This is a genomic window from Phytoactinopolyspora halophila, assembly GCF_003287285.1.
Taxonomy (GTDB): Bacteria; Actinomycetota; Actinomycetes; order Jiangellales; family Jiangellaceae; genus Phytoactinopolyspora_A; species Phytoactinopolyspora_A halophila.
Map to the genome: position 1 here is coordinate 1 of NZ_QMIG01000031.1, position 45,563 is coordinate 45,563.

General features: G+C 65.5%; 29 protein-coding genes, 2 pseudogenes and 1 CRISPR repeat array. Of the genes and pseudogenes, 13 read left to right on the forward strand and 18 right to left on the reverse strand.

What is annotated here, in order from left to right; genetic code table 11:
- The coding region (locus DPM12_RS19685) for an endonuclease/exonuclease/phosphatase family protein (RefSeq protein WP_112260067.1) at positions 1-679 on the forward strand (679 nt) is incomplete at its 5' end.
- A 12-nt stretch (positions 680-691) separates the two neighbouring features.
- Here DPM12_RS19685 and DPM12_RS19690 read toward each other — a convergent pair.
- Together DPM12_RS19690 and DPM12_RS19695 are read right to left on the reverse strand one after the other, a co-directional pair.
- On the reverse strand, positions 692-1,024 hold the full coding sequence (locus DPM12_RS19690; protein ID WP_112260068.1) for a hypothetical protein: 333 nt from the start codon (positions 1,022-1,024) through the stop codon (positions 692-694).
- A 182-nt stretch (positions 1,025-1,206) separates the two neighbouring features.
- Positions 1,207-1,674, reverse strand: coding sequence for a DUF2975 domain-containing protein (locus tag DPM12_RS19695; protein WP_158542965.1), 468 nt, complete (start codon positions 1,672-1,674; stop codon positions 1,207-1,209).
- A gap of 399 nt (positions 1,675-2,073) precedes the next feature.
- Between DPM12_RS19695 and DPM12_RS19700 the strand changes: the two genes are divergently transcribed.
- On the forward strand, positions 2,074-2,925 hold the full coding sequence (locus DPM12_RS19700; RefSeq protein WP_112260070.1) for a formate/nitrite transporter family protein: 852 nt from the start codon (positions 2,074-2,076) through the stop codon (positions 2,923-2,925).
- On the opposite strand, the gene DPM12_RS19705 is transcribed toward DPM12_RS19700, so the two are convergent.
- On the reverse strand, positions 2,910-3,767 hold the full coding sequence (locus DPM12_RS19705; RefSeq protein ID WP_158542966.1) for a Gfo/Idh/MocA family protein: 858 nt from the start codon (positions 3,765-3,767) through the stop codon (positions 2,910-2,912). The two genes, DPM12_RS19700 and DPM12_RS19705, sit on opposite strands and share 16 nt — an antisense overlap.
- A 154-nt stretch (positions 3,768-3,921) precedes the next feature.
- Here DPM12_RS19705 and DPM12_RS19710 point away from each other — a divergent pair, with 154 nt between their 5' ends.
- Together DPM12_RS19710 and DPM12_RS19715 are read left to right on the forward strand one after the other, a co-directional pair.
- Positions 3,922-4,953 carry a Gfo/Idh/MocA family protein gene (locus tag DPM12_RS19710; protein ID WP_211659169.1) on the forward strand — a complete coding sequence of 344 codons (1,032 nt, stop codon included), beginning with the start codon at positions 3,922-3,924 and terminating at the stop codon, positions 4,951-4,953.
- 21 nt (positions 4,954-4,974) lie between these two features.
- Complete coding sequence (locus tag DPM12_RS19715; protein ID WP_112260073.1) at positions 4,975-5,973, forward strand: Gfo/Idh/MocA family protein; 999 nt, start codon at positions 4,975-4,977, stop codon at positions 5,971-5,973.
- Here DPM12_RS19715 and DPM12_RS19720 read toward each other — a convergent pair.
- The 13 genes from DPM12_RS19720 to DPM12_RS19780 all read right to left on the reverse strand — a co-directional run bounded on the left by DPM12_RS19720 (position 5,963) and on the right by DPM12_RS19780 (position 32,075).
- Complete coding sequence (locus tag DPM12_RS19720; RefSeq protein WP_123788535.1) at positions 5,963-6,952, reverse strand: LacI family DNA-binding transcriptional regulator; 990 nt, start codon at positions 6,950-6,952, stop codon at positions 5,963-5,965. The two genes, DPM12_RS19715 and DPM12_RS19720, sit on opposite strands and share 11 nt — an antisense overlap.
- A 99-nt stretch (positions 6,953-7,051) precedes the next feature.
- Positions 7,052-8,092 (reverse strand): Gfo/Idh/MocA family protein, encoded by a 1,041-nt coding sequence (locus tag DPM12_RS19725; protein WP_112260075.1) that lies wholly within the window; start codon positions 8,090-8,092, stop codon positions 7,052-7,054.
- Complete coding sequence (locus DPM12_RS19730) at positions 8,089-9,333, reverse strand: N-acetylglucosamine-6-phosphate deacetylase (protein WP_112260076.1); 1,245 nt, start codon at positions 9,331-9,333, stop codon at positions 8,089-8,091. Before DPM12_RS19730 ends, DPM12_RS19725 begins: the two co-directional genes overlap by 4 nt.
- A gap of 136 nt (positions 9,334-9,469) precedes the next feature.
- Positions 9,470-10,237: a 6-phosphogluconolactonase gene (locus DPM12_RS19735; RefSeq protein ID WP_211659170.1), complete on the reverse strand. Its 768-nt coding sequence runs from the start codon at positions 10,235-10,237 to the stop codon at positions 9,470-9,472.
- 67 nt (positions 10,238-10,304) lie between these two features.
- The gene (locus DPM12_RS19740) at positions 10,305-13,502 is read right to left on the reverse strand and encodes a UvrD-helicase domain-containing protein (RefSeq protein ID WP_112260078.1); all 3,198 of its coding nucleotides are present in this window, start codon (positions 13,500-13,502) and stop codon (positions 10,305-10,307) included.
- Positions 13,499-16,102 (reverse strand): PD-(D/E)XK nuclease family protein, encoded by a 2,604-nt coding sequence (locus tag DPM12_RS19745; protein ID WP_158542967.1) that lies wholly within the window; start codon positions 16,100-16,102, stop codon positions 13,499-13,501. Before DPM12_RS19745 ends, DPM12_RS19740 begins: the two co-directional genes overlap by 4 nt.
- 690 nt (positions 16,103-16,792) lie before the next feature.
- Positions 16,793-22,582: a CRISPR direct-repeat array (repeat unit 36 nt; unit sequence GCCGCAATGGAGTCCGGCCGTAGAGGCCGGAAAGAG).
- Between the two features lie 173 nt (positions 22,583-22,755).
- Complete coding sequence (gene cas2, locus DPM12_RS19750) at positions 22,756-23,043, reverse strand: CRISPR-associated endonuclease Cas2 (protein ID WP_112260080.1); 288 nt, start codon at positions 23,041-23,043, stop codon at positions 22,756-22,758.
- A 4-nt stretch (positions 23,044-23,047) separates the two neighbouring features.
- On the reverse strand, positions 23,048-24,691 hold the full coding sequence (cas4g/cas1g, locus tag DPM12_RS19755; RefSeq protein WP_112260081.1) for a CRISPR-associated endonuclease Cas4g/Cas1g: 1,644 nt from the start codon (positions 24,689-24,691) through the stop codon (positions 23,048-23,050).
- Positions 24,688-26,094 carry a type I-G CRISPR-associated protein Csb2 gene (gene csb2, locus DPM12_RS19760; RefSeq protein WP_112260082.1) on the reverse strand — a complete coding sequence of 469 codons (1,407 nt, stop codon included), beginning with the start codon at positions 26,092-26,094 and terminating at the stop codon, positions 24,688-24,690. Before csb2 ends, cas4g/cas1g begins: the two co-directional genes overlap by 4 nt.
- Positions 26,091-27,056 carry a type I-G CRISPR-associated RAMP protein Csb1/Cas7g gene (cas7g, locus tag DPM12_RS19765; protein ID WP_112260083.1) on the reverse strand — a complete coding sequence of 322 codons (966 nt, stop codon included), beginning with the start codon at positions 27,054-27,056 and terminating at the stop codon, positions 26,091-26,093. Before cas7g ends, csb2 begins: the two co-directional genes overlap by 4 nt.
- Entirely contained in the window at positions 27,049-29,226 is a 2,178-nt protein-coding gene (cas8g1, locus tag DPM12_RS19770) for a type I-G CRISPR-associated protein Cas8g1/Csx17 (RefSeq protein ID WP_158542968.1), read from the reverse strand. The genes cas7g and cas8g1 overlap by 8 nt, the downstream gene beginning before the upstream one ends.
- Positions 29,219-31,585: a type I-G CRISPR-associated helicase/endonuclease Cas3g gene (gene cas3g, locus DPM12_RS19775; RefSeq protein ID WP_211659171.1), complete on the reverse strand. Its 2,367-nt coding sequence runs from the start codon at positions 31,583-31,585 to the stop codon at positions 29,219-29,221. The genes cas8g1 and cas3g overlap by 8 nt, the downstream gene beginning before the upstream one ends.
- A gap of 7 nt (positions 31,586-31,592) precedes the next feature.
- The gene (locus DPM12_RS19780; RefSeq protein ID WP_123788534.1) at positions 31,593-32,075 is read right to left on the reverse strand and encodes a hypothetical protein; all 483 of its coding nucleotides are present in this window, start codon (positions 32,073-32,075) and stop codon (positions 31,593-31,595) included.
- A 110-nt stretch (positions 32,076-32,185) separates the two neighbouring features.
- Here DPM12_RS19780 and DPM12_RS19785 point away from each other — a divergent pair, with 110 nt between their 5' ends.
- The 7 genes and pseudogenes from DPM12_RS19785 to DPM12_RS19815 all read left to right on the forward strand — a co-directional run.
- A complete protein-coding gene (locus DPM12_RS19785) occupies positions 32,186-34,315 on the forward strand; it encodes a hypothetical protein (protein ID WP_112260087.1) in 2,130 nt (709 codons plus the stop codon).
- The gene (locus DPM12_RS19790; RefSeq protein WP_112260088.1) at positions 34,312-35,805 is read left to right on the forward strand and encodes a hypothetical protein; all 1,494 of its coding nucleotides are present in this window, start codon (positions 34,312-34,314) and stop codon (positions 35,803-35,805) included. The genes DPM12_RS19785 and DPM12_RS19790 overlap by 4 nt, the downstream gene beginning before the upstream one ends.
- Positions 35,805-36,443, forward strand: a complete 639-nt coding sequence (locus DPM12_RS19795) for a hypothetical protein (protein ID WP_112260089.1) — start codon at positions 35,805-35,807, stop codon at positions 36,441-36,443. Before DPM12_RS19790 ends, DPM12_RS19795 begins: the two co-directional genes overlap by 1 nt.
- Positions 36,440-38,092 (forward strand): hypothetical protein, encoded by a 1,653-nt coding sequence (locus tag DPM12_RS19800; RefSeq protein ID WP_112260090.1) that lies wholly within the window; start codon positions 36,440-36,442, stop codon positions 38,090-38,092. The genes DPM12_RS19795 and DPM12_RS19800 overlap by 4 nt, the downstream gene beginning before the upstream one ends.
- Entirely contained in the window at positions 38,082-39,518 is a 1,437-nt protein-coding gene (locus DPM12_RS19805; RefSeq protein ID WP_158542969.1) for an RAMP superfamily CRISPR-associated protein, read from the forward strand. The genes DPM12_RS19800 and DPM12_RS19805 overlap by 11 nt, the downstream gene beginning before the upstream one ends.
- Positions 39,515-40,129 carry a hypothetical protein gene (locus DPM12_RS19810; protein WP_112260092.1) on the forward strand — a complete coding sequence of 205 codons (615 nt, stop codon included), beginning with the start codon at positions 39,515-39,517 and terminating at the stop codon, positions 40,127-40,129. The genes DPM12_RS19805 and DPM12_RS19810 overlap by 4 nt, the downstream gene beginning before the upstream one ends.
- Positions 40,126-42,003 (forward strand): annotated as a pseudogene (locus DPM12_RS19815) (TIGR03986 family type III CRISPR-associated RAMP protein); the annotation flags it as partial. The gene DPM12_RS19810 and the pseudogene DPM12_RS19815, both read left to right, overlap by 4 nt.
- Before the next feature lie 58 nt (positions 42,004-42,061).
- Here the strand turns inward: DPM12_RS19815 and DPM12_RS23990 are convergent.
- Both DPM12_RS23990 and DPM12_RS19820 read right to left on the reverse strand, forming a co-directional pair.
- Positions 42,062-42,871, reverse strand: a complete 810-nt coding sequence (locus DPM12_RS23990; protein WP_245951326.1) for a hypothetical protein — start codon at positions 42,869-42,871, stop codon at positions 42,062-42,064.
- A 609-nt stretch (positions 42,872-43,480) separates the two neighbouring features.
- Positions 43,481-44,083 carry a helix-turn-helix domain-containing protein gene (locus DPM12_RS19820; protein WP_112260094.1) on the reverse strand — a complete coding sequence of 201 codons (603 nt, stop codon included), beginning with the start codon at positions 44,081-44,083 and terminating at the stop codon, positions 43,481-43,483.
- Between the two features lie 54 nt (positions 44,084-44,137).
- Between DPM12_RS19820 and DPM12_RS19825 the strand changes: the two genes are divergently transcribed.
- Positions 44,138-45,142: an NAD(P)/FAD-dependent oxidoreductase gene (locus tag DPM12_RS19825; RefSeq protein WP_112260095.1), complete on the forward strand. Its 1,005-nt coding sequence runs from the start codon at positions 44,138-44,140 to the stop codon at positions 45,140-45,142.
- Positions 45,143-45,150: 8 nt separating this feature from the next.
- Positions 45,151-45,321: pseudogene (locus DPM12_RS24380) on the forward strand (sulfatase); the annotation flags it as partial.
- Positions 45,322-45,563: the final 242 nt, after the last annotated feature.

A 45,563-nucleotide genomic window follows, 5' to 3' on the forward strand; every position in this document is an offset into this window, starting at 1 on the left:
CGAGGAGGCCGACGTCGTCGGCCTGCAGGAAGTGGACCGGCACTGGTCCGCGCGCAGCGACTTTGTTGACCAGGCGGCATGGCTGGCCCGCGAGCTGAACATGCACGTGGTCTACGGGGCGAACCTCGACCGTGATCCGCTGAACCCGGGGGAGCCGCGGCGGCAGTACGGGACCGCCATCCTGAGCAAGCAGCCCATTCTCGATTCGGAGAACACCTACCTGCCCCGGTACGACGGCCACGAGCAGCGAGGCTTGCTGCGTGCGCGGATCGTGGTGCGTGGCGTGCCGGTGCAGGTCTACAACACGCACCTGCAGCACAACGACGCCGCCGAGCGGCTCGATCAGGTTGAGGCGATCAAGAACCTGATCGGGACGCCGGACGAGTCAGTCGTGCTGGTGGGCGACCTCAACGCCACGCCCGGCGCGCCCGAGATCGATGCCCTGGTCGACGAGCTGGTGGACGCCTGGGAGGCTGCCGGTGTCGGGGACGGCTACACCTACCCGGTGGAGGATCCCGATCGCCGCATCGACTACGTCATGTCATCCGACGGCGTCGTCGCGCGCACGGCCGCGGTGGTGACCACCGACGCGTCGGATCACTTGCCGACCTGGGCGGATCTGTTGTTGCCCGGCTCGAAGGTGGGCGTCGAGAGGTCGACGACGGGGCGCTCCGACTGACACGGGCCGGGATCAGAACGTCAAGCTCGACTGCGAGAAGGCGATCATGAACAGCACGATGATCGCGATCGCGATGACGCCGCCGGACGCTCCCGCCAGAAGCATGCCGGAACCGAACGATTTCCATGGCGACCCTGGCCGGGCGAAAATGAGCAGGGATCCCACAAGTACGGAACCGGCCGCGACGCCGACGAACGCATAGGCGTACTCGCCTCCGTGCCAACCGATGCCCGCGAAGGACCCTGCCTGGTAGGCAAGCGCCACCGATACCAGAAGCACGAATGGTAGGGCGAAACCCGCGAACGCTACTCCCGGGCGTTTCGGGCGCTGGTCGAGTTCGTTCATGTCCCCACTTTCCCGAGCCCGTCCCAGATTGGTGCGTGAGCAAGACTACCTGGTGCTGGTAGCCGTGTTCGGGGACGCGCGTGCAAAGTCCTGCGCATCTGCCCTCGAAGTCTCAGCCCCGCATCGACGCCCACATGATCGTTGACCACCATGCACATGTCCATGGTGGTGATTGTTGATGATCAGCAAGGTCGACGGTGATCGGTATGGGCCTCTCCAGCAGCTCCGTGATGGGTGCGCAGTTCCACCGCGGCGGTGACGATCCGCTCGAACAGTGCCACCACGGTGAAGAGGAACAGTGCCGAAGTCTCAGTTACGAACCAGGCGAACAGCAGCGTGGCGTGCATCATGCCGGAAGCGGCCCAGAACCCTACGAGTCCGAGTGCGAGGTAGGCGGCGAAGGCAGCGATGAGCAGTCTGATCCTTCGCAGGATCTGAACGGTGTGGGCCGAAAACTGGTGACCACGATCGACCACGCGCAGGAAGTCGAACATGGACATGATAGCCGCGGCGACCGGGATAAGTCCGATCAGTGAAGCGACGTAGATGGGGAGCCGCAGATGTGCCAGGGTGGGCCAGTTCTGCGCTGACTCCAGGCTGAGGAAGTATAGGAATCCGCAGCCCACAATGAGTGCGAACAGCTGCGCCACCAGCAAGAAGCGGAGGAGCTTCGTCTCCCATCTCATGTTGCCACCCTAGCCAGGGTCTTATGGGAGTCGACGGTGATTCGGCACGGTGTTGAGTGGCCTGCCGAGCGGGCGGCTGGCGAGGACATGATCACGTCGCGTTCGACTGCGGAATAGCCGCGATCGGCCGTGCTCGTGCAACGCACCTGGTCACCGGCACTGGGTGTCATATTTCGCAGATGTGACAAGCGCCGCGCTCGCGACGTCTCGCCCGAGTGAGCACGATGTGATTCGATCTTCTTGACGACGTTACGGGCGCGACAAATCTGGCCTACACGCTCACCGGAGCGTCCAGGTCTCGAAAAGGTAGGGGCGGTGCCGCGGCGTCGTCTTTCATCCCCGGAGAGCGCGAGGAGCGATGTCATGTCCTATCTCAGCCCACCCGAGTTCGCCACGAAGATGATCGACGCCGGCGAGTCGAAAGTCTTCATGGCGACTCGGGACACCGTGATCCGTGCATTCATGGCCGGTGCGATCCTCGCGCTCTCGGCTGCGTTCGCGGTCACGGTCACCGTGCAGACGGGGAGCGCCCTGGCCGGTGCCCTCCTCTTCCCGGTCGGGTTCTGCATGCTGTACCTGCTCGGGTTCGACCTGCTGACCGGCGTCTTCACCTTGGTTCCGCTCGCGCTGATCGACCGGCGGCCGGGTGTCTCGCTGCGTTCGGTGCTGCGCAACTGGGGTCTGGTCTTCGTCGGCAACTTCGCGGGTGCGCTGGCCGTGGCGGTCATGATGGCGGTGATCTTCACGTACGGCTTCTCCACCGCGCCCGACGAGGTTGGCCAGGCGATCGGCACGATCGGAGAGGGGCGGACGGTCGGTTACGCCGAGTACGGGGCGGCCGGCATGCTGACGCTGTTCATCCGGGGTGTGCTGTGCAACTGGATGGTGTCCACCGGCGTCGTCGCGGCGATGATGTCGACGTCGGTCTCGGGCAAGGTGATCGCCATGTGGATGCCCATCCTGGTCTTCTTCTACATGGGATTCGAGCACTCGGTGGTGAACATGTTCCTGTTCCCTTCCGGGCTCATGCTCGGCGGCGAATTCTCGGTTTCGGATTACCTCCTCTGGAACGAGATCCCGACGGTGGTCGGAAACCTCGTCGGTGGCCTGACATTCGTGGGCCTCGCCCTGTACGCGACGCACGCGCGGACGGGCGCGACCCGCAACCAGCCAGTGCCGGCGCAGGCGGACACACCGGCTCAGCTCGACGTGTGACGCCCGAGCTGGTTGTTGACCGCGGCGAGGATGGTCACCGGGGTGACGAGCTGTTCGTGCGGGTCCGGCGCCTGCCCGGCGAGCACGGCATCGACGAACCGGTCGAGGCCGCTGCTGTGGTCCAGCATGTCGGTGGTGATCTCCGTGCCGTACAGGTCGTGCGGATCCGCGACGGTGACGTGCCACGGCATCGGACCGGTCCCGGCGACGAAGTTCAGCACCAGCTGGGTGCCACCGGCCCGGGCGATGGCGGTCACGACGTCGTGTCCCCGGTGTACGCTCACGTCGTCGCCGTTGAGGGTGGGGTTGCCCAGCGCTTCGAGCGCGAGTTCCACGATGTGCGGCCCGTAGAAGAACAGCCCGGCGTGCGGGTTCGCGGGATCGGCCGGGCCGGTCACGGTGATGACCGACGGCGTGCGATCCGCTGCCTTGGCGCGGAGCGCCTCGACACCCGGGGCGTGGCGCAGGATCGACCACGAGGCGAGGATCGCGCCGGCGGAACGCGCGGCGGCGATCATGGCCCTGACGTCGCCGGTGGTGGTGGCGGTGGGCTTGTCGACGAAGACGTGCTTGCCGGCCTCCAGGAGGGGGAGGGTGTTCGCGCGGTGCCGGCCGCCGTCCCGGTCGCAGACCACGGCGGCGTCGATCTGGTCGGCGACGTCGGAGATCGAGTCCGCGACCACCTCGATGCCGCCCTCGGTGGCGAGCGTACGGTTCTTGTCGGTCTCCCCGCCGGCGAGGGCGACGACGCGGGCGTCCGGCCGGTGGCGGTCCACGTTGAGGTGGCGGACGAAGTGGTCGGCATGCGAGTTCTCGGTGCCGACGATGCCTATCCGTAGCATGTGCCCGTCCTCTCCTCGACGGCGGTGTTGGTGCTCGGTGGATCCCGGAGGATCGTGCATGTCATGCGTGTATGCAAACGAGAGTGCAAGCGGTTGCAGTAGCTCTATGGTATCGCTAGCGTGGTGAGCTCCGGCGGCGAGGGAGGATCTCGTGGTGAACGATTCCATCGGTGTGGGCATCGTGGGCATGGGCAGTATCGGCGTGCGCCATGCCGAGGTGCTGGCCAAGCTGGACGCGCCGGTGCGGCTGGTGGCGGCCAGCGGGGGCGCGGCGGAGGTGCTATCCCGCACCGGCCACCCGGGTGCCCGGCACTGCGCGCCCGACGAGGTGATCGCCCATCCAGACGTGGAGATCGTCGTGCTGTGCACACCCAGCGGGCTGCACGGGTCGCAGGCCCTGGCCGCACTGGACGCCGGCAAGCACGTGGTGGTGGAGAAACCGCTGAGCGTCGACGTCGCCACGGCCGAGGAGGTCGTCCGGCGGGCGGAGCGGCAGGACCGGTTCGTCAGCGTGATCTCCCAGCGGCGCCTGGAGCCCGTCAGCCAGTACCTGAAGCAGCAGCTCGATGCCGGGAACCTGGGACGGCCGGTGCTGGCGGAGACGTTTTGCCACTGGTTTCGCGACGACGCCTACTACGCGCGCGCCGCCTGGCGGACCCGGCAGGACCAGGGGGGCGGCTCCCTGATGAACCAGGGCCTGCACAGCGTCGACCTGCTGGCGTGGCTGATGGGCCCGGTGATCGCGGTGACGGGGCAGTGCGGCACCCTCGGCCACGCCATGGACGCCGAGGACACCACGGTCGCCACGCTGCGCTTCGCATCGGGTGCGCTGGGCCTGGTGGCGACGTCCACCGCCACGCCACCGGGCCAGCCGGCCACGATGACCCTGATGACCAGCAAGGGGTCGGCCGAGTTCGCCGACGGCAGCCCCGTGCGGTGGGAGTTTGCCGGTATCGAGGCGCCCGTGTCGCCCGGCGCTGGTGGCGCAGGTAGCGGCGCCGCGGACCCGCTCGCCATCGGTGACGCCGGGCATCTCGCCCAGTGGCAAGATATCGTCGACGCCTACCGGTCCGGCCGCCAGCCCGCCATCGGCGCCCGCGACGGGCTCGCCACCGTCCGGCTGCTCTGCGCCATCTACGACGCCGCGGAGACGGGCCGGGAAGTCGAGCTTCCCGCCGCTCGCTGACCCGTATCGGAGGAGCGTTCCATGATCCGTCTGGCGGTGGCCGGCATGGCCCACCAGCACGTGCTGTACATCTTCGACGAGCTGGCGCACCAACCCGGCGTGGAACTGGTGGCGGTGGCCGAACCGGACCCCGCCCTGCTGGCCCGGTACGAGGACCGGTGCGGCGGCGTGCCGGCCTATGGCGATCACCGGGAGATGCTCTCCGCGCACGACCCCGACATCGTGGCCGTTGCCGGCGTCTACACGCACCGCGCCGACGTCGTGGCCGACGCGCTGCGCGCCGGAGCTCACGTGATTGCCGACAAGCCGCTGTGCACGTCGCTCGAACAGCTGGAACGGATCGAGCAGGCGGCCCGTGAGACGGGCGGCGTGGTGTCGGTGCTGTTCGAGAAGCGGGGATACCCGGTGACGCTGGCGGCACGGAGGCTGCTCGCCACGGGCACGCTCGGGGAGCTGACGCTGGTGGCGAGCACCGGCCCGCACGTGTTGCGGCATCGCGAGCGCCCGCCGTGGTTCTTCTCCGGCGCCTACGGTGGCGTCCTGGGCGACCTCGCCGTCCACGACGTCGACATGGTCCTGGCGATTACCGGAGCGCGTGACGGTTACGTGGTGGGCTCCACCGGCAACCGGGCCCACCCCCAGTACCCGGAGTTTCACGATCATGGCGCCATGCTGCTCGTGGCGGGACCGGTCACGGCCACCATCGATGCTCACTGGCTCGCTCCCGAAGCCGCGGCGGGCAGCGGCAGGTACGTGATGCGGCTGGTCGGCACCGGGGGAACCGCCGAGATGCGCTGGACCGACGGGGAGCTTGAGGTGGCCACGCACGAACGGGACACGTGGCTCGAACCCCTCCCGACGGGCGCACGCCCGGCGGAGGACGTCGTCACGGCACTGGCCGCGGGCAGGCCACCGGAGGTGGGAACGGCCGAGAGCCTGGCAGCCACCCGGCTCGCCCTGCTGGCGCAGCGCAGTGCCGACCGCGGCGGCGTGGTGGAGCCGTGGAAACTCACGGGGTAGCCGGCGGGCCGCTCGACTCGCGCAGTGCGGGCGTGCCCGGAAGCGTGCGGTTCTCCGGCCCGGCCCGCGGTTCGTCGATGGTGCGGTCGAGGAGGTCCACGGCAGCACTGCCGAGCTGATCGGTGGGTGCGGTGACGGTCGTCAGGCTGGGGGTCACCATCCGGGCCATCAGCACGTCGTCGCACCCGACGACACTGCGCTCGCCCGGCACCGTGACGCCGCGCCGGGCCAGCTCGGCGAGGACGCCGCAGGCCATCACGTCGTCGAAGGCGAACACCGCGGTGGCGTCGGTGGTGAGCAGCGCCGCTCCGGCCGCGCGTCCGCCGTCGAACGACGCCTCGAACGGGCCGAGATCGTCGAGAATGACGCCGGCGCGGCTGGCCCAGCCCCGCACGGTGGTGGCCCGCTGCGCCGCGACCCAGGAGTCCGCGGGGCCGCCGACCAGGGCCACCCGGTGATGTCCCATCTCCAGCAGATGGTCCCCGATGCTGGCCAGAGCCGCGCTGTTGTCGCAGATCACCGACGCCAACCCGGCGATCTCCCGGTTGATCAGTACGCAGGGCAGATCCCTGATCGCCTCCCGCAGCGCCACGGGATGGGCACGCGGCGAGGCAAGGATCAGCCCGTCCACCTGCCCCTGGAGCTGGGTGATGAGCTGGCTCTCAGCCGTCGGATCTCCCTCGGCGTCGACCAGCAGGACCGACCAGTCGGCGAGCCCGGCGGCACGCTGGACCGCGCGCACCAGCAGCGGCAGGAACGGGTTGGTGATGTCGGGCACCACGAGGCCGATCATCCCGGTGCGTCCGGTGGCGGTGGCCCGAGCCGACCTGTTCGGACGGTAGCCCATCTCGGCGGCCGTCGTGAGAATGCGCTGCCGGACCGACTCGTTGACCAGATCTGGCCTGCTGAAGGCGCGAGAGACGGTGGACGAGGAGACGCCGCATGCCTGCGCGACCGAGTAGATGGTGACTCGCCGCACTCGAGACCTCCCCGGACCCTGATCAACCGGCCCCTGACCGGCCAGCCTCACGTCGTATGCACCGCGCGTGCCCACCTTACGGGTCCGCAGAATCCGTGATCAGGAGAATCCGGCCCGCGCACGGGCCCGTTCCATCAGCTCGATCTGGCGGCGCACGCTGCCCGGCGTGACGAACAGCTCGGCACCGTCGCGCAACGTCGCGGCCAGCCGTTCGTAGTAGTGAAGGGTGCGCGCTTCGGTCGGGGGATCGAGGACGGTCGTCTCCTCCTGCCAGTCGATCTGCTCGCCGGTGCCGTACCGGCGGCCCGGCGCCATCCCCTCGTCCGCTTCGAGGGGCGGCAGCGTCGCCGGATCGAACCAGCGGACAGTCATCGTGTTGTCCTGGCTGAGCAGGGATCCGCTGGTACCGGCGATCAGCCAGTCGGGCTGGGTGAACGCCACGGCAGAACTGGACAGGACCTCGACGGTGGGTCCGGTGCCCGGCTTCAGCACGAGCTGCACGTGGTCCTCGGCGTCGCCGGCGGAGACGGCACGCCGCAGGTCGGCGCAGAGCTCGACGGGGCCGTCGTCGAGAAGCGTGAGGACCTGATCGAGCAGGTGTGACGCCGTGTTCGGCAACTCGCCGCCGCCCATCGAGCGCAGCGCCTGCCAGTCGGCCCGCCGGGCGAACCGGCCGAGGTTGCGGCGGATCAGGATCAGCTCCCCGAGCCGTCCCGACGCGATGACGTCGCGGATGGCCAGCAGCTCCGGATCGAACCGGCGGTTGTGAAAGCACGTGAGCACCCGCCCGGCCCTTTCGGCTGCGGCGACCATGGTGTCCACCTCGGACACCGTCTGGGCCAGCGGCTTCTCCACGACGACGTGCTTGCCGGCCTCCAGCGCCGCGACGGCCAGGGGCACGTGCGTGTGCGACGGCGTGGCGACGACCGCCAGCTCCACCCGGTCGTCGTCGATGAGCTCCTCCGGTGTGGCGTACGTGGCGCAACCGAACCGTTCCCCGGCTTCCGCCCGGCGCTCGGCAGCCGGATCGGCCGCGGCCACCACGTCGCAGCGATCCAGCTGGGCCAGACCCGCGGCGTGGATGTTCCAGCCGCTACGGCCCAGTCCGATAATGCCGACCCTGATGCGAGCCGTTGTCATGCGCGGTCCCTTCCTCGGTGCGGTCGGTATGGGGGAGGCGAGTTATCGCCGGTGCCGGCGGCCGTGTCGTCGTCGGCGTGGTCGTCGTGCACGAGTTCCCCGTTGACGACGGTGGTGCGGACGTGCCGCAGATCGGGGGAGAGCAGCGTGAGATCCGCGCGTCGGCCGGGTTCGATCGCTCCACGCTGGTCGAGCCCGAGCAGGCGGGCCGGATTGCACGAGGCCATCGACGCCGCCGTGGCGAGATCCAGGCCGGCCTCGTGTACCGCCCAGGCGAGGCAGCCCGCCTGGTCCGCGGTGGACCCGGCGAGCGAGGACGAGCCGGTGAGCGTGAGCCGCCCGTCGGTGTGCAGGGTGACGTCACCGCCCACGGGCGTGGAGTAGCGGCCCGGGGAACACCCGGCCAGCGCGACGGAGTCGCTGACCAGGACGCAGGACGCGGATCCGGTGGCGCGGGCCATGGCCAGGAAGGCGTCGACGGGCAGGTGATGGCCGTCGGCGACGAAGGTGGCGGCCAGCCTCGTGTCGGCGAGCTGCGCCCAGATGTGATTCGGATGCCGGGGCAGGACCTGGTGGGTGCCATTGCCGAGATGCGTGGACAGCCGCGCGCCTGCTGCTGCGGCGGCATGGATGTCCTCCGGGCTCGCCGCCGTATGACCGATGGCGACAGTAACGCCGACGCGGGTGGCTTCCCGGATGTAGTCGATGGCACCCGGCGTCTCGGGGGCAAGGGTCACGAGGAGCCGCGCGTCGCCGGCGGCCTCGCGCCAGCGGGCCAGCTCGCCGGGATCGGGCGGGCGGATGTGGTCGCGCTCGTGCGCCCCGCGGGGACCATCCTCGGGGGAGAGGTACGGCCCCTCGAGGTGGATCCCGGCGGCGCTGTGCCAGGTGAGGGGGTCGGCGGCGCGCGCCTCGGCGACCGCCCGGATGGCGGCGAGCATCCGGTCCGGCGGCCCGGTGACGATGGTGGGCAGCACCGTGGTCACACCCCGCCGCCACTCGGCACGCACGAGCGCGTGCACGGTGTCGGCGCAGACGTCTTCGCCGTTCATGTCGATCCCGGCGTAGCCGTTGACCTGGAGATCGACCAGGCCGGGGAGCAGCCACGGGAGGGCGTCGGCGGCTCGGGAGCCGGTGTCGTCGAGGTGGGCGTCTCCCGCGGGCTGCACCGCCGCGATGCGGTCACCGGCGAGCCGGACCCGGGCAGGCGTACCGTCGCCAAGCCGTCCCAGCAGCTGCATCGTTCCTCCCCGCCGTGGTGGTGACGCGTCCTCGACCTTCGCGCGTGCACCTCGTCGACCTTCGCGTGTAGCGCCGTCATTGCCCGCCCGAACCACCCGTCCGGATCGCACGCCCGGACCGCACGCGCTTTCCGTGTCACTGCGCCGGGATATCGCTTGCGGCCGCGACGTCGGCGTGGACGGTGGCGTGCGCGTGCATGCGGATGGCACTGGCTGGACAGGAGGGGTCGAGAGGGCCGGTCAGCGCGCTGGCGACGGCGCCGGACTTGGGTTGCCCGACCACGGTCACGACGACGCTGCGTGCGGCGAGCAGCGCCGGGACGGTGAGCGTGACCGCCGTGGCCGGAACCTCATCGATGTGGTCGAAGAGTGCCTCGTCGACCTGTTGCTGCCGCGAGGCCGGATCGAGCGTGACCACGCGTACCCGTTCCGGATCGTCGAAACGGGTGTCACCTGGCTCGTTGAAGGCGATGTGACCGTTGACCCCGATACCCATACAGGTCAGGTCGACGGGCGCGGCGCTGATCAGGGCCGCGTATCGGGCGGCCTCGCGAGCGGCATCGGTGCCCGGCCGGATCCGTTCGAGGCTGCCGAGCGCGCTCGCCGGCAGCCGGTCCTCGATCCACTGCCCGAAGCTGCGGGGGTCACTCTCGTGCAGGCCCACGTACTCGTCCATGTGGAAAGCGTCGACGCGTGACCAGTCGATGTCCGGATCGGCGACGAGCGCGGCGAGCATGCTCTCCTGTGACGGCGCGGACGCGAAGATCACGCGGGCGCGGCCGCGGGTGCCGATGGTGTCCCGTATCGCCCGGGAAGCCTCCGCCGCGGCGGCGCGGCCGACGTCGTCCGCGCCGTCTCCTACTCGAAGCGAGACGCCCTCGGCCAGCCCTGGAGGCATAGTCATGCACGGCCCTCTCTGGTGTGCAAGCGGTTGCAACCGAGTTCAACGGTATCCGGCTCCATCGGGCGGGTCAACGTGTCCCTGGCTCGTCCACGACGAAGCGAGGAGAAGGCGGCACGGAAACCACTCGCTCGACGCACATATCAGGACGGATGAACAACACGACACCATGCAGGACATGCTCGTGGGTGGCATCCGCGATCGCCCGGGCATAGATGGCGAGCTGTCTTTGATATGTCCGCAAAGTGTGGTCATCGGGCTCGGCATCGGTCTTGTAATCGGCGACCACCAGGCCGTCGGGAGTGCGGTAGAACAGGTCGACGTATCCTTCCACCGTCGTGTCGCCGAGCACGGTCCCCACATACGTTTCACGCCAGTGCGGGTACATGGCGGCGGCCCGGATGGTTGGCGATGCCAGCGCGGAACGCACGCCGGCGCAAATGTCCCCCGTCGCATCCGGGATTCTCTCGACGAAGGCCTGCATTCTTGCGAGGTCATCGATGCCCTCGCCGGTCGCGAGATCGATGACCTGCATGACGGCGTGCACGGCGCGGCCTAGGGCAGTGCCATGACGGCCCTTTTCCCAAACCGGAACGTCGAACCCGTGTTCTTCGTCGTCAAGGCCGTCGGTGATGTGCTCCGGCGGGAATGCCGAGATGTGACTGTGTGCAACGGTACTGGCGGACACGGCCTCGGCCTCAAGGGCGTGTTGCCGGGCACGGGTATCGCGTTGCTGCCACCGCGACCACGACATGGGAGGATGCACACCGATCGGCTGTACGGTTTCGAGCGGTTGGAGTCGGTCGGGCGCGCTCCAGACCTCGGCATCCGTGGCCCCGTGGGTCTCCGCGATGGTGGCAGCAGGGCACTGCCTCCCCGTGCGTCGATGGAGCGAGACAGCGAGATGGAACTGCGCGCGAGTGCACGCCACATAGAGCAGCCGGGTCGTCTCGTGCTCTTCGATCGTCCGTTCATGCTGATCTGCATCTTCATATCCGGACGTCTGTACGCCGGCGCGTATGCGGACCTCGCAGTCCTGCTCGGAAGACCACAGGATCGTCGGTCTCTGGTTTGAGCCTGGCGATCCCAGACCGGCCACGATCACGAATGGGAATTGCAGGCCCTTAGAGGCGTGAACCGTAGTGATGCGAACGGCCTGACGATCGGTTTCCGGAAGCACCGGCTCGCTGACCCGTGCGACATCTTCAGCCTGGCGTTCTGCCCATCGGAGATACTCCCGCAGGGAGCCTCGCGTCTCTTCGAACCAGGCGCGCGCCTGGTCGACGACGAATCGCAACCGGCGCCACGTTTCGCGATAGCGCGGGGAAGCCGCCGCAGTCTCCAGAATCCGACGCTTGGCGATGATCTCGTCGAGCAGCTGTGCGGGCGACAGCAGCGTCTGCCGAAACGTCCAGTCACGCAGTTGTTCCAGGCTGTCGGCGACGCGGCCGTGATGCACGGGCTCGGCCATCGGGTGCCACGATCCGCCGGCGGAACGCCACTGCCAGAGCTCGGCATCGGTACAGCCGAACATCGGGGTTCGCAACGTTGCGACGACGGCGAGCTCGTCGGTTGGATCGTCCACCGCCTTGGCGCAGGTAAGCAATTCTTTGACGGCGATCGTCGAATAGACGAACGTGGCCGCATCGGTGCGGTAAGGGATGCGGGCGTGCGCGAGTTTCTCCTCCAGGCCGTCGATCGAACTGCGGCTCGGCGCCAGGATGGTGATGTCGTCGAGGCGCAACGGGCGCCCCGCCACCATCCATCGCTCGTGCATCGCGCGTAGGACGAGGCCGGCGATGTCGTGAGCCTCTCGAGAGCGAACGACATCCGCGTTCGGTTGGTCGGCATGCGCATCCGTCCCGAGTACGATGACGGATGGCCCTGTGGCAGGTGGTGAAGCGAAATCCGGTGGTGGTTGGAGATGTTTGTATCCGGCCTGCACATGCCCAGAGTCGCGAATGAGCTGCGAGAAGACAGAGTTGATCCAGCTCAGTACCTCCGGCGTCGAGCGAAAGTTCGTTGTCAACGTGACAGATTCGCCTACGGATTCGCGTGCACGCAGATACGTTTCGATGTCGGCTCTCCTGAAGCGATAGATCGATTGTTTCGCGTCCCCGACGAGAAAGAGGGAGCCGTCCGGGATTGTCACCTCCCGCCAGTCGGTTTCGCCTGCGTCCGGGCCACCGGCGATCCGCACGGCGAGTTCGAACTGTATGGGGTCGGTATCTTGGGATTCGTCGAGCAGCAGGTGAGAGTAGCGTTGCGTCAATCGCGCTCTTGCCTCAGCGCTGGTGCGAGTCAGTCGGCGCGCCAGCACCAGAAGGTCGTGGTAGTACAGGTCGCCTCTCGATATTCGGTCGGCAGAGGAATGGAGTGTGGCGCGTGCCATCCGAGTGAGCAACCAGCGTAAGGCTGTGTCAATAGCCTGGATGCGCGCTTGCGTCCCGATCTCGCGCACGCTGTCGAAGGTAGATTTGATCTGGTCTATGGGGCATGCCCACGATGTCTTGCTTCCGGCGTTGCCACGCTTCGGTATGCCGCCGAGCAAATCAATAAGCTCGGCGGTGCCTGCGCCGACCGTCGTGCTGAGCCATCGTTCCAGCTCGCCGATGCGTGCAAGGAGCTTGTCATTGGGATTCACGCATTCCCGGCGACGTTCGAACAGATCGCGGGCCCGCGTGTTCAAGTCGGCGAGGTCGATCTCAATGTGGCTGGAGAGGAGACGTGAGGTGCCGAAGCGTTCCTCCACTAGGTCCCAGTTGTCGTGCAATCTGTGCCAGAGCACCCGTAAGTCGTCGAGCCTGACACCGCTGGCCAGTAGCACCTCGAGTGCAGATGCAGCCGACGTGTCGCAGAGCAGGTCTGCCTGGAATACATCCCAGCGGCGATCGACGTCGAGTTGCGAGCCGAGCTCGTCGAGCACGGTGAATAGTGGCGGGACGGACGCTTCGACCGGCTGCTCGCTGATCAGCCGGTGTGCGAACGAGTGGAGCGTGCCGATGGCCGCGCCGTCCAGGTCGTCGAGAGCATCGACGAGACCCGCTTCGCTCAGGCCAGCGCGCACTCGGTCGCGGAGCTCGGTGGCGGCGCGCTCGGTAAACGTGACAGCCACGATGCTGTCGATCGGCACACCGTGCCGGACGAGCGCGACGACGCGCTCCACCAGGACGTTCGTCTTCCCTGATCCGGCACCTGCCTCGACGAACAGCGTGCTGCTGAGATCACCGGTGACGCGGTCACGCACGGCCTGGTCGGACAGCGTCACGACAGCCCGCCGAAATTGAGGAGTTCCTGCAGCTCCGCCAGTTCTGGAGTGTTGGTTTTCGCCTGCCAGGCGACGGCGATCTGACGATCTTCAGGACCGTGGATCTCACACGCATTGCATTCGAACAGGACGTTGCCATCGTCGTTGGGACGCTGTGGGAAAATACCACCGGATATCCCGTTCATGATGGTACGAAGGGCCTGCGTGACCCTGCCGAGGACGGCGTCGTCGACGTCGTATCCGACCCGGGCGAATCCCGCACGACGGCTTGTGAACCAGTACTCGGAACGCACTGGGCGAGTTTCGCCGTACGCGGTGCCGACAGCGATGGCGTAGATCGGTAGCTGTAACCGCTGGCCGCGATCGCACGGATCTCCCGTCAACCGGGTGTACGACCGACCGAGCCGACCGGACTTGTAATCGGTGACCACCAGCCTTCCGTCCAGGCCGCGATCGATCCTGTCGATCTTTCCGCGCACGCGAAGGGCGCGGCCATCCGCGAGGGATATATCGACGTCCTCGAACGGCCACTCGGCGGCATATGGCGCAAGGTTTCCCAGTTCGGCGCGCCGCCGATCGTCATGGCTGACCCAGGCGTGCAGGTCGGCGCGCAGCGCCTCTCGATCGGCATCCCACAGGATCGGATATCCGGTGAGGCCTTCGGCTTTTGCAACAGCGAACTCCTCATCGGCGATCTGGTCGATCATCCGATGGGTGTAGCGGGGCCACGACTGGCCATGGCCAGGTGCCCAGCCGTCTTCCAACGCTGAGGTGACGAGCCGTTCCAAGATCTTGTGTAAGACGTTGCCGCGGTCCCGTGCGGAGATCCGGACCGCGTCCTCGGGATCCTCAATCGGAAGCACGCCCAGAATGTGTCGGACGAAGTAGCCATGTGGGCAATGGACCCAGCTCTCCAGAGCGGTTACCGAAACCGGTGCAAGGGTGGGATCGGGCAGATTCGTCATACCTGCTAGATTGCCGTCGAACGGCGTAAACTCCGAGGAAAGCCTCGCTTGGTGGACTGTCAGCGCACGCGTGACGATGCTGTCGTCGCAGCCTGGATCGGTGACTGCCGTGCGTTGCCGCCACTCCTGCGCCGTTGCCGGCTGGAGGTCACGTTCGACAGCACCGGTGTACGAGGGGATCTCGGTCAAACCCCGCGCACGTTCCCAGTGCGTGATCACGAGATCCGCTCGCCCATCGAGTGCGCGGATGGTGGGCAGCGTCCAACGTGATGGGCTCTTCGTTCCGCCTTGCCTGAGGTCCCCACGGGGAAATGTAAGAGTCCGACCACCGCGCGGTGCTGCCGCAAGCGAGGCCAATATGAAGTGATGTTGAGTACTGAGACGTTCGCGTCGCGTTCCGAGCGCACCGTTGGTGGCAACCCTTGCCCGGTCCGGTACGAGCGGATCTTCGTGAATGCGCGCTGGAATGAAGCCTTCGGCCGCACCCACCACGAACACCAGGTCCACATCTGCCCCCGGGCCGTGTGAGATCGGTCCGACATGCACCCCTCTGCCCACGGTTCCGTGTCCTCCGAGCTCGTGATCGAGTTCGATCTCCACGAGCTGTCGTAGCAAGAGCGGGTCCGGCGCTCCGGCGGTGCCGTCTAGCTCACCAACCCGGACGATGAACTCGGAGATACGTCGGTGGCCACGCACGTCCTCCTGTCTCGCGAGCGTGGCTGTGGCTGGACGCCAGTCCCGCTCGACGAGTGACCATAGCTGCTCTACACCCTCGCCGAGTTCCTGCCATGACGACGCACTCTCGATCTGCGCGTGACAGTGCTGGAGAAATGTGACGAACTCGTGGAGCTTCTCGGCATGTTCTGCGGCCTGTTGCGTGCGGCGGGCTGTGGCCTCGTCCGTGTCCGGATAGTCTGCGAGCCACCTTCTGCGGCGTCGTGCGAACTCCCGGACGCGGTTCCAATCGTCACCGCTCACGACGCCGGCCGTTCTCGAGATGCGTTCCCACGCGGTGCGTGGTGCGCGGATCCCGTCGTAACTGATGCTCGTATCTGCCAAGAGTGCCAATACGTCGTCTCGGCGGAAGCTCTGTGCGGGGAGTGCGAGCAGACGACGGAAGGCCCGGCCGGGTGTCGTTTCGGCAAGGCTGCGGGCAGTATTGCCGAAGATCTGGACTCCGGCCTGGTCGAAATGTTCGTCCAGCAGGCGTGCATAGGGGGAAGCCGTGCCGTACCAGACAGCTATTCGGTGGCCAGGATGTTCGACGAGCGCTTCCTTCACTCGACGTACGACGGCACGCACCTCGTCATCGGGATCCGACGCGTTGAGGAGTGCGTCCGCCACCGGGGGCTGCCATGTAACTTCCATGTCGGCGCCGAGATCGCGACACAGCCTGTGGGCAGCCTCGTCGGCATAAGCCTCACCGGTGAAACCGAGAATCACCCTGGTATTGGCATACATGGCTATGACCCTCAGGAGTTCGGCGTCGCATGCGCGTCTGGGTTGTGGCAGGAAGACGACGAACGACCCGGAAATCCCGTGTGTACGGATCCGATCCGTGGTCGCCTGTATGAGGTCGACTTCGTCGAACACGGCGGGAGCGAGCAGCCGATGAGCCGCATCGTAAATACGCATGACCTCGGCGACGACGGGCCCGTGGTCTGCCAATGACCTCCGAACGGACGCGGGAAGCCCTCGAAGTTCTCGATAGGCGTGCGCGAGCGCCCGAACCGTACCCAGCTGATGTGCGACCGGCCTGAAAATGCCGGGTGAGTTGTCCAGAACCGAACGCAACGTGCCGAGAACGTCAAGTCGAGTTGCGGAGCGGCGACCGGTGCTCAGCAACGCGCGACCCGCTCGGTGTTCGGCCAGTCTGGCCAGCGTCGTGACATTTAGGGCGGCGATTCCCGGTCCGGACTCATCTGAGCCTCGCGTTAGGGAGCGTCGAGCCCTAATACCGATTCTCCTATCGGGCACGATCAACGTGACAGGTGTAAGCGGATCGTCGCCTTTCGTTTCGGCGACCGCTTCATGCAGGCGCCGATATGCGTCCGCTCCGTATGCCGTTGCGCGAACATCGACCGCCATGCAGTTCCCCTCTCTGAGATCGTGTGCAATGTTCATCTCACGCAAGCACGAACGTCGGACAGAACTCGGCGGAGCGAGACTGCTGTATATCCCTCAATCCTTCCGTGTTGTTCCCCACCTTCACCTTTACGTCTCACGCGCGAAGTGTGCTGTACCTCTTGCCGCTGAGGAGCTACGCTGCCGCAACTCTGACGGCATAGATCGAAATTGTTTCAGAATTTGCGCGTATGGGTCGGTACTGCAATGGAGTCCGGCCGTAGAGGCCGGAAGAGCTTCGAGACCGGCGAGATCATGAACATCGAGGTCCGGCCGCAATGGAGTCCGGCCGTAGAGGCCGGAAAGAGAACCGCGAAGCGGTGGCAGCACGGATGGGAGCTCCAGCCGCAATGGAGTCCGGCCGTAGAGGCCGGAAAGAGCTGAGAGGGCTGTGGGACGGTGACCTCACCCAGAGGGGCCGCAATGGAGTCCGGCCGTAGAGGCCGGAAAGAGGCAGGCCGCGTCGGAGGCGATCCTCGACACGGCACGGCCGCAATGGAGTCCGGCCGTAGAGGCCGGAAAGAGTCGTCATCGTGCGTGAGCCCGTCGCAGAGGGCACGGGCCGCAATGGAGTCCGGCCGTAGAGGCCGGAAAGAGCTCGTGATGAATATGGTCGAATGCTCAAGCTCAGAGTGCCGCAATGGAGTCCGGCCGTGGAGGCCGGAAAGAGGAGGTGCGATGTGGTCGCCACTGAGGCTGATCACATGCCGCAATGGAGTCCGGCCGTAGAGGCCGGAAAGAGGACCTGCTGGTCAACGGCGGCACGCAGCCGGACGAGCCGCAATGGAGTCCGGCCGTAGAGGCCGGAAAGAGCGGAGATCGGGACGCTCACCGTCACCGACGAGGGCCGGCCGCAATGGAGTCCGGCCGTAGAGGCCGGAAAGAGCAACTGCGCCCGCCGCCCGAAGACAAATCGTGGCTGGCCGCAATGGAGTCCGGCCGTAGAGGCCGGAAAGAGCTCGAGCATCACTACTACCTCACGTGGGCGTCGCTGCCGCAATGGAGTCCGGCCGTAGAGGCCGGAAAGAGCACCGAGTGCTGATCGAGCTTGACAGCGGCGGCGAGCCGCAATGGAGTCCGGCCGTAGAGGCCGGAAAGAGCGTACGGCAACCGGGTGGAAATCGAACACGACGGGGCCGCAATGGAGTCCGGCCGTAGAGGCCGGAAAGAGGGGTAGAATTCTGCGACGTTGTATTCGATCTCTCAAAGCCGCAATGGAGTCCGGCCGTAGAGGCCGGAAAGAGCCAATAAGGGGGAACGCGAACGACTGCTCGCCCGTGCCGCAATGGAGTCCGGCCGTAGAGGCCGGAAAGAGGACCTGCACATCACGAACATCCGCACTGGACAGCGGCCGCAATGGAGTCCGGCCGTAGAGGCCGGAAAGAGTCGCCCATCCTGGTGTTGCCGCACGTGCGGATGATGCCGCAATGGAGTCCGGCCGTAGAGGCCGGAAAGAGTGCCTTGCAACGTGGACGTTCCGGAGCTGAAAGCGGGCCGCAATGGAGTCCGGCCGTAGAGGCCGGAAAGAGAGCAATCGCAACAACATGGCCCTCACCCAGGCCGCGCCGCAATGGAGTCCGGCCGTAGAGGCCGGAAAGAGACCTGGCGGATCCATGCCGACTTCGAGGCCTGGGGCCGCAATGGAGTCCGGCCGTAGAGGCCGGAAAGAGTCTCTTTCGCAATGGCCCACCAGTCACGCGTTGACGCCGCAATGGAGTCCGGCCGTAGAGGCCGGAAAGAGCGTCGTATACGCTCTTGCGCAGCAGCAACCGGCACGCGCCGCAATGGAGTCCGGCCGTAGAGGCCGGAAAGAGAATGGAGCCGATGCGGTAGCGGTCACTAGCCAGATCGCCGCAATGGAGTCCGGCCGTAGAGGCCGGAAAGAGCGCCCGTTCCTCGGTGACATCAACGACTTAAACGAGCCGCAATGGAGTCCGGCCGTAGAGGCCGGAAAGAGGTAGGTGCGCATGATTCCTCCCCAAAGGTTGTGCTGCCGCAATGGAGTCCGGCCGTAGAGGCCGGAAAGAGTCCGGCACAGCAAACGGCGGCACAGTTTGCTGATGAGCCGCAATGGAGTCCGGCCGTAGAGGCCGGAAAGAGGCGCAAGAACTCTACGCGGCCTATGACTCCCTCCAGGCCGCAATGGAGTCCGGCCGTAGAGGCCGGAAAGAGGGCGCTGCATACGGCCGGTTGGCTGCCCCTAGAGGAGGCCGCAATGGAGTCCGGCCGTAGAGGCCGGAAAGAGGGCGCACCAATTTGGGCACGACACTTACGTGCGCAAGCCGCAATGGAGTCCGGCCGTAGAGGCCGGAAAGAGTCGTACGAGCCCGCGTTGGCTGGCGCATGTCTCCTCGCCGCAATGGAGTCCGGCCGTAGAGGCCGGAAAGAGCCCTCACCGGAGACCCCACTCATCACACGCACACATGCCGCAATGGAGTCCGGCCGTAGAGGCCGGAAAGAGCGCCGATCGCGATGCTGCTCCCGGAGGGGCAGAATCGCCGCAATGGAGTCCGGCCGTAGAGGCCGGAAAGAGCGATCGCCTTGGCTGTCTGTCTCTTGCCGGCATCCCCGCCGCAATGGAGTCCGGCCGTAGAGGCCGGAAAGAGGCGCGTTCGCGTGGCACCGTTGGAATACATCGTTGCGCCGCAATGGAGTCCGGCCGTAGAGGCCGGAAAGAGAAATTGGTACAGGATTCGCGCAACTGAAAGACAAAGGCCGCAATGGAGTCCGGCCGTAGAGGCCGGAAAGAGGGCTCCACCGCTGGTACGACGGCATCCCGCCCGGCGAGCCGCAATGGAGTCCGGCCGTAGAGGCCGGAAAGAGCACACAATTCTGTGGCCCGCATCGCGACCCTTTCATCGCCGCAATGGAGTCCGGCCGTAGAGGCCGGAAAGAGGACAGAAACGCGTGACTCAATATTAGCAATGAGTGTTTTGCCGCAATGGAGTCCGGCCGTAGAGGCCGGAAAGAGGCGTATTTGTAGCCGCCATGAGCGGTTGTCCGAGCCAGCCGCAATGGAGTCCGGCCGTAGAGGCCGGAAAGAGGCATCGGCACTCGCAGCGAGCACGGACGCGAGAGGGCCGCAATGGAGTCCGGCCGTAGAGGCCGGAAAGAGTTACGGTTGATGGTCAACGTGTCCCCGCCGGAGATGGCCGCAATGGAGTCCGGCCGTAGAGGCCGGAAAGAGAGGCTCGCCGCACGTCAATCTCGACTCGATCGAGGGCGCCGCAATGGAGTCCGGCCGTAGAGGCCGGAAAGAGAGCCAGATCTCGCAATCTCCCAGGGTCGGCGTGATCGCCGCAATGGAGTCCGGCCGTAGAGGCCGGAAAGAGTCATCAACCTGACCCCGCACGAGGTCCGCGTCATCGCCGCAATGGAGTCCGGCCGTAGAGGCCGGAAAGAGCACCGCACCCGCGAAAACCTGCACATGCGAGCTGTGCCGCAATGGAGTCCGGCCGTAGAGGCCGGAAAGAGGGGTGCTCGCCGCAGGTCGCCCCGGCCGGTCTACCTGCCGCAATGGAGTCCGGCCGTAGAGGCCGGAAAGAGGATCTGGCCGACGTCGTCGGTCTGCCAGTCCTTCACGCCGCAATGGAGTCCGGCCGTAGAGGCCGGAAAGAGGCGCTGAGCGTGTGGCGGCTTCTCGCTGGTGACGAAGCCGCAATGGAGTCCGGCCGTAGAGGCCGGAAAGAGCGGGTGCAGGCCGGTGTCGCCCCGGAACGCGACGAGCCGCAATGGAGTCCGGCCGTAGAGGCCGGAAAGAGCACCCGGACGAGTCGCAGATGGTGATCCGCACGGTGCCGCAATGGAGTCCGGCCGTAGAGGCCGGAAAGAGCACGGCGGCGCCTTCCTCATGATCGTGGGCAACGACGCCGCAATGGAGTCCGGCCGTAGAGGCCGGAAAGAGGACCTCGACGGCGTCGAGGCGTTCGCGCACGCACTGCCGCAATGGAGTCCGGCCGTAGAGGCCGGAAAGAGCACAGGCCCTCGGAGAACGAGTCGATGATGTCGGCGCCGCAATGGAGTCCGGCCGTAGAGGCCGGAAAGAGCCAGGCGACCACGCTGTCCGAGACGCCGGTGCCGGTGCCGCAATGGAGTCCGGCCGTAGAGGCCGGAAAGAGCGAGGTGCTGTCCACCGCGTGGATCGCACGCCAAGGCCGCAATGGAGTCCGGCCGTAGAGGCCGGAAAGAGGGCCGCCCGTCCCTGCGGGTCGTCGCGGCGCGGTTGCCGCAATGGAGTCCGGCCGTAGAGGCCGGAAAGAGGGGCACCGCGCTCCTCGTGTACGTCCTCGCCACCTACGCCGCAATGGAGTCCGGCCGTAGAGGCCGGAAAGAGCGTTGGCGCGCCGGAGGAACATTCGCATGGTCTCACCGCCGCAATGGAGTCCGGCCGTAGAGGCCGGAAAGAGGACTCGATCGGGACGGGTTCCTCCCCGGTCGGCTGGCCGCAATGGAGTCCGGCCGTAGAGGCCGGAAAGAGGCGGTGGGAGACGAAGGACACGGTGTGTTTCCAGGACGCCGCAATGGAGTCCGGCCGTAGAGGCCGGAAAGAGCGCATACGACGGCGAATCCCCAGGCTGCGCAGCACAGCCGCAATGGAGTCCGGCCGTAGAGGCCGGAAAGAGCTATCCGGAAAGGGGCAAAGATAATGAGTTGGCCTCTGCCGCAATGGAGTCCGGCCGTAGAGGCCGGAAAGAGTTCGTTTGTTTCATCATGCGTATCATCCCTATTCGGCCGCAATGGAGTCCGGCCGTAGAGGCCGGAAAGAGGTGAAGGATGCGACGAGGCTGTTGCTGGCCACCATCGGCCGCAATGGAGTCCGGCCGTAGAGGCCGGAAAGAGCATCGATCGTGCTGCGCTACCTGCGGACGATGGCGGCCGCAATGGAGTCCGGCCGTAGAGGCCGGAAAGAGGTGACACGACGCAGATCCCCTTTGGTGCGAGTGAGGGCCGCAATGGAGTCCGGCCGTAGAGGCCGGAAAGAGGTACTCCGTGCCATCGGTGGCGCACATCCGCGGGCTGCCGCAATGGAGTCCGGCCGTAGAGGCCGGAAAGAGGGGACGCCTGGCGCCGCACCGCCGGGGCGGCGCCCGGCCGCAATGGAGTCCGGCCGTAGAGGCCGGAAAGAGCCCCCAGGCCCACACAATGAATACGGCCGCTCCGCTGCCGCAATGGAGTCCGGCCGTAGAGGCCGGAAAGAGCCGATGGTGTCCGACGTACCTACGAACTTCCCGCTGGCCGCAATGGAGTCCGGCCGTAGAGGCCGGAAAGAGGGCCCCTGAGGGCCGTCTCTCACAAGTGCTTAATTTGCCGCAATGGAGTCCGGCCGTAGAGGCCGGAAAGAGCATGAGCGTATCTTTGGAGAGATTTCCATCTGCCCGCCGCAATGGAGTCCGGCCGTAGAGGCCGGAAAGAGCCGACGGGCTGCAGATCACGATCGCGGCGGACCGGGAGCCGCAATGGAGTCCGGCCGTAGAGGCCGGAAAGAGGCCGCTCTCCCGCAGTTTCCCCAGCGGGACGTACTCGCCGCAATGGAGTCCGGCCGTAGAGGCCGGAAAGAGGCGGCGGTGAGCATGACGTTCTCGCGTGTCAGCTCGCCGCAATGGAGTCCGGCCGTAGAGGCCGGAAAGAGAAGGCCAGCCAAGTTGTTTGATTGGGCGCGCCCTGTATCGCCGCAATGGAGTCCGGCCGTAGAGGCCGGAAAGAGTTACTTCAAGAAGAAGTATTGTCCGTTCCATTGACAGCCGCAATGGAGTCCGGCCGTAGAGGCCGGAAAGAGCTTGACCTCCCTCACCTCCGACAGGAGCGTGCCCGCGCCGCAATGGAGTCCGGCCGTAGAGGCCGGAAAGAGGTGACGGACTAACTGACGATGATCGGGACGTGATCGCCGCAATGGAGTCCGGCCGTAGAGGCCGGAAAGAGACTGGTCTGTCTTTAAAAATGGATCGTACATTCCTTGCCGCAATGGAGTCCGGCCGTAGAGGCCGGAAAGAGGGCTCGCGATTTACGACCCTTCTGACCTGCAACTGTACCAGCTTGTGCGAGCACCTGCGCGCGGTGGAGTTGAAGAACCGGAGTAGGATCGCGGATGGGACGCCAAAGTGTGGGTGTGCCCTGGGCGCGAGCGCTTCCCGGTTCACGAGTAAGAACTGGACCGCTCGCATGCATCATACGATCTGAGATCCGCTTCCTGGAACCTCGCGTGCACGGCCAATCGAGCGAATATGTGCTGGTGAGGAGGTTGGGCCGAGATCGATTTCGATGATGCTGTCGTCGCGGAGGTGCATAATTTCTTTTGCGGCCGCTTCCAGCTCGGCGAGCTCTCCGGCAGATAGGTCGCACAAGAAGACAGAATACTGGAGTCGCTGCCCAAAGTCCTCCATCAGCTTGCATATATTACGCAGGCGCTTGGGATCGGCTATATCGTAAGCGATCAGATGCCTTCGTCTTGCCATGAGTTCACCGCGTGACCATGGCGGTGTAGTCGGGAATTTCTCCGACAATCACCGCGGCGAGAAGCCGTGCTTGTACGTCGAGAACGCGTCGGTAGCTGATGCGGTAGTCGAAGATGGGGTGACGGATTTGAGTCTTGAGTCGGCGCTCGTACGACCTGAGGACAGTGCGCCTGCCATCTTGCGTCAAAGTAGCTGCTCCGGCTCGGCGGATGAAGCTTGATGATGTGATCTCACCGTTGTTCAGTAGCGCCAGAACAACCGAATCTGCAACGAGTGGGCGGAACTCTTCTGCTAGGTCAAGTGCCAGAGCTGGCCGTGCATGCCGTGCTCGATGGTAGACACCGAGCAGCGGATCCAGACCGACGGCAAGCGTAGTGGCGACGAGATCCTTGGTCAGCATCGAGTAACAGAAGGACAGCAGGGCGTTGAGTGGATCTGGAGGAGGCCGGCGTTGACGCCCTGACTCGGAGAAGTCGGTACACAACTCTGCCGCCTCGGGGGAGAGCATCGTGGGGAACGCGGCGAAGTACAGTCGTGCCGCTGCGCCCTCGATGCCCAGCAGGGTCGCGAATGTTTCTGCGTTAAGTGCTTGCTCGGCCAGTCTCTTCATGGCGTCGATGGTCCGGGTTGGCCTGTCACGAGTGTTCCGGCGCAGAAGCGTCCGCGAATTGAGGATCTTGCCCGCGATCATCTTCTGGGCGACGCCGATGCCACCCTGGGCGTGAACCGCGACTTGTCGTCGACGTAACTCGACATAGTTCGACGGCTGGCCGATGGCGAATCCCTTGAGCCATCCACCCGCGCTGAGCCAGAGCACGGGTATGTCCCTGGCGAAGAACTCGTGGAGAGCTTGAGTACTTATTTGAACCTTACCGAAGACGGCTACGTGAGAAACGTCGATCAACCGGAATTCGGCCAGTTTCTCTTTGTCTCTGCTAATGATCTCGATTCGTTTGCTCTTGATGCGGACATAGGAGCCGGGCTCGGTTACATATACGGGCAGTTGGTCAGGATCTCGTGGAACCAGCTTACGAGGCGGATGTTCGCGCCGGGAGAGCAGCGCATTGGTCTCATCGGGTAGGCAGAGCCCGACAAGCGAGCACCCGTTGCATTTCGGGCTGTCGACGAGAGGGAGTGGCGGCTGCGTTAGGTCTGCAGTTTGACGTGCTTCAGAGACGAGGCTGCGTGCCCACGAGACACGTTCGTCGGTGATCTCGACTCGTACTCGCTGACGCGTCGCGTCGTACCACAATTCAGCGTACCTACATGAATATCCCTGTTCGCGCAGGAGAATTGCTTGCAGGCAAACCTGTACCTCGTCACTTGGCCACGGTGTTCCGTCTTGTTGGGGACGACCCTTCTTGAAGTCGACGGGTACGACGACGCCGTCCTCTCCTTCAAGGAGGTCGAGTCTGGCGATGACGCCTATCTCGTCTGAGCTGAGGGTGATCGATCGGGCTTCCTTGAGTTCGCCTTCGTCCGGTAGGGGAGCTGCACCAGCTTCCTTGTCGACGCGTGCATGTACCCGCCTACCGATTCGTACGTGGTCGTTGACCGCGAAGCGCCCGTCGACCCACTCTAAATAGAACAGTCGCGGACAGTAGACGAATGCGTTGACCATTCGTGCGGGTATGGGCGCCTCGGTCATCTCGGGTCCGTCGTTGGTGAGAACAGGCCCATTCCGAAATGGCTGTTGTGACCCAGGGCGAGTGGGCCGCGCACGGGTCGGCCGGTTCTCAGGGTCAGGTAGGCGGAGCGGCGGCGATCGTCTCGTGTCGCCGGCCGACCCTTGCGAAACGACGGCCCACCGTGGCGCACGGTCAAGTTGACGTCGAGATCCAAGTAGGACCGATAATCGAGCTCGCGGGTGACCTCGTGGTGGACAAACTCCGACCATTCATGCCGCTTCTTCGCATACCGTGACGGCACGAACGGCGTCGTCGTGGTCCACACCGTGGACGGCCCGACGAGCTCTGGCGCGATGTCGTCCACCATGCCCAGCCCGGCGATCCGGATGGTCAGGCGCCACTTGTCCATAAACGGTGACTGGAGATGTGTGACATCGGTCAACGCTTCCAGCTCGTCGTCACCGAGCCCGGCCGGTACCCACACCAGGAGATCGGTGATCCTGCCGCCCGGTTCTGTGATAGGCAAGTAGTGGGCATGCCGATGACCGTCGTCCGTGCGGGAGCCATCGGCGCGGCGACCGGCGAGCATTGTGTCTCGACGCTCTTCTCGCCGGCGGCCGAGCTTCGCCAGCGCTGACGTGCGCAATAGATCGGTGTAGATCAGGGTGTCTCGAACCGATGGGTAAGAACGTTGAGCGACGGCAAACCGCACGGCCGTCACCGGGATGTGCTTGATCCGCCGGTGGCGACGTCGGGGGGCCGGCGTCTGTGTCCGCTGATAACCCATCAATTTGGTACCGGCCGGGTACAGCAGATTGTGCCGCCGTATGTCAACAGGACGGGCAGTGAGTGAATCTATCCGAAGGGGCAGGTCGGGTGTGAGCACCCGCGCGACATTCGCGTTGTCCGGGATGAACTCCGCCGCGTCCACGGGTTCCCACACGTCGTGGTCGGTCGCTGCCCAGTCGTGCGCGAGTCGAACTTCGCAAATGCTGTCAGCACGTCCGAGGTAGGGCACGGCAATGGCGATCTTGGCGAGCACGTCGTGCTCGTCCTGCGTCAACGCGACGCCCCGCCACTGCAGGGCAAGCTCAGCGTTCCGGTCGAGCACCGCGAACGTGTCGAGTGTCGCGTCAGTGCTGGTGACGCACCGGGTATGGGTGCTGTCCGGATAGTAGTGTCGCGTGTGGGAGAACGTGTGCGGTGGCACATACGCTGTGGGCGGCGTAGCAAGCTTCGTCAGCAGCCCGTGCACTGTATCGGCGTCGAGCTCGGGAACCCGCGTTCGCCAGACCGCATATAGGGCGCGAAGCAGCCGCCACGGCGACGGTGGCAGTTCGACGGCGCCTTCGTTGACGTGCCTCGCCCACGGCGTGGCGTGATAGCGGCCCCACGGAAAGCGGAAAGCCAGAGTGACCGTCATTTTTTCTTCCCCTTGTCGGCCCACTCCACGGTCAGTGGATTGCCCGGGCCGAAGATGTCGGAGCACTGGGGAACGAGCTCCTTGATTCGTGCGTTCAGTTCGGAGAGCGACGGCAGCGGGCGTTCACCTGCACGGACCTTCACCTCGCCGACCACAGCAAGGTCACAGGCGGTGCGCAGTCTCAAACTGCCGTCGAGCAATGACCGAATCTCCCACAGGGCGATGCTTTCGAGCAGTTGTTGAACCGGATCCGGAAGGCCGTACGAGCGCAGCAGCTCCGTATCGACGACGAAATACGCCCGGATGTGCCGAGCGGTCCACTCGGTACGCGGATAGGGCACCGATCCGTACCCTTCGGCCGTGCCGCCCAGCTCGTCGGATAGCTGATGGCGCACCCGGTCGGCCTTGCGACCGCCACTGTCGGCTCGCCGTACGTCGTGTGCCTCGATCACGGCGGAGACTGCCCGCTCGAACTTCGGCTGTCCCCACCATTCCTTCTGCGAGAAGAACACGCCGTGGACCAGACACAACGGATCGAGTGCGGCGACGGCCCGAGCCATTGACCGCCGATCCAGTGGGGTGTCCTTCTCGAGCCCGAGCCGCTTCTTGATGACGTCGAACATGTGCTCACCATCGAGCGTCGACGCATGCACGAACGGCGAAGCCAAGCGGTGTGCCTCCAGCCGACTGGAGGTGAGGAACTCGCCGGTGCCGGCGCGGATCACGCGTACCCACGGCAGACCGTCCAATTCGGACGCGGGCCGATCCGAGGCGTCGTCCCAGGCGGTTGCTTCCAAGCGGTTGGCCATCGACTGCACCGATTCCACGAGTAGGGAGTCGACCTCCTCGCCGTTCTCGAATCTGGTGAACGTGGCCGCGCCGATGTCCGGGAAACCGGTGGGCTGGAATGTGCTGCCGATGATGGGTTCGAGGTCTGCCTGGTAAGAGAGACGATCAGGCATGGATGGGTTCCTTTCGTTCGCTTGGGATCGTGGAGATACGCGCCAGGCTGGCGAGACGGTCGCGATCGCTGACTGCAAGCATCAGGCATGCGGCTAGCCGGTCGGACTCGATGTTCGTCGGTGCGGGGGTCACGACGCCGGGTACTCCGCTGATGCGCAGGCGCCGGGCAGCGTCTCGGAGTACGTCCGTGCTGCGTCCCGCTCGGAGTTGAGCGGGCCAGGCACGTCCCGGCCGCAGTAGCGTCGGAGAGGTCGTGCCGTCCTCGTTCGGCACGTCCAAGTGCTGATCGGAGGAGAACGGCAGCATGAAGTCGAGCCCGCCGGTCGAGGTGGTGCGTCGCCGTGCAGGCGGGGACAGCTGCGCCGTTGACCAGTCCACCGTGAGGAATCCGGCGAGAAGCTCGGCCGTGCGAACCTCATCGAGGTGGCCGGTGGCCAGACGGAACACATCCTCGGCGAGTGCACGCATGCCGTAGGTGTGCACGATCCTGGCGCCGCGAACGGCGGGGGCTACCTCAGATTCCGTTGTGTCGTCGTTCGGGCGTGGCATGCTGCGATACCGTGCGGCCACGCCGAGAGCCGGGATGAGTCCGGCCGCCAGTGACGCCGGCGCGGGACGTTCGGACCAGGCGGGCCGGCCATGGTCGTCAACGACGGGCGACACATACGGCCGAATCCCGCCAAGCGTCGGCGGCTGCTTCGGATCGTGCGCCGTGGCCAAAGCGAGTGCCACGCGCAGCTGAGCATCATCATCGACCGCAGGTTGCAGGGCATAGGCGATCGCCCGGCCATCCCTCAAGATCAGCGGCCGGGTCCGGCCTCGAGCGTGTCCGGAGCGGGCCACGGCCTCGTGGCACCGGCCGAGTGCGACGAAAACATCGACCAGGTCGTTCAGACTGCCCGACGACGCGTGTGTGAACAGTGCGTCCTCCAGCCGATGGATCTCGGCGGCCACCCCGCGTGATGAACGGGAGCGGTCGACGTCGCGAAGCCACCGGTCAAGACCCGCCAGAAGCTCGACCCCTGGTCGACGCTGCACAGCGACCCGGCCGGCAGGCACGGCGAATGGATTCTGCCCGAACCTGTCGGCGAAGATGAACCTCTCGAAGGTATCGATGCCGCGGTCGACGCCCAGATTGGCGACTGCCCTGGCGAAGTCGAGTCCGGACCGCGCGGGTTTGCCGCGCCAGTCGGCGCGGCCCTCACTCAGCAAGTGTTCAACAGCTGCGAGGTCGAGTGGGTCGCTCCACAGCGGCGCCCAGAACTCGCCATGCACGGTCTCACCGTCGGTGGCGGTGGCGAACGCGCTCGTAGTGCCTCGAACTTGAAACGGCAATGCGGCGTCGTCGTACTCGGCGCCATGCCGCCGGACCACGGCCGAGGCCAGCAGAAGGACGCCTTCGAGGGTCAAGATGAATGCCCAGGGATTGGCGAACCCTGCTTCATCTTTTTTCTCGAAAGGTGACGAGTGGATACCCCCGGCCCGGCCCGGATCGAACTGGCCGACGGGATCCCGGAGGTACGGGATGGTCTCCGAGCCGGTCAGAAGCGAACGCAACCACTCCTGGCTGGATTCGTGGGTGAGGACAGTCTGCACTCGGGCCAGGTAGGTACTGGACAGCTCTTGTCGGCCGAATACCCCGCCTGTCCCGAGAAGTCGACTAAAGGCGATCTTGGCGTCCTGGGTTAGCGTCGTGGCGACATCAAGCCAGGGCAATGCTTCGTCCGGAAACTCGTTCCGGCACATCTGGATGACCTTCGGCTTGTACTTCTTGTCCCAGAAGTCCGAACCGCTACCGCCCCATCCGCGCTCGCGTGCACGGTCCACCACACTCTCAGCGGCGGCGATGGTGCGACGGAGCGCGCCTAGCCGGGGGTCGTCCGAGGTACGCACCCAGTCGAGAAGCGCTGCTTTTGTTCCGGTCGAACTGGCGAATCCCGCCTCCTTGTTCCACGGCGAGATAACCGGAGCCGGTTCGAAAGCTCGCTCGAATTCGGCAACGAGCTTGTCCACGTCGTCGAACCGGGAGTGGAGGATGAATTGGCCACCGCGCCAGGCTCCCCGAGCGTCGCTATCGAACAGGCGTGACACCGCACGAAGGGTTCCCAGCGACCACAGGTAGCTGCCCAGCGGAGTCCCACGGTATCCCGCCAGTGGTAGTTCAGGCATCAGCATTTGTCCTCTCGACAGCGCTGGCTCGCCAATCCGCTGAGCGAAGAACCGCTTCACAGAAGGCGAGTCGGAACGGGCCCAGATCGGTGCGGTCGCGCAACTTCAAGGCGCGGTCGGTCAGCGAACCCGGGCCGAGCTGGGTCGGTGTGAGATCCATCAACATCGGCGGGAGCTCGCGGCCGCCGGGCAGCGTAGCCGGCACCGTCGACGAACCCTGCCGGACACCGAGAACAACGTCCTCGGTTTCGTCCGGCTGACGACGGATTCCAAGGCGGACTTTGCCATGGTGTGCCATGGCCAGATAGACGACCAGATCGCGTTCTGTGACGCCGTCCAGCAGTCCTGGCTCGTCGCTGAGCAGCATCAACGCGGTCGCCAGTTCATGCCGGAAATGCGGCGGCTTGTGACGCAGCGGCCGGTGGCTCGGCGACTTCGCCCACACGGTCGTGTCATCCGGTGGCGGAGACTCTTCGTTGGCAGACCTTAGCGAGGAGACAAACGTGTCATGGCATTTTCCGAGATCGTGATAGCGAGCGGCGAGCGCCACGGCGTCGCACTGATCGGCCGATAGCGCCGGAGCTAACTGCTCCAGCAAGGCACGCGTTTCGCGCTCCGTATCGGACAGGTGTACGTCGAGCGGGACCCACCCGACGCCGGCGGACTGCGGATCAGTGTCCATCCCGTCGGGAAGTGGATCGGCATCGGGGATCGCCACCGGCGCTACCGCAGCCTTGCTTGTTGGGGAGAAGCCGATCTCCGGGGAGTAACCGCCACGCGTCGCGTCGAACAGAAGCAGAGCGGTCGGGCGAAGATCGTCCGCACGGGCCGTACGCCACATGCTTTCCCGCTGGTCATAGACGAGAGCCGATGAGTTAGGGAGAAGTTTGCGGGCTTGGTCGATAGGAGCCGTGCACAACTCGGCGCGTGACGGCATCGGCAGCCGCTCTCGCGTGTCAAGATCGGTGACCGACGACAGATCGCGCCAGGCAATTGACACCGTCCGCTCGGTGGCGTCGCGAATGAACGGGCTGACATCGATGTCGTTGCCCGACAGGTCGGGTGCTGTGTCGAAGAGTCCAAGCAGGTCACGCCGCCGGAGTACGGGATGAACGGGAACGTCTTGCGGCACGTCCAGACTGGCGAGTTCGCTGCCGGTGACATGCCTACCTTCAAGCTGCCCCAGCTGATCGGCGGTCGCTTTCAGGTCGGCCTCCTCATACGGCAGGTGCCAGTGACGGCCCGCAGGGGGAGACGTCCACAACAGCCGCGCCTGTTCGGCGTGGCCGTCGCGATTGCACCGTCCCGCCCGCTGAACGATCGACGTCCACGGTGCCACCTCGGTGATCAGAGTCTCCGAGGTGAGATCGACGCCGGCTTCCAGGACCTGGGTACTCACCACGATCGACCCGGCGCCGGACGGTGTGTGGAGCGCCCGGTCCGTATGTGCGAGCCGGTCGCCGAGCCGGAACCGCGAATGCAGGAGGGTCAGCGAAGCCTCCGGCTGTCGCTTCTTCAACGCGAGGTACACATCCGTGGCCCGCTCCACGGTGTTCAATACGACGAGGGTGCGGGTGCCGGAGACATGCTCGGTCAGGACGTGTTCGGCCACAGCCGCGGGGTAGTGCTTGGCATCGGTGTCCACGAGGGGTAGCTCGTGGAAGGTGCGTGTCGCCTCGAGCCGTGTGCGAAGGTCGCCTTGGATGTCGTCGTCGGACAACTCGACGACGTTGAGCGGTCGTGTCATGTCTGGGGTGACCAGGTCATCGGGATCGATTGTGGCCGACATCCACAGGGAACGACACGGCAGTGCGGTACCGAGGTGTTCGCGTAGTCCCTGCAGCTGAAGGGAGGTGGGCAGCCCCGGCCCCATCAGTTGCACCTCGTCGAAGACGAATTGCACGCCCGCGTTCAGAAATCCGAAACTCATCGGCCACGCGGTGCGGGCTTCGGCGAAGCCACGCATGAGCAGGCGGGACAGGACCATGTCCTGCGTTCCCACGAAGATGCGTTCCCGTTCGGGGTCGGTCTTCCACGCTCGATCGTCGGGATCCTCCCCACCCATCAGCACGTGCACGTCGACGTCCGATCCCAGACGGTCCCGCCACCCCCGGACTACTGCCACGACCTGCTCGACCAATGCCCGCTGCGGTAGGACATAGACCAGCCAGCGCGGTGTCTCAGCCGGCTGGGACCGGCGTAGATGAAGCCACGGGAGAACCGCCGCCAAAGTCTTTCCGGCACCCGTTGGAACGCGTAGTACCTCAGGCAGGCCATTCAGGGCGAGCCGAGACTGGTACGGATACGGCTGTTGGCCGCCGGTCGCCCGGGCAACGAGCTCATGAAACTGATCAGGCACCTGATTCTCACCTGCCTGTCGTCGGGCCGATGCTGCCGAACGCCGTTCCATCCCCGGCGTCGGCGGATGTGGGCGTCATCGTGTCAGCCACCCCGGACACAACGTCGTCGCCCAGATGAAGGGAATAAAACTCTCCCGGAACGTGGGCGTATCGTGCAAGAGCACGGCAGCCGATCACGCGTCCCGTGGAATCGCGGACGTGACCGTACGGGAAGACGAGGTCGTTCCTATCGATGGCTGTGCGGGCCACCAGCTCGGACACGACGAGCAACTGCGACGGCCCAGGTGGGGGTAGGTCCACCACGTGTGTGCGCGGAGGCAGGACGTAGACCGGTACCGGAACACCGGCGACATCCGTACGCCGTGCCGGTCGCCCCGGTACCGCCCGTGCGGCCGTCGTGTCAATGGGTAACTGCCCCTTGATCTCGCCGCCCCGATCTACGAAGGTAATCGGATGCGGCGTCAGGTTTCGTAGCTCGTGTCCATCCACGCCCATTCCATTACGGATGAGCGCATCGGACCGGCAGCGACCTGATGGGACGTAAAGCCACGGGTGGGCAACATATGTGGCTGTGGTGAACGAGGGGAAGGAGCGTTCGCGTGCTGATCGCGACCGTTGGGGGCAACGCGGTTCCTGTCTGGCTTGCGTTGAAGGAACGTCGGCCGGACCGGTGTGTGCTCGTACACACGGCTGAATCCGAGCGGGTGGCCGAGCGAATCCGGAAACAGACCGAGGGGATCGACGTCACGTGCTGTCGGGTAGGGGAGCTACCCACGTTTGACGAGTTCGACCACGCGCTCAGTGAGTACGTGGGCGCGAGCGAACCTGTCGACGGCGTCGACATCACCGGCGGAACGAAGCTCATGGCCGTCCTCGCCGCCGAATGGGCAGAACGGCGAGGCGTCAGCATGCATGACTTCAGCTACGTTGCCGGCCCGCGCCTACTCCGGGACTTCGCCCGGGGAAGCACCGTGATCAAGACGGACCTCAGCACGGACGACTTCTTGAACCTCCAGCGTGACAACGAAGTCTCCTCGGTGGGGGTGCCGCCGGAGGTGCGCCCTGGTGGCGGTGCCCACGCTGAGGCGAGAGCGTTCTTTCAGCGAAAGCTCAACGACACATCGCTGCCTCCGCCGTCATCGTTGCGACTCCCCTCGGCGGGCGGGACAGACTGGAACGAGCTGTTCTCCGAGAAAAGAGGTCACTACCGGTGGATGGAACTGGCCACTCAACTGGCGGCTGAGCTGGATCCTAAGCTGAGCCACGTCCGTGGCAACGTCACGGTGAAGTCGCCGGAGGGAAAGAGCGATCTCGAGGTCGACGTCGTTGCCGTGCGTGACAACCAGTTGATCCTGTTCTCTGTCACCACGAATCCGCTCTTGAGCGGTGGCTCTAAGAGCTTCCTGTCCGCGAAGGCCACGGAAAAGCTCACCGAAGCGGCCGTTCGTGCACGCCACCTCGGAGGTGAGTTCGCCCGCGCCGTACTGGTGACACCAGACGAGGCGCGTAGCGTCAAATGTGCGCGCGAACTGCTGTCGCAGCTACTCCCGGGCGATGACCCGGTTGTTCTGTTGGGCGCCACGGAGATCGCATCGGCACTCGACGGTCAGACCTCGCTGTCGACCAGCATGGACCGCTTAAAGGTCACCGGAGGGCGTCCGTCGGCGACGACGCGTATACGCCCGGCGGGGCCCGCGGAGCGTGATCTCGTGCTCGCGGTGGGGGAGAATCCCATCCCGGTCGCCGAAGCTATTCGCACGCGCAAGGCGCGCGAGGTCACACTCGTCTACTCCGCTGCCACGGAATCCCACGCGGTACAGGTCGGGGACCTGGTGAGCCGTGGAAATGTGGCCGTCGACGGGATCAGACTGGCTGATCCTCATGATCCTGAACAGGTCCACCGAGACCTCCACGACTCCGGGGTGGTTCCCGCGGCGGTCGATCTGACCGGGGGGACAAAACCGATGGTCGTGCAACTGAGCCGGTGGGCCCGAAGCCACGGCGACGGCATAACCCGAACCTACATACCAGCTCGGCACGGAATGCAGCGCGATGTGGACTCCAGGGATGAGAGAAAGCTGAACACCCCAGGCGTTTCTGAGGTGATTACTGCCAGCCGGGTGCTGACCAGACCGCCAGGATCTAGTGAGGCGTTTGGTGATGACATCGCTGTGCTGACGAATGTTGCTCGTATATGGGAACCGAGCCAGACCAATGCGCCGAGCGCGCCGGGGCCGTCGCCTGCGAACATGCGTCCCCGCCGGACGTGCGAGTGGGTGACGGCGGGTGCGGACGTGAGCCAACTCTGGCGCCTCTTCCTTGAACCGGACGGCGATCCCAAGGCACGCAGCCGAGATTTCCGCCTGCTCGTCCTGGAGGCTCAGGGCTGGCATTTACTCGTCGGCGATGTGGTGCAGCACGCGCTGAAGCGGAAGCGCACGGCAATAGACAAGCCAGATCAAGCTGCTCGAGACGTCATCCGAGAGACGCTCTTCGCGCTGGACGTGGTCGCCGCCGCGGCATTGGGCAGCGCTGCCGTTCCCGTGGTCATCGCGCCCGAAGACGTGATCGGGGATTCTCCCCACTATGAGTGCCGCCGCGAACTCGTGCGCAAGCTGCGTGATGACTGGGATTCTCCCCGCTCGCTGCACGTGGTATCGCCGACCGAGATCGAGAACGCGGCGTCTCGCGATGAACTGAAGGCGATCCTCCTGGAGGAGGCCCTGTGACCGTGTATTCCGTGGTCGACCTGACCGGCATTCAAGATTTCGTCTACGGATCCAACCGGCTCAAGGATGTCGTCGCGGCATCGACACTCGTCGCTACCGTCTTGGACGATGACGATCGCATACATCGTGCAGATGCCATGGTTCAGGCGCTTGGCCGCTCAGGTGGCGCCTATATCTCGTCTGCCGGCGGAAACGGGATCGTCAGCCACGACACGCTTGCCGACGCCCAGCTATGGGCGAGCCATCTCAGTCGCGCCCTGTATGAGCAGGCGCCGGGCCTGGGGGCGGTGATTGGTCACAGTGACGACACCGATGATTTCGTGTCGGCGCTCAGCCAGGCCTTCGACCGCGCCGACGCGCACAAACGCCACGGCATCGGACACTCGCCGCTACCGCGATATCCAGGAGTCGCTATCTGCGGCCAGACCGGCGAGGCTGCGGTAGCTCGACAGGGAAAGAACGCGCAGGACGTGTCGTTCTTGCACGGCAGCAGCAACGAGAACGATGAACCGATCGGGCGGACCATCCAACGCCTGGATGATCACAACCTCCGGCCGGGGGCCAGCCACGAGACCGCGGTATCCGGACTCCAGGGAGAAGAACCGGAGATCATCGATGACCTGGGCCGAACCATCGGTGAACAGAGCGACATCGCGATCGTGCACATCGACGGCAACGGGATCGGCGCGCGAATCAGAAAGTGGCTGGATGAGCCGCCCGACCGTGACCACGTGGTGGACGACTACCAGTTCGCTGCGCTGCAACTGGCCGAGCTCAGTCAGACGATGCGGGATGCGGTAATCAATTGCGTAGGCTCGGCGGTCGGCCCACTGGAAGATCATGGTGATGTCATCGGCCTGCGAGCGACCCCCGAGGCCGCAGATTTTCCGTTACGCCCTGACCGCCGTGAGCGCCCTGACACGGTCTTTCTGCCGGTGCGCATCCTTCTGTGCGCCGGAGATGATCTGACGTTTGTGTGCGATGCGCGTGTTGCCCACGCGTTGACGCTGGCCGCGCTCCGAGCCGCCGAACAACACCAGGAGGATTCCGGTAACCGGCCATTTGGTGATGATGAGCCGGTGCGGGTCGCTGCCGGCATTTCGATCCACCGGGCTCACCATCCAATCCGGCTACTCACCGATGACGCGGAGCATCGAACCCGCCGGGCCAAGGAAACGGGTGTGATGGTCTCGTGGTCGCTCTGGGGCGACGGGGGCGAAGGTGAAAACGGCGAGCGGCTCTTCGGTCAGTGTCAGCTCGCATCCATTCTCGATGAGGTCGTCCGCATACAGCGAATGGGCCGGCGGGGACCATGGCGCCGATACCGAGAACAGAGACGTGACGATGTCGAGGCGTATCTAGCCCACGTCAACCGGATCTCTCGGGATCCGGAGGAGCATATTGGCTCAGAAGATCGCAACATTGGCATCCCTGCCAATGAGATCGCCGATCTCGCTGTCATGCCGGCGTGTGCGAGGGGTGACGTGTGATGGCGCTTCCTTCGACATTGGTGATCCGTACGGTGACGGAGACCTTGCCCGGCGCGGTTCGCGCCGAGCCGGACGTGGACCTCAGCTGTGAGCTGGATGAGGATAACTTGCCGGTCTTGAACGGCTCGCGTGTACGGGCCCGGCTACGGGACGCGGTCCTAACCAGGCTGAACTTTTTCGACGAGGAAGATCAGCGGCGAGCGCACGAGATCTTCCCACCCGAGCATTCGTGGGGTGAACCCGTCGTTACCGGGTTCACCGCGCGCTTGCGGGAGCCGGAACGTAGCACCCTACTCGCCGCGATGCGTCGCGAGCCGCAGCCTCAAAGGCTTGGTGTTGACCAGCTGCTGCAGATGTTGACCGTCGTCCGGTATCGCACGGCGAACGACCAAACCGGCGCACCGCAGCATGGAACCCTGCGTTCAGAACGCCGCTTACGGCCAGGCGTTGAGTTTCACGCGCGGCTGCGGTGGAACACGTCGTCGACCGAGGAACACGCCGCTGTCCTGGCGTCGGCGGCGCTGGGCATGCGTCAGATCGGACGGGGTGGGAGCGGGCAGGTGACTGCTTACCTCGACGACCGGGAACAGACCGTTGCCCGGGCTCGTACGATCTGGGAGAGGAGCCACACCGCGTGACGACGCTGTACTACCCGTTCACGCTGCGGCTACGGGAGCCTTTGACCCTCACCCGCTTCGACGGTGTCACACCGGCCATTGCCACGACTCATGTGATCGACGGTCAGGCGCTCAGGGGAGCAACGAGCGCCGCCATCATGCGGGCCGTTCCGGAACAGCACAGGCAGCACCTCATCCAGGAGTTGATTCTCTCGCGGCGCGTGTCCTATCTACCCGCGTATCCCGCCTATCTGGGTGATGAGCGGGCACTGCCCGCGCCGCGAAACTGGCGCTGCCCCAAGAAACCGGACACGGCCCAGGGCGGCTCCGAGGAGTGTGTCTACGACCAGGCATCGCCCGAGGACATGGCCGGTCCCCCTCCGGAGCTCACGGTTAAACCGCTGACGGGGCCCATTGGCCGATCGGCTGGCCGGATCTATCCGGTCACGGTGGCCACGACGACGACGCACCGGAACCTCACCGACCGCCGCTCCGGCGGTGCGGGTCGTGTCGTCAAAAACGAACGCGGTACGTCGATCCCGACCGGCTCGGTGTGGAGTCAGGAAGCCATCAAAGCGGGAGAGACCTTCAGCGGTCTGATCGCCTTCACCGGCGACGAACACAGCATTGCAGAGCTGGCTGAGATGCTGCGCAGAACCTGGAACGACGGCGGACTGCGCCTTGGCCGAGCCGGCAATTCCGGGTTCGGTGGCTGGCCGGAGGTGTCTTGGGGTGATCCCCGGCCTCGGGAGATAGACGACGACCCCATGCCGATGTCCGACGGCGAGCGCCGGATGCTGACACTGACCTCGCCTGCGGTGGTCCGGCATCCGAGGTCCGGTTCCCCCGGTCCGGAGAACCTGGCCGCGGCGGTCGAAACGTTGACCGACGGTGCGCTACATGTCGACGACAGCTACGTGGACGGTCTGACTCTCAGCGGGATGAACCGTCACTGGGCCGCCACAACCCCGACGGTGCGCGCGGCCACCGCCGGCTCCACTGTGATCGTCAAAGCCACGCGCGACATCGGCGTCGACGAGCTCCTGGCGTGGGAACAGGCTGGTCTAGGTGAACGGCGCCGAGACGGCTGCGGGCGTTTTGTCTTCCTCGAGCCGTTGGAGGGCCCGGTACCGATCGACACTGTGCCGGATTGGGCCACGGAGTTCTCGGCACCATCGACGGCCCCTGCCGACGACAGCTTCGTGTGGCGCGGTCAACGCAGTGCGCTTGACACCGTGATCCGGCAGCAGGCCGTACGAGCAGCACGTAAGGTGGCCGAACACGTCGATGGGTCGTTGCCGTCGCCGAGCGTTCTAGGCCGGGCCCGCAGCCAATACGCCGCAGGTGAGATCGCCAGATCCTCCGGCGACGAGGACGAGCTTGCGAAATGCGTCCTGCCTGGTAACGAGTGGTGTGTCCGACAACTCGTGATGCGTCCGAGTGACTCGGTCTCCCTCGATGAGCTGCAGGGATCCGGACTGACGCGGGACATCTTCCCCGCCGGATGGGACCAGGGATGGGTTGACGCCGAGCGGGTCCAGCGGGCGGCCGAGGAAGCCGCGCCCGAGTGGTGGCGCGTTTTCGTCGCGGCTCTGTTGAAGAAGCTGCATTTCCGTGCGCAACGGCAATCCGATGGTGAGGCCGAGGGGAGTTCTGATCGTGACAGCTGAACGACGGCTGGCCGGACAGGGCGGTACACGGCGCGTTCACTCCGTCTGGCGAATGTGTGCCGACGCTACCGTCGTCACCCCCTTGCACTCCGGTTCCGGGCAGATTGATCACTTGCCGAGTGAGGAACGCCCGGACATGACGTTGACCCTGGATGCGGACGGATCCCCGTGCATCCTTGGCTCCACGCTGCGCGGCCTGCTTCGCCACCATCTGGCCGCCCGGTTGTGCGGGTATCGTTCGGACGACTCCACGGCCGAACGCGAGACCAGTCGACTGTTCGGCAGCGCTCGGGACGATGGTCACCACGGCCGGATCGAGGTGCGGGACGCGACCGTCAAGGCGGACTCCATACAGGTGGCGATCCGAAACCGGCTCGATCCCGGCCACGGCGTTGTGGATGCGAATGCCCTGTTCGACATGGAGCTGATACCAGCAGGGAGCACATTTCCCATCGAGGTCACGATCACGGTCGAGGATGGCGCCGACGAGTTGGAACTGCTGTCGCAGGCGTGCGCCGCACTAGCCGGGTTTGACGACGTCAACGGTATCCGCGTCGGCATGGCGACGAACCGTGGTTACGGCAAGATCCGTACGTCAGGATGGCGGGCGTATAGGTGGGCATTCGCTGACGGCGAGTGGTTTGACCACGACAGCCGGGACCCGGAGGCGGAGTTTCTCGATGAGGAACTCACGCCCTACGCCACGGCGCACGATGCGGTGGATGCGGCACTGAAACTGGCTGGGATGCGTGGCGCTATGGACGTTCCCGACCATCGCGTGTTCGCCGCGCTCCGCGTACCTATCCGGGTGCCTGGTGGGTGGAATGAGCTGGACTGGATCGAGCGCCAGTCGGGGCCGGTTCCGGAGCGCGACCCAGTCACCCGCACCGGGACATCGATCGCCGGGGCCGTGCGTGCGGAGATTCGCCGAGCGTTACGTGCGATTCTTCCGAGTGACGACGCCGATTCGCGGTTCGCCGACATCTTCGGTGGTGACGCCGGCAGCGATCGTCCCCCGGAACCGTCGCGGTGCCGAGTGGAGATGGCGAAGGTCGTCAGCGATGGCCTCGAACGTCGTCCACGGGTAGCGCTGAACCCGCACAGCCGAGAGGTCCGTCACCTGTTCCACGACGTCGTGCTCGCTGACGGCAAGGCCGAATTGACGTTCGTCGTGGAAGGTGGCAAGGGCGGCGATGTCTCGGCCGAGGATTTGGCTGTGCTTGCCCTGATCATCAAAGCCCTTTATGCCGGGCGGGTGGCATTCGGCGGCCATAGTTCGGTCGGATACGGCAGGGCTGAACTCGACGGAACGGCGTCGCTCCGACTTCCCGATGGTGAGACTCTCAGTTTGACGCCGGATGATGAGGAGCCACGCGTCGACGGTTGGCTCGAGGCCCTCGTGAGTAGGCAGCAGGAGGTGGCATGACTGTCGCGCAAGCGATGCCCGCCGGTGTCGACCTGACCGAACGCGACCACGCTGCGGCTGCCGCGCTCCTGGCATGGGTTCTGGAGGATGGCCCTGCGCCGGAGTGGTCCGGTGACCCTCACTGGGCGATGATCGTTGGTGATGATGGCGTTCTGTGGGCCCGGCGGGATATCGATGACATGTCGTGGCAGCGGCCGACGTTCGGCGTCCGGCGCGACCATGTGCCACGTATCACCGAAGAGACTGTCTGGGAGGCACGCGTCTGGGGACCGGACATCGAACATCACGTCTGGGGTGACGGCCAGCTGGCCGGGCGGACTGCAGTCCCGAAGGCCTGCGACGATGACCTGCTGAAGCCCACCGAGGATGTGCACGTCCTGCTAGACGGCACCCCTCAGACCGATGCCTCCGCGCCATTCGCACGGTGTGTTCAACCGGGCGGGCTGACAGCGGTGCTGCCGGTCGTCGACGGTTACACGGGACGGAATACCGCCATCACCATGCGTACGCATTATGCCCGCGACGAGGAGTCAGGCATGGTTGTCGCCGCATTGCATGTCTTTACCGATCTAGTCGCCGTGCCGGAGCGAAAGGGGACGACCCCGGTATGAGCAACGAGAAAGACACGTCGACAGGTACCAGAACGGCGCCGTATCGGTTCATCCCGCTCGACGACCACGTCGAACCCATCGAGGATGGGGAGACTCAACCCTGGCGCCGGCACGATGAGTACCTCCCTGGACATCTGCATGGCCGTATTGCGGTGACCTTCCGTACGTTGACACCGCTGTTTGTCGGCTCGGCCACGGACAAACCGGAGAACGCGTCCCGGTCAAATACGGATGACACCTGCGACGTCGACAAGAATGCCAGGACCGGCACCGAAGCCGGAACCGCGAACTCTGACCAGCCTCAGATGTCGGCCCATCGGCCGGACGGTCGCCCCATCATTCCGGGATCGTCGTGGCGGGGCGCGATTCGCGCGGTCCACCAGATCTTGACGGCATCTGCCATGCGTGGCGTGCGGGAGGATTGTCGCGACGGCAGGGTCATTGTCGAGCCGAAACGCGAGTCGGCACAGCACTATCGCCAGCGCATGACCGATGGGAAAGGCAAGGACGCCAAGCCTCGTGCACGTGGCGGCATTCTCAAGCAGAAAGGAGACCGTTGGGTCGTCCAGCCGGGCAAGATCCACCGTATTATGTGGCCGACGCTGGCCGGCGCCCTGGGCATGGAGGATCGTGGTGAAAAAGAAGCTCCTGATCCCGCGGAGCTACGTGACCGCTGCGCGAAGCCAGAGCTCCTGGATGCCCTGTGGTATGCCCGTGTCGAGCCCGACCTTGACCGTCGGTCCCGCTCGGTGATCAAGGAGCTGATCCGGCCCGTCGACGACGGCGACAGGCCAGACGGAGATCAGGTCATCGAGGTGCGCCTGGCCCTTGTGGGCACGTCTCCGAGCACCGAGAACAAGAGGAAGACCACCCAAAGGCTGGGCTACGCGGTTCAACCGCGTGGTTCACGCGAGATTGAGGTGACAAACCGGGTCGAGCAGGTGAACGAGCAGCTCGACCGGATCGCCGACTCGGCCTTCTACGAGAGGAATTATGGCAGCGGCGTGCATTTACGTGACGGCGAGGTCGTTTTCTACACGGAGAAGGGCGACCAGGTGGTCACGCTCGGGCGTACGCCTTACCACCGAATCCCGCATACGGTGACGCCGTGGGAGCTGTTGTCGCCGGAGCACAGGGAAACCGTTCTGGACCGTACTCGTGCGATCTTCGGCACGGTCGACACCAAGGACGACAACAAGGGGTTCCTGGGGCCCATTGCATCCAGGCTGCGATTCACGGATCTGGTCTCCTCGTGGGATCCCGATGTGCTCCAGTCTCCGTGGGAGACGCCGAAGAAGGTTGCCCTATTGCAGCCGCACGATACCCATGGTGAACATTATCTCGCTGCGGGTAGCTACTTCGGCCCCCCGGAACAGGCCGAACTCGCCGGCTACAAGATCTACCCTCATCAGTGCAAACTGGCCTGGGATGACGGTACCAACGACACTTCGCGAGATGAGGACGCAGCCCACCTGTCCTACATCCAACCGGTGAAGAAAGGACTCCGGTTCAGCGGATATCTGGAGTTCTGGAATCTAACCCAGAAGGAGCTGGATCTGCTGCTGCTCGCGCTGACCCTGGATCAACCAGAGATCGGCGACAACGGCGAGGGCCGATCGGATGCCGAGGATCGGGCCACAGGCCCCGACGGTGGTCCGGTGCGCGCCCACAAGTTCGGTGGTGCCCAATCCCTGGGTCTGGGGTCTGTCGCACTCGACGAGTGTCGCGTGGAGTTCTTCGATCCGGGCCAGTTCTATCGAGGCTGGCAAGCTACACCCTTCGTGCCTGCGCCGGGTTATGTACGAGAGCATGTCGAAGCCGCGCGCGAGTGCCTGGGGGCCGAGTGTAAGGCGGTTCGGAGTGAGCGACTCCGGAATGTTAGACAGGCCTTCTCCTGGGCGAAGCGTCCGTTCGATGACGACGCACTGAAAGTCATGCCGCCGGATTCAAACGGTTGGACGTCCGAGGAGCGGTTGCCGCGGTTTGGTTCGGATCAGGCGAAGGAGGCGCGCGGTCAGCCCCCGTCGCGGCGGGACGACGGTGGCGGGAACCGCCGTCGTAGCGGTCGGCAACGATGAGCATGAGCGCCTCGACGAGTACGGAACGCTCGTCGGCCTCGGGCTGGGGTTTCCGACCCGGCCGATGACCATCGTGGCTACTGCCGTGTCCGATATCGAACCGCGCGAGAGCCGGATGTGCCTGCACCGCGTCTGAGACGGCGGGCAGAGACCCGGCAGACAGCAGCCCACAGATAATGCGAGCGGGTGACCCTTCGGTGCCAGCCTCGCAGATCGCTTGCGCGATGCGGCTGGTGGTGTCGGCTAATGTCTGCCGACGCTCCAACTCGTGGCTGAGCTGTTCGGCGAGGTACTGCGGCAGCAGTGTTGGCGCTCCGCTGGTATCGGCGGGTTCTTTGGCGTGCAGGTCCCACGTTGTGCCGGTGAGTTTCTGCGAGTGCTCGATTAAGAACGAGTAGTGGTCCGGCAGGCTTGTCCGGAGCCGGTCGAGAATCTTCTCGAGCCGTTCACTGATCACGTGGATGGTCGGCTCGATCGGTAGCGATGTGGCAGTTCGCCGCCGTTGGCGCCGGGGCCGTGCGGTCAGGCGCTCGACGATGTGCGCCGACGACACCGGGTGCTGCTGGTCGGCTGAGAGAAAGTCCTGAGCGATGTCGACCCGGTCGTAGTACAGGGCGAGCACGAACTCGCCCAGAATAGTCCGGTCGATGCTGTCGTCGACCACCCCGGACAGCTTCCGGCTGGTCTTGCAGTAGTGCTGTGGCTTGGTCGTAAATGGTGAACCAGGCGGTGTGAGTTTGCGAACCTCGTCGATCCACTGTTGCCGGAGGTTCTGCTTCAAGTGGATCACAGGCTGCGCCGTGGGCTCAGGATTGCGTGCTACCTGTGGGGCCAGTGCGGCGAGACTATGGTGTCGCTGCTTAAGTCGCGTGCCCCGTCGCTTTGTGGCGGCGACAGCGCCAGAACAGCAGACCTGGCCAAGCATGGTGGCCAACGCCAGCGCAGGTTCTGCATGTATGCGGTACCGGCACGTGAACACGTCACCTGCGTGTTCACGCTGGGTGCACCAGGACCGGCAGCCCACCGCGTCCTCAAACCATGCCGTCCACGTTGCCCGCGGCAACACGTGGAACAGGCAGTCTCGATTGTGATCGTCGTACGGATAACCAACAGACATTCCGCCGAAGCGGAGATCCCTAGAATCTCATGTTTCTGCTGGCTGGTAAAGACCGGAGTGGGTGTAGACGGCAAGGAGGGTCGAGCATGAGGAGCAGCATGATGCCGACATAGCACCGCATGGCCTGTGCATGAGGGACTGAGCGGAGCCGGGAACTCACGCGGGATCGTCGGCGGACGTACGTCTGGCCGGCCGGGCCCGCAGGTGGGCACGTTCACCCTGGCTGCCGAACAGGCTGAGGAACTCCACGGCGTCGTCGTCGGCAGAGCCGAACCAGTGGGGGACGCGGGTGTCGAACTCGGCCGCCTCGCCGGGGGAGAGCACCAGGTCGTGCTCGCCGAGGACGAGCCGCAGCCTCCCGTTCAGCACGTAGAGCCATTCGTAGCCCTCGTGGGTTTGCGGATCGGGTTCGCGGCGGCGCTTCGTGGCCGGGATGACGAGCTTGTAGGCCTGGATGCCGCCGGCGCGGCGGGTCAGCGGGAGCATCGTCATGCCATGCCGGGTGACCGGGCGCAGGTGGATGCGAGGGTCGCCGGTGGGAGGGGCGTCGACGAGATCGTCGAGCGTGACGCCGTGGGCACGCGCCAGTGGCAGCAGCTGTTCGAGGGTGGGCCGGCGTGCTCCGGACTCCAGCCGGGAGAGCGTGCTTACCGAGATGCCGGTCTGCTGGGAGAGGTCCGTCAGCGTGGTTTCGCGTTGCTGTCGCAGTGCGCGCAGGCGCGGCCCGACGCCGGAGAGCGTGTGGTCGAGGTCGTCCATGTCTCGAGTTTGCCAGATTGGCAACATAATTTGCCGTCTCCGCTTGCCGCGCGCATGGTTGGCGTGGAGGTGGTCAACGTGAACGACCGGTTGAACGTGAAGGACGGATTGAATGAGACCTATGACGTGGTGGTCGCTGGCGGCGGCGCCGCGGGACTGAACGCGGCGCTGATGCTGGCACGTGCACGACGCTCAGTGGTGGTGATCGACGCGGGCGCGCCCCGCAATGCCCCGGCGTCGGGCGTGCACGGGCTGCTGGCCCGAGATGGAATGCCGCCCGGCGAGCTGCTGGAACGCGGCCGGTCGGAGGTGCGGCACTACGGCGGTCACCTGATATCCGCTGAGATCGGCCAGGTGGGCCGCGACGACGGCGGGTTCACCGTGACGCTGGGCGACGGGCGGTCGACTCGCGGCCGGCGGCTGCTGGTGGCCACCGGGCTGGTGGACGAGCTGCCCGACGTCGCGGGCGTGCGCGAGCGGTGGGGCCGCGACGTCCTGCACTGCCCGTACTGCCACGGCTGGGAGGTCCGGGACCAAGCCATCGGCGTGCTGGCCGGCGGGCCGATGTCGGTGCACCAGGCGCTGCTGTTCCGCCAGCTCAGCGACGACGTCACCTTCTTCACCCACACCACGATGCTCACTGCCGAGGACGCCGAGAAGCTGGCCGCGCGCGACATCGCCGTGGTGACCGAGGAGGTCGCTTCCCTGGAGATCGCCGACGATCAGCTTGCCGGCGTGCAGCTCGTCGACGGGACCGTGGTCAAGCGCACCGCCGTGGTGGTGGCGCCACGGATGGTGGTGCGTGCGGACTTCCTCGCTCCGCTCGGGCTACGTCCGGTGGAACATCCCTCGGGGGCGGGCACACATATTCCTGCCGAGGCCGCGGGCCGTACGGACGTTCCCGGTGTCTGGGTCGCGGGCAACGTCACCGATCCGGTTGCCCAGGTCGGCTCCGCAGCGGCAGCGGGTGCGGCGGCAGCGGCGCAGATCAACGCTGACCTCGTGACTGAGGAGACTCGCCAGGCGGTCGACGCCAGGCGCGCACAGCCCTCGAATTAGACCGGCCGCTGGGTGACACCGTCGCCACCGACGCGGCGGTGCGCGAGTACGCCCTGTTCGGAGCCTTCGGCGGGCACGTCAATGTCACCGACGGGCGCCACGTGTACATGCGTGGACCTGTGCGCGCGGACAACACGCCGCTGGTCGAGCACACCCTGATGCCGAGCCACATGCGCGCGCCAGCTGGCCGGCCAGGCCGCCGCCGCGCGCGAGCCGGCGCCGGGACCCGAGCGATATCCCCACACCCCGGTGAGCGTCCACCTGCCGCTGCGCGTTCTGGTCCAGCATCGGGAGGCGGTGGAGATCCTGCGCAGGCACGCGCCGCAGGTGGTCGATGGATCGCCTCCGACCTCGCGACCCTCCCGCTGATCATGAACACTAGTCGACCTATGGGCAGGTTCAATCGGTGCTTGCAATGAGC

Excerpts from the sequence above, each read along its gene's own strand:
- DPM12_RS19690 (WP_112260068.1), bottom strand. The coding sequence starts at position 1,024 with ATGAACGAACTCGACCAGCGCCCGAAACGCCCGGGAGTAGCGTTCGCG.
- DPM12_RS19700 (WP_112260070.1), top strand. The coding sequence starts at position 2,074 with ATGTCCTATCTCAGCCCACCCGAGTTCGCCACGAAGATGATCGACGCC.
- DPM12_RS19705 (WP_158542966.1), bottom strand. The coding sequence starts at position 3,767 with ATGCTACGGATAGGCATCGTCGGCACCGAGAACTCGCATGCCGACCAC.
- DPM12_RS19715 (WP_112260073.1), top strand. The coding sequence starts at position 4,975 with ATGATCCGTCTGGCGGTGGCCGGCATGGCCCACCAGCACGTGCTGTAC.
- DPM12_RS19725 (WP_112260075.1), bottom strand. The coding sequence starts at position 8,092 with ATGACAACGGCTCGCATCAGGGTCGGCATTATCGGACTGGGCCGTAGC.
- DPM12_RS19730 (WP_112260076.1), bottom strand. The coding sequence starts at position 9,333 with ATGCAGCTGCTGGGACGGCTTGGCGACGGTACGCCTGCCCGGGTCCGG.
- DPM12_RS19735 (WP_211659170.1), bottom strand. The coding sequence starts at position 10,237 with ATGACTATGCCTCCAGGGCTGGCCGAGGGCGTCTCGCTTCGAGTAGGA.
- DPM12_RS19745 (WP_158542967.1), bottom strand. The coding sequence starts at position 16,102 with ATGCGTATTTACGATGCGGCTCATCGGCTGCTCGCTCCCGCCGTGTTC.
- cas2 (WP_112260080.1), bottom strand. The coding sequence starts at position 23,043 with ATGGCAAGACGAAGGCATCTGATCGCTTACGATATAGCCGATCCCAAG.
- cas4g/cas1g (WP_112260081.1), bottom strand. The coding sequence starts at position 24,691 with ATGACCGAGGCGCCCATACCCGCACGAATGGTCAACGCATTCGTCTAC.
- csb2 (WP_112260082.1), bottom strand. The coding sequence starts at position 26,094 with ATGACGGTCACTCTGGCTTTCCGCTTTCCGTGGGGCCGCTATCACGCC.
- cas7g (WP_112260083.1), bottom strand. The coding sequence starts at position 27,056 with ATGCCTGATCGTCTCTCTTACCAGGCAGACCTCGAACCCATCATCGGC.
- cas8g1 (WP_158542968.1), bottom strand. The coding sequence starts at position 29,226 with ATGCCTGAACTACCACTGGCGGGATACCGTGGGACTCCGCTGGGCAGC.
- DPM12_RS19795 (WP_112260089.1), top strand. The coding sequence starts at position 35,805 with ATGGCGCTTCCTTCGACATTGGTGATCCGTACGGTGACGGAGACCTTG.
- DPM12_RS19810 (WP_112260092.1), top strand. The coding sequence starts at position 39,515 with ATGACTGTCGCGCAAGCGATGCCCGCCGGTGTCGACCTGACCGAACGC.
- DPM12_RS19820 (WP_112260094.1), bottom strand. The coding sequence starts at position 44,083 with ATGGACGACCTCGACCACACGCTCTCCGGCGTCGGGCCGCGCCTGCGC.
- DPM12_RS19825 (WP_112260095.1), top strand. The coding sequence starts at position 44,138 with ATGGTTGGCGTGGAGGTGGTCAACGTGAACGACCGGTTGAACGTGAAG.